48 protein-coding genes and 1 tRNA gene (1 of these 49 running past the window's edge) are annotated in these 57,671 nt (G+C 71.4%); 13 read left to right on the top strand and 36 right to left on the bottom strand.

Annotated elements, in window-relative coordinates; genetic code table 11:
• Together EFL26_RS07800 and EFL26_RS07795 are read right to left on the bottom strand one after the other, a co-directional pair.
• Positions 1-1,051, bottom strand: partial view of a glutamate-cysteine ligase family protein gene (locus EFL26_RS07800; RefSeq protein ID WP_123222302.1) — the 5' portion only. The gene continues 431 nt to the left of window position 1, outside the view; only the first 1,051 of its 1,482 coding nucleotides appear in the window; its start codon is at positions 1,049-1,051; its stop codon lies beyond the left edge, outside the window.
• 71 nt (positions 1,052-1,122) lie between these two features.
• Positions 1,123-2,142, bottom strand: coding sequence for a DUF4192 domain-containing protein (locus EFL26_RS07795; protein ID WP_123222301.1), 1,020 nt, complete (start codon positions 2,140-2,142; stop codon positions 1,123-1,125).
• 114 nt (positions 2,143-2,256) lie between these two features.
• Here EFL26_RS07795 and EFL26_RS07790 point away from each other — a divergent pair, with 114 nt between their 5' ends.
• The gene (locus tag EFL26_RS07790) at positions 2,257-3,591 is read left to right on the top strand and encodes a DNA polymerase IV (protein ID WP_123222300.1); all 1,335 of its coding nucleotides are present in this window, start codon (positions 2,257-2,259) and stop codon (positions 3,589-3,591) included.
• On the opposite strand, the gene EFL26_RS07785 is transcribed toward EFL26_RS07790, so the two are convergent.
• The 3 genes from EFL26_RS07785 to EFL26_RS07775 form a co-directional block, all read right to left on the bottom strand.
• Positions 3,569-4,438 carry a 5-oxoprolinase subunit C family protein gene (locus tag EFL26_RS07785; RefSeq protein ID WP_123222299.1) on the bottom strand — a complete coding sequence of 290 codons (870 nt, stop codon included), beginning with the start codon at positions 4,436-4,438 and terminating at the stop codon, positions 3,569-3,571. The two genes, EFL26_RS07790 and EFL26_RS07785, sit on opposite strands and share 23 nt — an antisense overlap.
• The gene (gene pxpB / locus EFL26_RS07780; protein WP_123222298.1) at positions 4,425-5,039 is read right to left on the bottom strand and encodes a 5-oxoprolinase subunit PxpB; all 615 of its coding nucleotides are present in this window, start codon (positions 5,037-5,039) and stop codon (positions 4,425-4,427) included. Before pxpB ends, EFL26_RS07785 begins: the two co-directional genes overlap by 14 nt.
• A 450-nt stretch (positions 5,040-5,489) precedes the next feature.
• Positions 5,490-6,227: a LamB/YcsF family protein gene (locus EFL26_RS07775; RefSeq protein WP_123222297.1), complete on the bottom strand. Its 738-nt coding sequence runs from the start codon at positions 6,225-6,227 to the stop codon at positions 5,490-5,492.
• 186 nt (positions 6,228-6,413) lie between these two features.
• Between EFL26_RS07775 and EFL26_RS07770 the strand changes: the two genes are divergently transcribed.
• On the top strand, positions 6,414-7,361 hold the full coding sequence (locus tag EFL26_RS07770; RefSeq protein WP_123222296.1) for a sigma-70 family RNA polymerase sigma factor: 948 nt from the start codon (positions 6,414-6,416) through the stop codon (positions 7,359-7,361).
• Between the two features lie 76 nt (positions 7,362-7,437).
• Here EFL26_RS07770 and EFL26_RS07765 read toward each other — a convergent pair whose 3' ends face one another.
• On the bottom strand, positions 7,438-8,514 hold the full coding sequence (locus EFL26_RS07765) for a M36 family metallopeptidase (protein WP_123222295.1): 1,077 nt from the start codon (positions 8,512-8,514) through the stop codon (positions 7,438-7,440).
• A gap of 61 nt (positions 8,515-8,575) precedes the next feature.
• Positions 8,576-9,193: a dephospho-CoA kinase gene (coaE, locus tag EFL26_RS07760; protein WP_123222294.1), complete on the bottom strand. Its 618-nt coding sequence runs from the start codon at positions 9,191-9,193 to the stop codon at positions 8,576-8,578.
• Between the two features lie 43 nt (positions 9,194-9,236).
• Between coaE and EFL26_RS07755 the strand changes: the two genes are divergently transcribed.
• Entirely contained in the window at positions 9,237-10,484 is a 1,248-nt protein-coding gene (locus tag EFL26_RS07755) for a class I adenylate-forming enzyme family protein (RefSeq protein ID WP_246000074.1), read from the top strand.
• 43 nt (positions 10,485-10,527) lie between these two features.
• Positions 10,528-11,331: an alanyl-tRNA editing protein gene (locus EFL26_RS07750; protein WP_123222292.1), complete on the top strand. Its 804-nt coding sequence runs from the start codon at positions 10,528-10,530 to the stop codon at positions 11,329-11,331.
• A 4-nt stretch (positions 11,332-11,335) separates the two neighbouring features.
• On the opposite strand, the gene EFL26_RS07745 is transcribed toward EFL26_RS07750, so the two are convergent.
• Complete coding sequence (locus EFL26_RS07745; protein ID WP_123222291.1) at positions 11,336-12,298, bottom strand: GlxA family transcriptional regulator; 963 nt, start codon at positions 12,296-12,298, stop codon at positions 11,336-11,338.
• A gap of 93 nt (positions 12,299-12,391) precedes the next feature.
• Here EFL26_RS07745 and EFL26_RS24140 point away from each other — a divergent pair, with 93 nt between their 5' ends.
• The gene (locus tag EFL26_RS24140; RefSeq protein ID WP_183408084.1) at positions 12,392-12,553 is read left to right on the top strand and encodes a hypothetical protein; all 162 of its coding nucleotides are present in this window, start codon (positions 12,392-12,394) and stop codon (positions 12,551-12,553) included.
• Positions 12,554-12,677: 124 nt separating this feature from the next.
• Here EFL26_RS24140 and rpsA read toward each other — a convergent pair whose 3' ends face one another.
• Positions 12,678-14,144 carry a 30S ribosomal protein S1 gene (gene rpsA, locus EFL26_RS07740; RefSeq protein ID WP_123222290.1) on the bottom strand — a complete coding sequence of 489 codons (1,467 nt, stop codon included), beginning with the start codon at positions 14,142-14,144 and terminating at the stop codon, positions 12,678-12,680.
• A gap of 206 nt (positions 14,145-14,350) precedes the next feature.
• Here rpsA and EFL26_RS07735 point away from each other — a divergent pair, with 206 nt between their 5' ends.
• Entirely contained in the window at positions 14,351-15,178 is an 828-nt protein-coding gene (locus tag EFL26_RS07735; protein ID WP_123222289.1) for a class I SAM-dependent methyltransferase, read from the top strand.
• 85 nt (positions 15,179-15,263) lie between these two features.
• Here the strand turns inward: EFL26_RS07735 and pgfA are convergent, their stop codons facing one another.
• Positions 15,264-16,229 carry a cell envelope lipid trafficking protein PgfA gene (gene pgfA / locus EFL26_RS07730; protein WP_183408083.1) on the bottom strand — a complete coding sequence of 322 codons (966 nt, stop codon included), beginning with the start codon at positions 16,227-16,229 and terminating at the stop codon, positions 15,264-15,266.
• Between the two features lie 170 nt (positions 16,230-16,399).
• Positions 16,400-17,167, bottom strand: coding sequence for a class I SAM-dependent methyltransferase (locus tag EFL26_RS07725; RefSeq protein ID WP_123222287.1), 768 nt, complete (start codon positions 17,165-17,167; stop codon positions 16,400-16,402).
• Positions 17,168-17,273: 106 nt separating this feature from the next.
• On the opposite strand from EFL26_RS07725, the gene EFL26_RS07720 reads away from it, so the two are divergent.
• Positions 17,274-18,362: a glycosyltransferase family 4 protein gene (locus tag EFL26_RS07720; RefSeq protein ID WP_148046661.1), complete on the top strand. Its 1,089-nt coding sequence runs from the start codon at positions 17,274-17,276 to the stop codon at positions 18,360-18,362.
• An 87-nt stretch (positions 18,363-18,449) separates the two neighbouring features.
• Here the strand turns inward: EFL26_RS07720 and EFL26_RS23860 are convergent, their stop codons facing one another.
• The 4 genes from EFL26_RS23860 to EFL26_RS07705 are packed head-to-tail and all read right to left on the bottom strand — an operon-like array spanning position 18,450 to position 26,323.
• A complete protein-coding gene (locus EFL26_RS23860; RefSeq protein ID WP_148046660.1) occupies positions 18,450-18,662 on the bottom strand; it encodes a hypothetical protein in 213 nt (70 codons plus the stop codon).
• 25 nt (positions 18,663-18,687) lie between these two features.
• The gene (locus EFL26_RS07715; RefSeq protein ID WP_123222285.1) at positions 18,688-20,445 is read right to left on the bottom strand and encodes an MmpA family trehalose lipid delivery protein; all 1,758 of its coding nucleotides are present in this window, start codon (positions 20,443-20,445) and stop codon (positions 18,688-18,690) included.
• Positions 20,442-22,283 (bottom strand): hypothetical protein, encoded by a 1,842-nt coding sequence (locus tag EFL26_RS07710; RefSeq protein ID WP_123222284.1) that lies wholly within the window; start codon positions 22,281-22,283, stop codon positions 20,442-20,444. The genes EFL26_RS07715 and EFL26_RS07710 overlap by 4 nt, the downstream gene beginning before the upstream one ends.
• On the bottom strand, positions 22,280-26,323 hold the full coding sequence (locus tag EFL26_RS07705) for an alpha-(1->3)-arabinofuranosyltransferase domain-containing protein (RefSeq protein WP_183408082.1): 4,044 nt from the start codon (positions 26,321-26,323) through the stop codon (positions 22,280-22,282). Before EFL26_RS07705 ends, EFL26_RS07710 begins: the two co-directional genes overlap by 4 nt.
• 100 nt (positions 26,324-26,423) lie before the next feature.
• Here EFL26_RS07705 and EFL26_RS07700 point away from each other — a divergent pair, with 100 nt between their 5' ends.
• On the top strand, positions 26,424-27,140 hold the full coding sequence (locus EFL26_RS07700; protein ID WP_221176869.1) for a class I SAM-dependent methyltransferase: 717 nt from the start codon (positions 26,424-26,426) through the stop codon (positions 27,138-27,140).
• On the opposite strand, the gene EFL26_RS07695 is transcribed toward EFL26_RS07700, so the two are convergent.
• Entirely contained in the window at positions 27,134-28,231 is a 1,098-nt protein-coding gene (locus tag EFL26_RS07695; protein WP_148046659.1) for a hypothetical protein, read from the bottom strand. The genes EFL26_RS07700 and EFL26_RS07695 overlap by 7 nt on opposite strands.
• Before the next feature lie 54 nt (positions 28,232-28,285).
• Between EFL26_RS07695 and EFL26_RS07690 the strand changes: the two genes are divergently transcribed.
• Positions 28,286-29,179 carry a decaprenyl-phosphate phosphoribosyltransferase gene (locus tag EFL26_RS07690; protein WP_123222280.1) on the top strand — a complete coding sequence of 298 codons (894 nt, stop codon included), beginning with the start codon at positions 28,286-28,288 and terminating at the stop codon, positions 29,177-29,179.
• Here EFL26_RS07690 and EFL26_RS07685 read toward each other — a convergent pair.
• Genes EFL26_RS07685 through EFL26_RS24135 form a run of 4 tightly spaced genes read right to left on the bottom strand, consistent with a single transcriptional unit; the run spans position 29,170 to position 33,018 of the window.
• A complete protein-coding gene (locus EFL26_RS07685) occupies positions 29,170-30,222 on the bottom strand; it encodes an NAD-dependent epimerase/dehydratase family protein (protein WP_123222279.1) in 1,053 nt (350 codons plus the stop codon). The genes EFL26_RS07690 and EFL26_RS07685 overlap by 10 nt on opposite strands.
• Positions 30,219-31,322 carry an NAD-dependent epimerase/dehydratase family protein gene (locus EFL26_RS07680; RefSeq protein ID WP_123222278.1) on the bottom strand — a complete coding sequence of 368 codons (1,104 nt, stop codon included), beginning with the start codon at positions 31,320-31,322 and terminating at the stop codon, positions 30,219-30,221. Before EFL26_RS07680 ends, EFL26_RS07685 begins: the two co-directional genes overlap by 4 nt.
• A complete protein-coding gene (locus tag EFL26_RS07675; RefSeq protein WP_183408081.1) occupies positions 31,322-32,713 on the bottom strand; it encodes an FAD-dependent oxidoreductase in 1,392 nt (463 codons plus the stop codon). The genes EFL26_RS07680 and EFL26_RS07675 overlap by 1 nt, the downstream gene beginning before the upstream one ends.
• Positions 32,710-33,018, bottom strand: a complete 309-nt coding sequence (locus EFL26_RS24135; RefSeq protein ID WP_183408080.1) for a hypothetical protein — start codon at positions 33,016-33,018, stop codon at positions 32,710-32,712. Before EFL26_RS24135 ends, EFL26_RS07675 begins: the two co-directional genes overlap by 4 nt.
• A 64-nt stretch (positions 33,019-33,082) precedes the next feature.
• On the opposite strand from EFL26_RS24135, the gene EFL26_RS07670 reads away from it, so the two are divergent.
• The gene (locus tag EFL26_RS07670; RefSeq protein ID WP_246000073.1) at positions 33,083-34,375 is read left to right on the top strand and encodes a lipopolysaccharide biosynthesis protein; all 1,293 of its coding nucleotides are present in this window, start codon (positions 33,083-33,085) and stop codon (positions 34,373-34,375) included.
• A gap of 15 nt (positions 34,376-34,390) precedes the next feature.
• Here the strand turns inward: EFL26_RS07670 and polA are convergent, their stop codons facing one another.
• Positions 34,391-37,126, bottom strand: a complete 2,736-nt coding sequence (polA, locus tag EFL26_RS07665; RefSeq protein WP_123222275.1) for a DNA polymerase I — start codon at positions 37,124-37,126, stop codon at positions 34,391-34,393.
• Between the two features lie 64 nt (positions 37,127-37,190).
• On the opposite strand from polA, the gene EFL26_RS07660 reads away from it, so the two are divergent.
• Positions 37,191-37,619: a PaaI family thioesterase gene (locus tag EFL26_RS07660; protein WP_221176868.1), complete on the top strand. Its 429-nt coding sequence runs from the start codon at positions 37,191-37,193 to the stop codon at positions 37,617-37,619.
• Positions 37,620-37,637: 18 nt separating this feature from the next.
• Here the strand turns inward: EFL26_RS07660 and EFL26_RS07655 are convergent, their stop codons facing one another.
• The 7 genes from EFL26_RS07655 to EFL26_RS07625 all read right to left on the bottom strand — a co-directional run bounded on the left by EFL26_RS07655 (position 37,638) and on the right by EFL26_RS07625 (position 44,167).
• Positions 37,638-38,231, bottom strand: a complete 594-nt coding sequence (locus EFL26_RS07655) for a GNAT family N-acetyltransferase (protein WP_123222273.1) — start codon at positions 38,229-38,231, stop codon at positions 37,638-37,640.
• Positions 38,232-38,341: 110 nt separating this feature from the next.
• Positions 38,342-39,061 carry an ABC transporter ATP-binding protein gene (locus EFL26_RS07650; RefSeq protein WP_123222272.1) on the bottom strand — a complete coding sequence of 240 codons (720 nt, stop codon included), beginning with the start codon at positions 39,059-39,061 and terminating at the stop codon, positions 38,342-38,344.
• A complete protein-coding gene (locus tag EFL26_RS07645; protein WP_123222271.1) occupies positions 39,051-39,860 on the bottom strand; it encodes an ABC transporter ATP-binding protein in 810 nt (269 codons plus the stop codon). Before EFL26_RS07645 ends, EFL26_RS07650 begins: the two co-directional genes overlap by 11 nt.
• Complete coding sequence (locus EFL26_RS07640) at positions 39,853-41,067, bottom strand: branched-chain amino acid ABC transporter permease (RefSeq protein WP_123222270.1); 1,215 nt, start codon at positions 41,065-41,067, stop codon at positions 39,853-39,855. The genes EFL26_RS07645 and EFL26_RS07640 overlap by 8 nt, the downstream gene beginning before the upstream one ends.
• Entirely contained in the window at positions 41,064-42,080 is a 1,017-nt protein-coding gene (locus EFL26_RS07635; protein ID WP_123222269.1) for a branched-chain amino acid ABC transporter permease, read from the bottom strand. Before EFL26_RS07635 ends, EFL26_RS07640 begins: the two co-directional genes overlap by 4 nt.
• Before the next feature lie 84 nt (positions 42,081-42,164).
• A complete protein-coding gene (locus EFL26_RS07630) occupies positions 42,165-43,304 on the bottom strand; it encodes a branched-chain amino acid ABC transporter substrate-binding protein (RefSeq protein WP_123222268.1) in 1,140 nt (379 codons plus the stop codon).
• Between the two features lie 224 nt (positions 43,305-43,528).
• A complete protein-coding gene (locus EFL26_RS07625; RefSeq protein ID WP_425464104.1) occupies positions 43,529-44,167 on the bottom strand; it encodes an ANTAR domain-containing response regulator in 639 nt (212 codons plus the stop codon).
• 28 nt (positions 44,168-44,195) lie between these two features.
• Between EFL26_RS07625 and EFL26_RS07620 the strand changes: the two genes are divergently transcribed.
• Both EFL26_RS07620 and EFL26_RS07615 read left to right on the top strand, forming a co-directional pair.
• Positions 44,196-44,268, top strand: a tRNA-Leu gene (locus tag EFL26_RS07620).
• Positions 44,269-44,356: 88 nt separating this feature from the next.
• Positions 44,357-44,938 carry a P-loop NTPase family protein gene (locus EFL26_RS07615; protein WP_123222450.1) on the top strand — a complete coding sequence of 194 codons (582 nt, stop codon included), beginning with the start codon at positions 44,357-44,359 and terminating at the stop codon, positions 44,936-44,938.
• Between the two features lie 373 nt (positions 44,939-45,311).
• On the opposite strand, the gene pyk is transcribed toward EFL26_RS07615, so the two are convergent.
• From pyk to trpC, 8 genes are all read right to left on the bottom strand, one after another.
• The gene (pyk, locus tag EFL26_RS07610) at positions 45,312-46,760 is read right to left on the bottom strand and encodes a pyruvate kinase (RefSeq protein WP_123222266.1); all 1,449 of its coding nucleotides are present in this window, start codon (positions 46,758-46,760) and stop codon (positions 45,312-45,314) included.
• A gap of 108 nt (positions 46,761-46,868) precedes the next feature.
• A complete protein-coding gene (locus EFL26_RS07605; RefSeq protein WP_123222265.1) occupies positions 46,869-48,326 on the bottom strand; it encodes a glutamate synthase subunit beta in 1,458 nt (485 codons plus the stop codon).
• A 65-nt stretch (positions 48,327-48,391) separates the two neighbouring features.
• On the bottom strand, positions 48,392-52,936 hold the full coding sequence (gene gltB, locus EFL26_RS07600) for a glutamate synthase large subunit (protein ID WP_246000072.1): 4,545 nt from the start codon (positions 52,934-52,936) through the stop codon (positions 48,392-48,394).
• Between the two features lie 164 nt (positions 52,937-53,100).
• Positions 53,101-54,072, bottom strand: coding sequence for a prolipoprotein diacylglyceryl transferase (lgt, locus tag EFL26_RS07595; protein WP_246000071.1), 972 nt, complete (start codon positions 54,070-54,072; stop codon positions 53,101-53,103).
• Positions 54,073-54,086: 14 nt separating this feature from the next.
• Positions 54,087-54,725, bottom strand: coding sequence for an SCO family protein (locus EFL26_RS07590; protein WP_246000070.1), 639 nt, complete (start codon positions 54,723-54,725; stop codon positions 54,087-54,089).
• Positions 54,718-55,530, bottom strand: coding sequence for a tryptophan synthase subunit alpha (gene trpA / locus EFL26_RS07585; RefSeq protein WP_123222262.1), 813 nt, complete (start codon positions 55,528-55,530; stop codon positions 54,718-54,720). The genes EFL26_RS07590 and trpA overlap by 8 nt, the downstream gene beginning before the upstream one ends.
• Positions 55,527-56,744: a tryptophan synthase subunit beta gene (gene trpB, locus EFL26_RS07580; RefSeq protein WP_123222261.1), complete on the bottom strand. Its 1,218-nt coding sequence runs from the start codon at positions 56,742-56,744 to the stop codon at positions 55,527-55,529. The genes trpA and trpB overlap by 4 nt, the downstream gene beginning before the upstream one ends.
• Positions 56,741-57,529, bottom strand: coding sequence for an indole-3-glycerol phosphate synthase TrpC (gene trpC, locus EFL26_RS07575; protein WP_123222260.1), 789 nt, complete (start codon positions 57,527-57,529; stop codon positions 56,741-56,743). Before trpC ends, trpB begins: the two co-directional genes overlap by 4 nt.
• Between the last annotated feature and the right edge of the window lie 142 nt (positions 57,530-57,671).

Below are 57,671 nucleotides of genomic sequence, written 5' to 3'. Positions count from 1 at the left end.
CGTTCGCCATCGTGTCGGCGACCGTCGGACCTGCGGCGAGCACGCGGTTCTCCACCCGGAGGTGGGGGCGTCCGTCGACGACGTCGTACACGGGCCGGTTCCAGCGGTAGATCGTGCCGTTGTGGAGCCGGAGCTCGTGGAGGTGCGGCGTGCCGCCCGCTTCGAGGACCGCGAGCGGATCCTCGGCCTCGGTGATCGGCAGCAGCGCCGGGAAGTAGCGGACGTTCTCCTCGAAGAGGTCGAAGATCGAGGTGATCCAGCGCTCGCCGAACCACACGCGCGGGCGGACGCCCTGCGCCTTCAGCTCCTCGCTGCGCGTGTCGGTGGCCTGCTCGAACAACGGGATGCGGGTCTCGGCCCAGAGCTCCTTGCCCAGCAGGTAGGGCGAGTTGGCCCCGACGGCGAGCTGGATCCCCGCGATCGACTGGGCAGCGTTCCAGTACGACGGGAAGTCCTCCGGGCTGACCTGCGTGTGCAGCTGGGTGCTGGTGCAGGCGGCCTCCGGCATGATCGACTCGGAGGTCGTCTCGAGCCGCTCGACGCCGGTGATCGAGATCGCGATGTCCTCGCCGCGGGCGTTGAGGATCTGGTCGCTGAGCAGCTGGTAGCGCGGGTTGGGGCTGATCGTCCCGGGTGCGAGGTGCCCGGCCTCGAGGGTGGGCAGGATCCCGATCATCACCAGGTGCGCGCCCACCTGGCTCGCGCGGGCCTCGGCGTCGTTGAGGCTCGCGCGCAGGTCCTCCTCGAAGCCGGTGATCCCCCGGGTGCCGAGGCGTCTCGGCGCGACGTTGATTTCGAGGTTGAACTGGCCGAGCTCGGTCTGGAAGTCCGGGTTGGCGATCGCCGCGAGCGCCTCGGCGTTCTTCAGCGCCGGTCGCCCGTCGTCGTCGACCAGGTTGAACTCGATCTCGAGGCCGGTCATCGGATCCTCGGCGTCGAAGTGCGCCTGGCGCAGCATCAGGGCGAAGACGTCCAGGCAGCGGCGCACCTTCTCGCGGTGCGCGGTGCGGTCCGCGCGACTGAACTCCTGCTGGTCCACCTCCTGGCCCATGCACCGACCCTAGAGGCAGGTCCATGGCGGAGGACAGGGCCCAAGGCCTCTCGGGCCGGGAAGGCGCCCGGTCAGGAGGCTTCCAGGTCGGGAGGTGACCAGAAGGCCGGCAGCTCGTCCTCGGCGATCGGCGTCCAGGCGCTCGGAGGCACGGCGCCCGCCAGCAGGTGGGCGATGCAGTCGGCCATCGAGTAGTCGGCATCGACCTCGAGGCAGCGGTCCAGGGCGCACCACGCGAGCGCACCCTGACCCGCCAGCCAGGCCGCGAAGGCCAGCAGTGACGCGGCTGCGGGAAGCAGGTCTCGCGGACACCTCCGGACCAGGTCACGCCACAGCTCGACGTGCCGGGACGCCTCGGCGCGCGACATCTCCGCCCAGGCGACGTCGCGCAGCGGTACGCCGTCGACGAGCGCCAGCAACCGCCCGGCGTCCTCGGGAGCGAGCGGCCGACCCGTGCGCAGGTGTCGCCGGATCGTGCGCTGCACCCACCGCGCGTGGTCTGTCACGGTCTCGCAGACGCCCTGGACCGTCAGGAACGCCGGCAGGCCCTCGAAGCCGGCCCCGAACTCCTCGGCCGCCGCCACCACCGCCAGCGCGTCGTCCTCGTCCGCGCACTGCAGGGTCGCAGCGAGCGCGTCGCGGCTGCTCTCGACCACGACGCCGTCCACGACCTGCTCGGCGGTGAACGGGTGCACGCTGAGGTCGTACGTCGTGCCGGGATCGTCCGGGTCACCGGCCGCGTGCACCCGCTCGTCACCCACGCGCAGCACGTCGACGACCCCCACGCCCCGGCCGACGAAGACCGGGAGCGCGGCGTCGTGGAAGGTCGCGGCCAGCCAGGGATCGGCCGTGTAGATCAGGAGCGCGACCCGCTCGACCCGGTGCCGCTCGACGACCTCGGCGAGGAGCTCGACGACCTCGCGCTGCGCGTCCTCCGCAGTCGGCAGGTCGACACGGGCATGAGGAGCCTCGCCGGCCCCGAAGGTGAGCAGCACCACCGAGTCGCGCGGATGGAACCCGAGCACGTAGGGCACCGCGGCCACCAGGTCGAGGGGGCTGCGGGCGGTGAAGGTCTTCCTCGGCTGCGTCATGCGAGCCACTCCACCGGCCCCGCCGGTGTGGCGCAGCGACGTCGTCGAGCGCTGTGGAAGGCGGGCCGCGCTCGCCCGGGGTGGGCGCCAACCGGCCCGCCGTACGATGCCCGGGTGCGCGCCGAGCCGACGATCCTGCACGTCGACCTCGACGCGTTCTTCGCCGCGGTGGAGCAGCGCGACAAGCCGTCGTTGCGCGGCAAGCCGGTGGTGGTCGGCGGGGTCGGCGGTCGGGGCGTGGTCTCGACGGCGTCGTACGAGGCCCGCGCCTTCGGTGTGCACTCGGCGATGCCGACGGCGGAGGCGCGTCGCCGGTGCCCGAACGCCGCCTTCCTGACCGGTCGGTTCCACGCCTACCGCGAGACCAGTCGCGCGGTCATGGCGCTGCTGCGCGGGATCAGCCCGCTCGTGGAGCCGCTCTCGCTCGACGAGGCCTTCGTGGACCTCGCGGAGGCGGACCTGCCCGACCACTCGGTGACCGCGGTGAGCGCGTTCGCACGTGACCTCAAGGCGCGCGTGCGGGAGGTCACCGGCGGCCTCACCGGCTCCGTCGGGGTCGGCACCAGCAAGTTCATCGCGAAGATCGCCAGCGACCTCGACAAGCCCGACGGACTGGTGGTGGTGGCACCGGGCAACGAGCGTGACCTCCTCCGGCCCATGCAGGTCACGGTGATCCCGGGAGTCGGGCCCGCAACCGCGGAGAGCCTGCGCCGGATCGGCGTGCACACCGTCGCCGAGCTCGAGCAGATCAGCGAGGACGAGCTGGTGCGGGTCGTGGGCCGGTCACACGGCCGGAGCCTCTACCTGCTCGCACGCGCCCAGGACGACCGCCCCGTCGTGGCCGAGCGGGAGGCGAAGTCGGTCAGCGTGGAGGACACCTACGACACCGACCACGTGGACCGCCGGTTGCTCGCCGCCCTGCTGGACCGCCAGGCCGGCAAGGTCACCGAGCGGCTGCAGAAGGCACGGCTGTCGGGTCGCACGGTGACGGTGAAGGTCCGGCTCCACGACTTCTCGACCCACACCCGCTCCGCGACCCTGCCGGGGCCGACCGACGACGCCCGCACGGTGGCCCGCGTGGCCCGCTCGCTGCTCGGCGACGTCGACACCTCCGGCGGTGTCCGGCTGCTCGGGGTCGGCGTTTCCGGACTGGCCGACTGGATCCAGGACGACCTGTTCGCCGACCAGGAGCCGGACGAGACCGACCCCTTCGACGAGGAGACCGAGACGGTGCTCGCGCGCCTCTCGCACCGTCGCGTCTGGGCACCGGGCATGGACGTCGAGCACGACGTCCACGGCCGCGGGTGGGTGTGGGGTGCCGGGCGCGGGGTGGTCACGGTGCGCTTCGAGACCGCCGATACTCCCCCGGGCCGCGTGCTGAGCCTCGCGGCCGACGACCCCGAGCTGCGTCCCTACTCCCCTCAGGTCAGCGAACCACCCGAAGGGTGAGCGAGCTGCCCGGCCGGGCCTGCGCGCAGACCGGCAGGTCCTCGGCCACGACCACCGCCACGACCGGGTACCCGCCGGTGGTCGGGTGGTCGTTCAGGAACACGATCGGCTGACCGCTGGGCGGCACCTGCACGGCGCCCAGCACCATGCCCTCGGTGGGCAGCTCCTCGTCGCGGGCCCGGGCGACCACCGGTCCCGCCAGCCGCAGGCCGATCCGGTTGGACTCGGCCGAGACCGTGTACGTCGCCCCGTCCAGCGCCTCGAGCGCCGCGGTGGTGAACCAGTCGGCGCGCGGCCCGAGGCGGATCCGCAGGATGCCTCGCGGCGGGTGCGGGACGGCTTCCGAGCCGTGCCGGGCCCTCCGAGGCGGTCCGAGCGGCAGGAGGTCGCCGACCCGCAGAGGTGCCGGCCCGAGCCCCGAGAGCAGGTCGGCCGAACGGGATCCGAGGACGGACGGCAGGTCGATCCCGCCGGCCACGGCGACGTAGGTCCGGACCCCCTCGTGTGCCGGGCCGACGCGCACCTCGGCGCCCGGCCGCACCGCGTGCGTGGCGCCCCAGCCCACGGCCCGTCCGTCGACGTGCACGTCGCACCGGGCTCCCGTGACCGCGAACGAGGTGGCCCGGGTCAGCCGGACGACCGCGCCGGTCAGCGTCGTCTCCAGGCCGGCGGCAGCCTCCTGGTTGCCCACCAGCCGGTTGGCCAGCCGCAGCGCGGGCTCGTCGAGCGCGCCGGCACGCGGGACCCCCAGGTGCGCCCACCCGGGCCGGCCTGTGTCCTGCACCGTGGTGAGCGCACCGGGGTCGAGGACCTCGATGGCGGCGGCGACCTGCTCAGGTCCCGGCATCGCGGAACCTCACCGTGGTCCCCGGCTCCAGCAGCGCCGGGGGCTCCGCCTCAGGGCGCCAGACCGGGATGGCCGTGGACCCGATCAGCTGCCAGCCACCGGGCGACGCGGACGGGTACACGCTCGCGAACTCGCCCGCCAGGGCCACGGAGCCCGCGGGCACCCGGCTCCGCGGTTCGGCACGTCGGCGCACCGCCAGCGCGTCGGGCAGCCCGGTGCAGTAGGCGAAGCCGGGCGCGAACCCGCAGAACGCCACCACGAACTCGGTCGTCGTGTGGATCCGCACGACCTCGGCCTCCTCGACGCTCCACTGGCGCGCCACCTCGGCGAGGTCCGGACCGTCGTACGTGACGGGGATCTCCACCATGCGGCGCGGACCCGGGTCGAGATCCCCGGCCTGCGGTGGCAGCCCCTCGAGCAGGGCGGCGACCGACTCGACGTCCACCACGCCGTCCAGGAGCACCGTGCGGGCCGCCGGCACGAGATCGGTGACCGCGAGCTCTGCCTGCCGGTCGCGCAGCACGGCGTACGTCGCCGTCACCTCGCCGAGGTCCGCGCACTCGACGAGCAGCGCACGCTCCCCGACCCGCCGCACCTGCATGGCTGCAGTATCGCGGGCCCTCGCCTCGCGTGCAGATCGCCGACGCTCGAGAATCGCCGAAGAATCCCGCGGGAACGCATTTCGGAAAAGCACCGGAAATGGGTGTAGGGCCCGCGAAAGTATGAGTTTCGCGGGCCCTACAAGGTGGATCAGTGGTGATGAACTGTTCCTCACCGGCCGCGACCCTCGGACCCAGCCAGCCCCATCACCTGGCGGCTTTCCGGCGGGTTGCCCCACCGGGTGGATCCTGCGGATCTTGACCGATCCCCGCTTCCCTTGCGGGAGGCGGTGAGAGATTTCTACGTGACCCAGGCCACCCCGCGCAAGGGTTTTCGGAAGGTTTTTCCGGCACTTTTTTCGCCCGCCCCGGTTGTCCACAGAAACCCCGTGCGGATCCACAATTCCGGGCTGTTTCCACAGGATTGCCCACAGGCTCCTGTGGACAACCGGCTAGTCAACGTCGTGCCAGGGGCGGACCAGACAGCCGGCGTCCTCCAGCCGGCGCCGCACCGTGCGCGCAGTCTGTACGGCGTCCGGGGAGTCGCCGTGCACGCACACCGTGCGCACCACCCCCGCCTCGGCGAACGCGACGGCGTTCCGGGCGACCTGCTCGGCCCCCTCGACCAGGGCGCCCGCCCGGTCACGCGGCACCAGCCGCCCGTCGGCGGTGTAGCCGCGGTCGGGGAACCCCTCGGGAACCACCGTCCGCCCGGCCTGCCGGGCCAGCTCGAGCAGGACGGATCCGGGGAGGCCCAGGACCGGCAGCGAGCCACTGCCCTCGAGGACGGCCACGGCGTGCTCCTCGTCGTCCACGGCCCGGTTGTAGAGCGCGCCGTGCGGCTTGACGTAGGCCACCTCGATGCCGGCGCTCGCTGCCTGCGCCCGCAGCGCCTCGACCTGCTCGAGGACCCAGCGGGCGAGCAGGTCACCCGCGACGTCCATCCGGCGCCGGCCGAAGCCCTCGCGGTCCAGGTAGGAGACCTGCGCGCCGACGACGACACCGCGCTCGGCCGCGCCGGCGCAGACCTCCCGCATCACGACCGCGTCGCCGGCGTGGAAGCCGCAGGCGACGTTCGCGCTGGTGACCACCTCGAGCAGGCCGGCGTCGTCGGTGATCCCTTCGCCGAGATCGGCGTTGAGATCGATCCGTCGGGACGCCCGCTCCGAACCACCTCCGGGTGCACTCATGGCACCCAGTGTGGTCCGTCTACTGAGAAGTCGCTGAGAACCTCATCGGCCCGGCAACTTCGGGTACCTGCCGGTCGTCGTACCTGTCAGAAGGCACGGACCCGGACGGGAATCCTCAGCCGGGCACACGCGTTGAACGTGTGAACCAGAACCTCGGGTTCACCTGGAACAGATTGGGAGGCGGCCGTGACCACAAGTCGCACGGAGCGCGAGATCGAGGGCCGCGACAGCGTCGGCCTCTACCTCGACGAGATCGCGCGTACGCCGCTGCTCGACGCCGCCACGGAGGTCGAGCTGTCGAAGGCGATCGAGGCGGGCCTGTTCGCCTCCAGGCTGCTGGAGGAGGGCCGGGTCGGTCGCCGCAAGGGTGGTGCGCCCGGCAACGCCTCCCAGGCCGAGCTCGAGTGGCTGGTCGAGGAGGGCGAGCGCGCGATGCAGCGCTTCATCAACGCCAACCTGCGCCTGGTGGTGTCGATCGCCCGCAAGTACGGCCGGAGCGCGATGCCGATGCTCGACCTCATCCAGGAGGGCAACACCGGCCTGATCCGCGCCGTCGAGAAGTTCGACTACGCCAAGGGCTACAAGTTCTCCACCTACGCCACCTGGTGGGTGCGCCAGGCGATCACGCGCGGCATCGCGCAGCAGGCGCGCGTCGTCCGGCTGCCGGTCCACGTCGTCGAGGAGCTCAACCAGGTGTCCTCGGCGCGCCGCACGCTCGAGCGCCAGCTCGGGCGCGAGCCGGAGCCGCAGGAGATCGCCACCGAGCTCGGTATGGACATCGACCGCGTCCTGGACCTGATGAGCTGGGGACGCGACCACGTCAGCCTGGACACCCCGCTCGACGTCGACGGCGACACCTCGCTCGGCGACCTCATCGCCCAGGAGAGCGCACCGGGTCCCGACCTCACCGTGCTGGACACCGAGGCGCGCGACCGGCTCAACACGCTGGTGGACCATCTGGACGAGCGCTCGGCGGACATCGTCCGGTCGCGGTACGGGCTGGTCGACGGACGCCAGCACAAGCTCGCCGACATCGGCGCCCGGCACGGGATCTCGGCCGAGCGGGTGCGCCAGCTCGAGCGCGAGGCGATCGCCAAGCTGCGTCGGCTCGCGGACCCCGACCTGGCCGCCTGAGACGACCCACCCGATCCCCCGGCGAGCGCGACGTCACCACCCGGTGACGTCGCGCTCGTTCGTCGTCTCGGGTGCCTCAGACGGTGAAGGTGATCCCCCGGGCTGCGAACCGTGAGCGGACCAGATCGGCCGCCTTCTGCCCGTCGCGGGCCAGCGCCGTGAGGTACGTCGCCCTCGCCGCGGCCGAGAACGACGTGTCCGGCGCGTAGTCGAACTGGGAGTCCACGAGCGTCGTGTCCCAGCGCGCCGTGCTCAGGCGCAGCCCGACGTACCCCTGACGGATCTCCCAGAGCGCCTGGCTCCAGATCTGCCCGTCGTGGTGGACCTCACCGGACTTGTCGGCGACGGTCATGTCCGTGTGGAAGCTGCGGATGCAGTGCGGGGCGTCGGTGTAGGACGTCGAGTCCCAGTCCATCGGGCACGACGGGTCGGCGTTGACCGGCCAGCCGTACTGCCGGGCCGCCGCGAGGCCCACGGTGACGGCGAAGTAGTCGCCCCACGCCTCGCCGATCGAGCCGGCCTCCTCGCTCTGCCCGAAGCCGGGCACCTGCGAGGCGTGCACGGCGTGGCCGTACTCGTGGACGATCACCTCCGCGTCCTCGGCGTCGTCGACGCCGCCCTTGCCGAGCCGGATCCGGTAGGGCTTGTCGGTCTGGTAGGAGTTGTCGCCGCCGTACTGGTCGATCTTCACGTCGAAGGACTGGTGCACGATGCCGGGCAGGGTCGTCCCGAAACCGAGTGACTGCAGGTACTCCTGGGCCTGGTTGACCCAGAAGTAGGCCATCACCTGCTCGAACTGGTCCTGGCTGCGGTCGTAGAGGAACGTGTTGGTCGTGCTGTACGCCGGTGTGCCGGTCGCCGAGTCGACGGTCACCCAGGCGCCGCGCAGGTAGCCGGAGCCGTCGAGGTTGCGCAGCTGCGCGACCGCGTAGTCGTCCGCCGGCACGGCGGTGGCCGAGTCGTTCTGGTCGGTCAGCGACTGGTCGCCGCTCGACTGCACCGGGTTGACCATGAAGATGCGTGCCGTGCCGGTCGAGGAGCCGCTGCCGCCCTTGGTCGCGCCGGCGGGCGAGGCCAGGACGAGGGCGCCTCCGGACGCCAGGGCGAGGGACAGGGACACGGCCGTGCGGACCGCGGGACGAGCACCGAGCATCGAGACCTCCGAGTGGTGGGATTCCGCACATCCTGCGGTACGACCCGGTGTTCGCGCCAGATCAGGAGCGCAGATCGCGCAGTTCGGCGTAGATCTTCTCGACCTGGCGGCGGAGCTCCTCACGGCTACCGGTGTTCTCGATCAGGTACGTCGCGATCGCTCGCCGGTCCCCGGGGGTCGCCTGCGCCGCGATCCTCGCCAACGCGTCCGCCTCCGTCCAGCCGCGGTCGCGGACCATGCGCTCGACCTGGACGTCCTGCGGTGCGTCGACCACCACGACCGCGTCGAAAGTGTCGGCACGCCCGCTCTCGGCGAGCAGCGGGATGTCGTGGACCACAACAGCGCCGGCCGGTGCGTGGGTCTCGAGCTCGACGATCCGCTCGAACACGAGGGGGTGCACGATCGCCTCGAGCCGGCGTCGCGCCGCCTCGTCGTCGAAGACCAGCGCCCCCATCGCGGCGCGATCCAGGTCGCCCTCGGGCGTGAGCAGCTCGGGCCCGAACTCCTCCACCACGGCCGCGAGCCCCGGCGTGCCCTTGGCGACCACCTCTCGGGCGAGCGCATCGGCGTCGATCACGACCGCACCGAGCTCACGCAGGATCGCCGACACGGTGCTCTTGCCCGTCGCGATGCCACCGGTCAGACCCACCCGCACGTGCGCGGCCGTCTCGTCCACCATGGGTCGAAGTATCGCCGACCCGCCGGCTGGCACCATGAACGGCATGCAGCTGGAGACCGGGGACCGGGTGGCGCTGCTCGTGCCCGGGTCGGAGGCCTACCTGGACGCCGTCATCTCGCTGCTGGTCCGCGGCGTCGTGCCGATCCCCCTCGACCCGCGGCTGACCTCCCACGAGCGCGACCGGATCCTCGCCGACCTCGACCCGGCCCGCGTCGTGACCGATGACGCCGCGCTCGCGGCACTCTGCACCGGCTGGGCGCCCGGCGACGTGCCGCTCGCGCGACCCATGCACGTCACCAGCGGCACGACCGGCACGCCGAAGGGCGTGTGGAGCGGAGTCCTCACCCTCGACCGAGCCCGCGCCCTGGTCGCGGAGGAGCAGGAGCTGTGGGGCTTCGCCGCCGAGGACGTCAACCTCGTGCTGAGCCCGCTCTACCACTCGGCACCGTTGCGGTTCGCCATGGGCACGTTGCTGGCCGGCGGCCGGGTCGTCGTACCGGGGCCGTTCGATGCCGACCGGGTGACCGCCGCGATCACCACCGAGCGGCCCACGACGATGTTCTGCGTGCCGACCCACCTGCAGCGGCTCTTCGAGCACTGGGACGCGTGCGGGACGCCCGACCTGTCGAGCTTCCGCCTGGTCGCGCACGCGGGCGCGCCGTGTCCCGAGCCGCTCAAGCGCCGGCTGATCGAGACGTTCCGGCCCGGCTCGACGTGGGAGTTCTACGGGTCGACGGAGGGTCAGTTCACCGCGTGCCGGAGCGAGGAGTGGCTGGCGCGTCCGGGCACGGTCGGCCGCGCACGTCCGGGACGGACGCTCCGCGTCGACCCGGACGGCCTGATCTGGTGCCGCGTCCCCGAGCACGCCCGGTTCGAGTACTACGGCGCGCCGGAGAAGACCGCGGCCGCCTGGCGGCACACCCCCGAGGGTGAGGAGTTCACCGTCGGCGACCTGGGCCGGATCGACGAGGACGGCTACCTCTACCTCGACGGTCGCCGCGAGGACCTCGTGATCACCGGCGGCGTCAACGTCTATCCGGCCGAGGTCGAGAACGCGATCGCGGCGCACCCGGGCGTCACGGACGTCGCCGTGTACGGCGTACCGGACGACCGGTGGGGGCAACGGGTGGTCGCCGCGGTCGTCGGCACCGCGACCCCCGACGAGCTGGACCGCTGGTGCCGCGAACGCCTCGCGCCGCCCAAGCGGCCCAAGGAGTACCACGTCCTCGACGAGCTCCCGCGCACGGCGACCGGGAAGGTGCTGCGCCGAGCGCTCTCCGCCCGCGCCTGAAGCCGCGCTACCGTGCCCGGGACGAGCGCAGCAGGAGGACGACATGGGAGTACCCGGGAACCAGACACGCGGCGAGCCGCCCGCCGGGCTCGCCGAGAGCGAGCTGTTCGCCGTCGACGCGTTCTGCTCGGAGTTCGACGCCACCGTCGTCGAGGTCGACCGCGAGCAGGGCCGATTGCGCCTCTCGCGCACGGCGTTCTACCCGGGCGGTGGCGGACAGCCGTGCGACCTCGGGACGCTGGCCACGCCGGACGGCGCGTTCACCGTCGCCGGCGTACGCCGTGACGGCGGGCCGATCTGGCACACCGTCGATCTTGCGGCTCCCGACGCCGACCTGCCCGACGTCGGCACCGAGGTGCACGGGACGCTCGACTGGGACCGGCGGCACGCACTGATGCGCACCCACACCGCGCTGCACGTGCTGTGCGGCGTGATCTGGGCCGACTACCGCATCCCGGTCACGGGCGGGAACATGGAGCCGCTCCAGGGCCGGCTGGACTTCCCCTTCGACGCGATGTCGGTGGACCTCGGAGCCGCCGTGGAGCGGCGGATCAACGAGGAGATCGAGCGGGCGCACGCGATCGTCGTCGACTTCGTGCCGCGCTCGCTGGCGGACGCGGACGCGGCCCTGATCCGCACGGCAGCCGACCTGATCCCCCGGGAGATCGACCCGCTGCGGGTGATCGACATCGTCGGGCTCGACCGGCAGGCCGACGGCGGCACCCACCTGCTCTCCACCGCGGAGGTGGGTGGCGTGCGCGTCACGAAGACCGAGAGCAAGGGCAAGGGCAACAAGCGGATCCGGATCGAGGTGCTCGACGCGCCGCCCGACCGCGAGGCCCTCTGACCGGTCAGGCCAGGCGGTCGCCGGCGCGACTGAACGACTGCCGGTAGCCCTGCGGGCTGATGCCGCGGGCCCGCGTGAAGTGCTGCCGCATGGTCGCGGCGTTGCCGAAGCCCACCTCCGAGGCGATCCACTCGATCGAGGCGGCGCTGGTCTCGAGCAGCTCCTCGGCCGCAATGACCCGCTGCCGGGTGACCCAGGCGTGCGGGGTCGCCCCCGTCTCGGCCCGGAACCGGCGGGCGAACGTCCGCGGGGACATGTGCGCACGGCGGGCGAGAGCCTCGACGCCATGGTCCTCCGCGAGGTTCTCGGTGATCCACGTCAGCAGCGGGCCGAGGGTCTCGGCCGCGCACTCCGGCACGGCGCGCGCGATGTACTGGGCCTGCCCGCCGTCCCGTTGCGGCGGCACCACCATCCGGCGCGCCACCATCGAGGCCACGCCGGCGCCGTACTCCTTGCGCCAGAGGTGCAGGCACGCGTCCAGGCCGGCCGCCGAGCCGGCCGAGGTGAACACCGGGTCCTCGTCGACGTAGAGCACCTCGGGCACCACGCGGGCCCTCGGGAAGCGCCGCTGCAGCTCGTCGGTGTACATCCAGTGCGTCGTGCACCCGCGACCGTCCAGGAGCCCGGCCTCCCCGAGCAGGAACGCACCGGAGCACACCGACAGCACGCGGGCGCCCCGGTCGATCGCGCCGGTGAGGGCCTCGAGGGCCTCGTGCGGCATCGGCCAGTCCCGCTGGAGCGCGGGCACGCAGACCAGGTCGGCCTCCTCGGCCCGGGAGAGGTCGTGGTCGACGTCGAGGCCGAAGCCCATGCTCGTCGAGACCCGCCCGGGACGGGCAGTGCACAGCGCGAACTCCAGCGGGGGCACGCCGTGGTTCGCGCGGTCGACGCCCCACGCCTCGCAGAGCACGCCGAGCTCGAACGGCGAGACTCCGTCGAAGACCACCACGGCCACGTTGGACAGCATCCGCCCAGCGTCGCACAGGTTTGGCAGGAAATCGACGCAGTAGGTCATCTCTGCCGCTGGTGGCAGGATCGCACGCAGCGAAGAATTACTGCCATGACCGAGATCCTGACCGCGTTCCTCGTCCTCCTGGCCCTCGTCGCCGGGCTCGTCGCGCTGGTGCTGTTCGCGAGCCGCGACGCGTTCGCCGGACCCGGGATCGGCCACCAGCACCTCGACGAGCTGGGGCCGCTCGGCTTCCGCCGCCGCCCGGCCTGAGCGTCGACCCAGCCGCACCAAGCACGACGGGCCCGGACCTCCGTGTGGAGGTCCGGGCCCGTCCCGGTCGATCGGAGCTCAGGAGCCGCCCTTCGGCAGGCTCAGGAACCGCCCTTCGGCAGGCTCAGGAACCGCCCCCGGTGAGCTTCTCGCGCAGTGCCTGCAGCGCCTCGTCGGAGGCGAGCGAGCCGCCCACCTCGGTGTCGTCGGCAGCGGTGTCCCCGGAGGAGTACGACGTCGCCTCGCCGGCCTCGACCTCGGCCTGCTTGGCCTCGGCCTGCTGCTTGACGTGGGCCTCCCAGCGGGCGTGGGCCTTGGCGTACTGCTCCTCCCAGGCCTTGCGCTGCTCGTCGTAGCCCTCGAGCCACTCCCCCGTGTCGGGGTCGAAGCCCTCGGGGTAGATGTAGTTGCCCTGCTCGTCGTACGTGGCCGTCATGCCGTACAGCGTCGGGTCGAACTCCTCGACCTCGCTGGCCGTGGCGGTCTCGTTGGCCTGCTTCAGCGACAGCGAGATCCGGCGACGCTCGAGGTCGATGTCGATGATCTTGACCATGACGTCGTCGTTGACCTGGACGACCTGCTCCGGGATCTCGACGTGACGCTCGGCGAGCTCGGAGATGTGCACCAGGCCCTCGATGCCCTCCTCGACGCGGACGAACGAGCCGAACGGCACCAGCTTGGTGACCTTGCCCGGGACGATCTGGCCGATCTGGTGGGTCCGGGCGAAGTGCTGCCACGGGTCTTCCTGGGTCGCCTTGAGCGACAGCGACACGCGCTCGCGCTCCATGTCGACGTCGAGCACCTCCACGGTGACCTCGTCACCGACGGTGACGACCTCGCTCGGGTGGTCGATGTGCTTCCAGGACAGCTCCGAGACGTGCACCAGGCCGTCGACGCCGCCGAGGTCCACGAACGCACCGAAGTTGACGATCGAGGAGACGACGCCCTTGCGGATCTGGCCCTTCTGCAGCTGGGTCAGGAAGCCGTGGCGCACCTCGGACTGGGTCTGCTCGAGCCACGCACGACGCGAGAGCACGACGTTGTTGCGGTTCTTGTCCAGCTCGATGATCTTCGCCTCGAGCTCCTTGCCGACGTACGGCTGGAGGTCGCGCACGCGGCGCATCTCGACCAGCGACGCGGGCAGGAAGCCACGCAGGCCGATGTCGAGGATCAGGCCGCCCTTGACCACCTCGATGACGGTGCCGGTGACGACGCCGTCCTCCTCCTTGACCTGCTCGATCGTGCCCCAGGCGCGTTCGTACTGTGCGCGCTTCTTGGAGAGGATCAGCCGGCCTTCCTTGTCCTCCTTCTGGAGAACCAGGGCCTCGACCTTGTCACCGACCTCGACGACCTCGTTGGGGTCGACGTCGTGCTTGATGGAGAGCTCGCGGGAGGGGATGACGCCCTCGGTCTTGTAACCGATGTCGAGCAGGACCTCGTCACGGTCGACCTTGACGATGGTGCCTTCGACGATGTCGCCGTCGTTGAAGTACTTGATGGTCTCGTCGATGGCGGCGAGGAAGTCCTCCTCCGACCCGATGTCGTTGATCGCGACCTGGGGGGCGTCGGAGAGAGTGGGGGTGATGGTCATAAGGGAATGGATCCTCGAGGTGGACAGGTGTCGTGCGGGCGCGCGTCGAAGCCGGTTTCACCATCACAGGCCCAACCTTGAAGGCCACGGGTGGGACAGCGAGCGAGAGACTGCTCCGTCTGAGACTCAGGCAGACTTCTGGCGCACCTGACAGGGTACGGCGTGCGGGCGGTCCCCGTCCAACCGGCCGGTGCCAGACTGAGCGCGTGCAGGACGCTCCCCGGGACCACCTACCGCAGACGGTCCGCGCCGAGCGGCGACCGGTCGACGAGCACGACTCGCTGAGGGCGAACCGCGCCGACTGGGACCGCTACGCCGACGAGTACCAGGCCACCCACGGCGCGTTCCTCGGCGACGCCGGCTTTCTCTGGGGTCCCGAGGGCGTGCGCGAGGACGACCTCCATGCGCTCGGCGAGGTCGACGGGCGGCGCGTGCTCGAGCTGGGGTGCGGCGCCGGGCAGTGCTCGCGCTGGGTGCTCGGCCAGGGCGGACTGCCGGTGGGGCTCGACGTCTCGATGCGCCAGCTGCAGCACAGCCGCCGGATCGACCTGGAGCTCGGGACCGCCGTGCCCACGGTCTGCGCGGGCGCCGCGGCCCTCCCCTTCGCCGACGACGTCTTCGACGTCGTCTTCTCGGCGTTCGGCGCCCTGCAGTTCATCGCCGACGCCGACGCGCTCGTGCTCGAGATCGCCAGGGTGACCCGGCCCGGCGGCCGGCTCGCGTTCTCGGTCACGCACCCGACCCGGTGGATGTTCCCCGACGACCCCGGCGAAGGCGGCCTGGTCGCGAGCCAGTCGTACTGGGACCGCACCCCGTACGTCGAGGTGGACGACGAGACCGGGGAGACGTCGTACGTCGAGCACCACCGCACCCTGGGCGACTGGGTGCGCGCGCTCGCCGCCGCCGGCTACCGACTGGTCGACCTCGTCGAGCCCGAGTGGCCCGCTGACCACGACCGGGTCTGGGGCGGGTGGAGCCGGGTGCGGGGGCTGCTGACGCCCGGCACCGCGCTGTACGTCGCCGACCTGGCCTGAGGCCCAGGGGCGGCCGGAACGAGCCGTGGCCGGCCCGGTCCCAGGACCAGGCCGGCCACGACGTCTGTGTCCGCGCGAGGATGCCTCAGGTGGTGGCTTCCTCGAACTCGTGCGAGTGCTCGCCGGACGCGTGCTCGCGCCGACGGGCCAGCGTCAGCCCCAGGAACAGCAGCAGCACGCCGAGGACCAGGCTGACCAGCGGGACGGTGGACCGCACCAGGTGCAGCATGCGTCCCTCGGAGCCGTACTTGTCGGCGTTGTGCTTGACCGTGTTGGCGTCGTACTGGGTGTCCACCTTGGTCAGGGTGAGCCGGGGCTGGCCGTCGTAGTTCAGCGTGTCCAGCACCTTCTCGGAGCGCTTGAGGATCACGCCGGTGTTCGGCTCGACCCAGAGCTTGCGGGCGACCGAGTACATCTCGTCGGCCGTGACGTTCTCGGTGCCGTCGAGGCCGAGGAGGTTCAACGGGACCTCCTGCGTGCCGACCTTGGTCGGCGGGGTGGTGTTCTCGAAGGTGTAGACGTCCACGCCCTCGACCGTGCCGGTGCCCGTGTACTTGATCGGGGTGGCGGACTTGAGGGTGCTGTCCCAGAAGGGGTAGGTCTTCTTGTCCGTCGGGATCGGGAAGATCGCGACCAGGCCCTGGTGCTTGATCGGCGTCTCGACACCCTCGGTGTTGGAGAGGAACTCGCCGCAGCAGTTCACGGCCGCACCGGTGCGCTGGTTGAACGCCATCCGCTCGACGTCCCGGGAGCGCATCACCCCGTCGGAGGACTTCGTCGAGGTGGAGTTCACGTAGACCACGGTGCCGTTGCCGGCCTTGTCCGCCGCCTTGGTGTCACCGATGGTGCGCACCTTGGTGGTGAGGTCGGTGGTGATCTCCTTGAACGTGTTGATGTCGAAGATCGTGGCGCCCGGACCGACCAGGGTCGTCACGCTCTTCTGCGCGGCGGGTGCGACCGCGACGCGGGGGTACGCGTACCAGCGCACCATCGGCGCCAGCACGATCAGGAACGCGCCGAGCGCGATCAGGACAACACTAGTTTTGCGCACGACGGCGCTCCCTCCCACTTGGTGCGGCGCAGGCTCCCATCCCGCGATCGCGTCTGCAGAGTAACGCAGGTGACGGTCCCTACGGGCGGGTTCCGGCCAGCCTGTCCCGAAATGTGACCAGCCAGTAGCGGACTGAGGCAAGCCTTGGTTCAGGCCTCAGGGCGACGGCTTCACCGCTCGCGCTTGCGCACCACGATCCAGAGGTTCCAGGTCAGCAGTTCGCGCAGGAACGGCACCCGCAGCAGCACGCTCGTCCAGCCCGGGAGGTAGCGCGGTCGGAGGTCCAGCACCTCGAGGTCGGGACGACGGCGCAACCACCGCAGGCCGTCGCGCACGGACGCGGCGTACATCGACCGCCCGTACAGGTTCTTCGGTGGCTTGCCGTGCTTGCGCTCGTAGCGGCGGGCGGCCCGGTGCCCGCCGAGGAGGTGCCAGGGCGAGGTCTCGTGACCGCCCCACGGGCCGAGCCAGATCGTGTAGGAGAGGACGGCGATCCCTCCGGGGCGCACGACCCGCACGATCTGGTCGGCGACCGCGCCCAGGTCGGGGACGTGCTCGAGCAGGTTGGAGGAGAACGCGACGTCGACCACTCCGTCGGCGAGCGGTGACTGCTCCGCCAGGCCGACCACCGAGCCCGGCGTACGCCGGCCGTGGAGCCTGATCTCGTCGAGGTCGGCGTCCACGAGGACCGTGCGGGCACCGGCGGACCGGAACGCCTCGGAGTAGAAGCCGGGCCCTCCGCCGAAGTCGGCGACGGTGAGGCCGCTCAGGTCGACGTGGGCCGAGACCAGGTCGACGGCGTCGTCGGCGATCAGCCGGTAGAACCCGTCGGGGTCGGTCTGCTCGGTGAGGAAGGAGCGGAACAACCGCACGGAGCGGGCTAGACCGAGGCCTCGCCCGGACGGGCGGTCCCGCCGCGAATCGACCGTCCGGACCATCTCGAAATGCTAGCCTTGTCCGAATTCGGTTTCGCACCGGGGAGGGAGAACCACAGTGCGAGGCTCAGGGAGGGACGTTCGGCATGCCCGTGCTCAGAAGCACGTGGTGGTGCTGATCTGGAGGGACCCGTGGCACCCCGAGGGAGGGGGCTCGGAGCTCTACGTGCAGCAGGTCTCGCAGCGCATGCGCGACGCCGGGCGGCAGGTGACCTGGCTGACTGCGCGCTACCCGGGCGCAGCCGGTGACGAGGTCGTGGACGGCATCCGCTACATCCGGCGCGGAGGTCACCTGACCATCTACCTGTGGGCCGCCTGGCTCCTCGTGTCCGGTCGGCTCGGCCGGATGACCGGGGGCATCGACAGCGTGCTCGAGGTGCAGAACGGCATGCCGTTCCTGGCCTCGTGGCTGACCCGGCACCGGGTCGTGGTCCTCGTCCACCACGTGCACCGCGAGCAGTGGTCGGTGGTCGGGCCCGTGCTCGCGAAGATCGGGTGGTTCCTCGAGTCGCGGGTCGCCGTCCTGGCCAACCGCGGCCACCGCTACCTCGCCGTCTCCGACGTGACCCGACGCGAGCTCTCCGAGCTCGGCGTCCGCGCCGGCGACATCGAGCTCGCCCACAACGGCCTGCCGCCGGTGCCCGACTACACACCGGGTCGCCGCTCGGACGACCCGACGATCGCGGTCCTCAGCCGGCTCGTGCCGCACAAGCAGATCGACCACGTGATCCGGGCCCTTCCGGCGCTGGCCGAGGAGTTCCCGCGCGTCCGCCTGCGCGTCATGGGCGACGGCTGGTGGGCCGACGAGCTGCACCGGCTCACCGCCGACCTCGGCCTGGGCCACCGGGTCACCTTCCTCGGCCACGTGACCGATCGGGAGAAGTTCGAGGAGCTCAACCGGGCCTGGGTGCACGTCCTGCCCTCGATCAAGGAGGGCTGGGGCCTCTCGATCGTGGAGGCCGGCCGAGCCGGGACGCCGTCGGTCGCCTACGCGTCGGCCGGAGGCGTGGCCGAAGCCATCCTCGACGGCGTGACCGGGCTGCTCGCCGCCGACGAGGCCGACCTGACCGCGCGGATCGCGCAGCTGCTGCGCGACCCGCTGCTGCGTGAGGAGCTCGGCAACAAGGCGTGCATCCGCTCCGGGGAGTTCACCTGGGACGCGGCCGCGAGCACCGCGATGGCCGCTCTCGACGGCTGACCACCCGAACGACGGCAGGGACGACGAGCAGAAGAACGACGGCGGCCCCGGGGAGAACCCCGGGGCCGCCGTCGTACGTCGCGTCGGTCAGTCGGCGTAGTGCGGCGCGCTGACGTTGTTGACGTTCGCCGTGGTCTCGTTGGGCTGGGTGGCGTCCTGGGCCACCTGCGTCGCGCCGGCGGTCAGCACCGCCGCCGCCACCGCGCCGGCAACCGCAGCGGTGGCGACCACACCTGTGGTCACGGCGGCCCCACCCGCACTCGCTGCCGCACCCGCGCCAAAGCCGAAGATCGAAGACATGGATTCCCTCACCTGTAGTCGACGACTAGATCGTCGTTGATACTGCTCCCGCTTGCATCGTAGCCGATCCGCCGCCCGGTTTACGCCGAATGGCGATCACCGTCGAGGCGATCGCGCCCGCCGCCGTGAGCGCGTCTGCGGCGACGATCGTGGTCGCGTGCGGCGCGCGGGTCGGGACGGCGCGGCCGCCGACGTCGACCAGCAGGAGCTCCGGTCCGGCGTGCAGCGTCGCACCGTCCGGGACGGGCACGTCGGCGGCGCCTGCTGCCGTGCGCTCCACGAGCAGGTAGCGCACACCGGCGCCGGCGAGCGCGGGACCGAGCGGCCGGTGCTCGCGCAGCGCACGACCGATGGCCGCCTCCGAGCTGTCCGCGCCCCGGACCGTGACCGCGTCGCTGATCGACAGGTCCTCGTCGACGACGACCTGCCCGGGGAAGAACCGCAGCGCAGGGTCGAGGGCGGCGCGACCGTCGTTCCAGGGCAGACGCTGGTAGGCCGACCACGGCAGGACGGCGGTGCGCCGTTCCGCGGCCGGCTGCGACTCGATCACCTGCCGGACGGTCTCCCACTCCTGCGGGTACGTCACCGGGTCGAGGCGACCGGCGAGCCCCCAGCCCAGGCCCGGGAGCAGGACGAGCGGGAGCAGGGCGACCGCACCCACGCCGGCCGCCGGAAGGCCTGCCCGCCGCAGCCGGCGCGCTGCACCGTCCAGGAGCAGCGCGAACCCCAGGGCGGAGGCGAGGGCCACCGGCTGCAGCCACTTCTGCGAGTCGCGCCAGATGCCGGCCGCCGGCACCGACTCCACCAGCGAGGAGACCAGCCGCTCCCCCGCTCCGGTGGCCGGCACCACCGCCAGCAGGAACGCGAGCCCCGCGAGCAGCAGCAGTCGGCGCGCTGCGACGGGCTCACCGTCGCCGCCGGGCCGGGAGCCCGCGGCGAGCCTGACCAGCGCGGCGACTGCCACGAGCAGTGCCACCAGGACGAGCAGGCCGGTCCCCCGCTCCGAGGGCACGACCGCCGTCTTCCAGATGCCACCGAGGGTGAGCAGAGAGCCCCACACCCCGAACGGCGTGTCCACACGGGCCGCGAAGGCAGCGACGCCCGATGCGTCTCCCGGCGGCGCCTGGTTGAGGGCCCCGGGGACCAGCCACGGCAGGTTGACGACGAGCACGGATCCCAGCACCAGTGCGCCGCTCCACGGGCGGCGCCGACCGGCAGCCACCACGACGGCGGCCAGGCCGGCGACGAGGCCACCGGTCGGGCTCCCGGCCGCCGCGACGAGCAGCAGCAGGAAGAGCCGCGCGTGCGCCGAGGCGCCGCCCCGGCGTACGTCGAGCGCGGCACCGACGACCCAGGGCAGCGCGGCGTACCCGACGAGGAGGCCCCAGTGACCGATCGCCAGCCGCTCGTAGACGTAGGGGTTCCAGACGTAGAGCACCGCACCGCCCAGACGCGCCGGTGTCGCAACGTCGGGGATGCGGCTCGTCAGCCGGAGCACTCCGGCGCCGGCTGCCACCAGGGTGGCGAGCAGGACGACCTTCTGCAGCAGGTCGCCCGGAACCACCTGGCCGAGAACGGAGACGACGGCGTCCGCCGGCACCGCCCGTGGCACCGACCCGTCGAGCCCCAGCCAGGCAGGCTTCCAGGGCTGGTGCGGCACGAAGCTCATGTCGCCGACGAGCACGTAACCGCGGTGGAGCAGGACCGGGCCGAGCACCAGCACCGGGACGACGAGGGTCGCCGCGGTCAGGCCCAGACGGGCACCCGCGCCGGACCGGCTCACGACGATCCCGGGACGGGGAAGCCGACGGTCACGTCGGTCACGCAGACCGTGCCCGGGGAGTCGTAGGACAGGTCCACCGAGTCCAGGGACCCTCGCACCACGAGGTCGACCCGCTGCAGCCGCGGGCGCACCGGCACGCGGAAGAAGCGGCCGCCGGCAGAGATGTCGAGAAAGCCGCCCCGGGCGGAGTAGTAGCCGATCCTCATGACCAGGCCCGGACCCGCCTTGGGCGAGGAGATCGGCGCGGTGAGCGGGACGCGTGCCCACCCTCCGCTGACGTGGTAGCCACAGTCCGGATCCGCGGTGGGCCGGGCTGAGACCTGGCCGACGAGCCCGACCGGATGCAAGCGCCCCCGACCGTCGGCGATGCGCAGGTCGTAGCTCGGCAGGTCGAAGACGGGGTCTTCAGGTGCGATGCCGACGACGTTCGACAGCCGCGCGTCCCGACCGAACCAGTAGATCATCACCCCGTCCGGGACCTGGCCGTCGTAGAGCACGGTCCGGGGGTCGATGCGCAGCCCGGACCGGATCCCCTCGACGTAGCGCCGATCCTCGGAGTTGAACTGGTGCGGAGCCATGAACGTCGTCGAGACCGCCGCCGACCCGAGGTAGAGAGCGGTGACGACCAGCGCCGGCACCGCGGTCCTGCGACCGGCTCGCTCGCGTGCCGAGGACCGCTGCACGACACCGCGGACCACGATCGCCAGCCCGATGACGACCGCCGGGACCGCGTCGGCCGCATACCGGGGGATCATCCCGTAGCTGGGTCCGCTCCCGGCGCGACCGCCGAAGAGCAGGACCACGTCGACCAGGGCATAGGTGAGGATCAGGGACCAGCCGCAGACCGACGTGAACCCGCCGCGCCGTACCGTCCAGACCACCGCAGCCACGAGGGCGACCAGGCAGGCCCCGACGGCCCACCAGCTCGGCACCACCAGCGAGTCGCCACTGATCCGCCGCGTCCACGACCCTCCGAGGATGCCGGTCAACAGGTTGCGGCCGAGGAAGTTCCCGACGAGCTGCGCCGCGTCGCCCGGAGTGTCGACGGGAGTGGTCGTGATCGGCGCGAGCGCACGATGGACCACGAGGTAGGCGATCCCGAGGACCGCGTAGCTGGCCCACACCAGGAGGTGGTCCCGGGCGGCGACGACGACGCGCCGCCACCATGGCCCGACCGGGGTGTGTGCCACGGCGATCCAGACCAGGACCACCGGGACCAGGAGACCGCGTTCCTGGAACAGCAGTGCGGCCACCGTCGCGCCGACGCTCACCGGCCATCCCCAGCGGGCGCCGTCCTGCAGGCGACAGAGGAACGCGTAGACCGCCAGAGCCAGGAAGAAGGCCACCGGGAGGAACTGGATCGCCACCGCCCACCACTGGGTCGGCCAGAGAGTGATCGGGCAGAACAGGAACACGGCGTAGAGCGGGACGGCGCTCCAGCGCGCGGCGACGAGACGTCGGACCGGCAGCCACACCATGACCGCGGTGGCCGTCTGGAGCACCATGACCACGACGACGCTCACGGTCCAGTTGAGCGGCGCGACGGTGCCTTGGGCCCATGCGATGAGGAAGCCTCCCGGGAAGAGGTGGCCCGAGTAGTCCTCGAAGAGCATGTGTCCGGACAGACCCTGATGGCTCAGCGTGAGCATGAGGAAGTCGTCCTGGGTGAAGTACCCGTTCGCCAGGAGCGCCCCGCGTACGACGGCCTGTGCCGCGAGCAGTGCGAGAGCGACGAGACCGACGTGGTCTCGCCAGGGCCCGGACCAGGTCCGCAGGACGCGGACGCCGACGGTCGGCGAGTCCGGCGTCGGCGCGGGCTCGACCGTCAGGTCGCTCACCGCCCTGTCTCCTGCTCCGGAGCCACCAGCCAGGCCGCGGCGAAGAGGCCCACGCCCACCGCGGCGACCAGATCCGTCCACAGCGGCGGGAGCCCGGGACCGGACAGAGCCGCCGTGATGCCTGCGGCCGACCCGGCGAGGGCGACGGCGGGGCCGGCGAGCCGACCAGGAGGTACGAGGTAGCGGCCGCTGAGCAGCCCCAGCGCGACTCCGAGCAGGACGCCCGGGCCTCCGAAGAGGTAGCCGCCTGCCACGAGTGCCGCGCCCGCGCCGCGGCGGACGGACCGTCGCCGGCGTCCGGCGGCGCCGATCCCCATCGGCACTCCCTGGCTCGCGCGGCGGCGTCCGAGCAGGAGTGCGACGAGCGCCGCACCGACCAGAACCACGGCAAGCCCCCCGCCGGCGAAGAGGCCCAGGCGATAGGTCGAGTCAGGAGCGAAGTGGAGGCGCACCGTGCCGCCGGCGCCGGCGGGCAGGCGGAAGCCTTGCTGCCAGCCGTCGACCGTCATCGGGGTGAGCGCCTTCCCGTCGAGGCTCGCCTGCCAGCCCGCGTTCCGGTTCTCGGGGATCCGGAGGACCGACGCCGACCCGGCGGCCACGGAGACCGTGCGGTCGTGGGTCGTCCAGTCCCGGATGACCACCTGCCGGTCCGGCTCCGCGCTCGAGGACGACGCCTGGTCGTTGCTCACGGGTGTCAGCGTGAGTGCGGTGGGCTGGAACTGGGCCGTGGAGAGGAAGCGAACGGTGTGCGCGCCCGAGCCCAGGTCGAGCGGGCCTCCGGAGCAACCGGCGATCTCGAGCGGGCCGCCGTCGATGACGGCTCCGACCGTGCCGCTGACCGACGTGCGGTGGACGACACCGTCGACGACGACCTCCGGCCCCAGACCGCAGATCGCGCCGGTCGCGGTCCCCGGCGAGAGGTCGTACCGCTCGTCCTCGAGGCCGGCGATCTTCAGCTCCGCGACGCCCAGGACATGGTCCACGTCACCCGAGGCCGGCCGGTCGAACGTGATGCGCAGTCGCCGCGCCGTGAAGGGCGGGAAGAAGCCGAGCCCCGCGGAGCCGAAGCGCACCCGACGCTCGACCGAACCGGACGTGAGGACCGCCGAGGTCGGGGTGATCGACGTGCCTCCTGCACCGACGACCTGCAGGCGCGACAGCGTCACCGGCTTCTTCCAGCTCAACCGGAGTGTCGGGTGCTCGTCGGACGAGTCCGCGAGCCAGGACGTGCCCAGGTTCCCGTCGTACGCGAGCTGGCCGGCCACACCCGGTTCGTCGAGGTACATCGACGACGCGCGGACCCGCACCTGGCCGAAGAGTGGATGCAGCAGGCGCACGGCCGCGCGCGTCGGGAGCGCCACCACGGAGCCGTCGATCCGCCAGGTGCCCGATCCGTGGACGGTGATCCGCCGCAGGATCCCGCCTTCCTCCTCGCTCGTGCGCCCCTGGCCCCGGAGGCACGAGGGTCCGACCGGCGTCTCGACGCATGCGCGCCGGTGTGGGCGGGCGCGCATGACGAACGTCGTGTGGGCGTCGGCTCCTGCGTCGGGTACGTCGAGCACGCGGGGAAACGTCGTGCCCGGGACCCGGATCTCGCGGATCGCGACCGGCAGCTGGCCGGGCACGGCCCTGGTCACCGTCACCCGGATGGTGCTGACCGGCGAGCCGTCGAGGACGGCGTGGACGAGCCCGGAGGTCGGGTCGACCGAGTAGCTCCGGCTCTGGCGCCCGGCCTCGACCCGGATCCGGCGCACGGGCGTGCCGCTGATCCCGTCGACGCCGGCGGTGATCTCCAGCTGGTCGACCGGCGTCGCACGGCTCAGCCGCACCTGGACCCACTGGCCGATCGGGTCGGTCAGGGGTGCGGACTGCCAGAACGTGTCGTCACGGCCGTCCACCGCGGCGTACGGGCCGTGCTCCGGATCGCTTGCTCCCAGGGTGTCCACGTACCCGGACGAGGTCGAAGCCGTCACGGACTCGAGCCCGGAGTAGCGCGCCGAGACCCGATCCACGCCCGGCACGCCGGGATAGTCGTTGGCCGAGCGGGTGATCCGGTAGTGCTCCTGCGACGCCATGATCTGGCTCACCGAGTCGTGGACCCGGCCGAACTGGCGCTCACGACGTCGGTACCCGTCACCCACCACGTCCGGCGCCGACCCGTGACGGTAGGCGTCGGTCGGCTGGATCAGCACGGGCTCGTCGGCTCCGACCGCACCGGCTTCGAGAGCGGTGAGAACGTCCTCGGGCCCGCCGACCAGGGTGCGTACGTCGGCCAGCGGCTGGGCCTCGACCCGGTCGACGGCGCGGTCCACCCGGAACACGTCGATCGCGGCCTGGTCGAGCAACCCGGAGTTTCCGAAACCAGCAACCCGGGTGAAACCCGGGCTGCGCCCCAGCGCCTTGTCCACCCGTGCGGGCGTCGGTGCTCCGCTCGCAGACACGTCGAGGTCGCGGCGCACCAGGACGTAGCCGATGCCGGCGCGGGCGAGCACGTCCGCCAGGGCCGGGGAGCCGAGGCCGTCGTCGTCCCGTTCCTCGATCGAGTCGAGGAACCGGATGGTCGCACCCGGGGTGAGCGGGACCTGGCTGCGCGTGATCCACGGGCTGCGCGCCAGGCCCTGCATCGGCTCGTCGATCGTCCAGCCCCACTGCTGCTGTCCGAAGCCGGACCCGGGGAGGATCAGCGTCGCGCGGCCGTCGGCGTGGGCGGCGAGGAACGCTGCGGCCTGCGGCCAGTAGCTCGGCACCGAGGACCACCCGGGCTTGCGCAGCGTCCCGGCGAAGAGCGGTTGTGCCGCCACGACCACGACGACCGCGGCTGCCACGACCGACACGAGGGGAAGGACCCGCCATCTCCGCGCCTCGCGACGCCGGGAAGCCATCAGCCCGACCGCATGTCCCAGGCCGAGGGCCAGGGGCAGCCGGACCAGGGGGTCGACCTTGTGCACGTTGCGGAGCATCGACAGGGAGTTGTCGAGGAGGTACTGGACCACGGGCTGGATCGGCGAGGCCAGCGTGCCGGCGCGCGCGATGGTCAGGCAGGTCAGGCCGATGAGGGCGCTCGCGATCAGCGGACCCCGCAGGGGCATGTCCTTGCGCGCCAGCCCCGAGAACCCGAGCGCGGCGACGACTGCGGTGGCGATCATCAGCGTCGGCGAGGTCGAGAGGTCGTAGGACCCCGGCCACCAGGGCTGGTCGCCGACGTAGATGTAGGAGAGCCAGTGATCGGCCCCACGGGTCACGTTGGTCCAGCCGAGTGGACGGACCGTCGCCGTGGAGGTCTCGATGTAGTCCAGGAACGGCGGGCTGTACCTGCCGAGCACGAGCAACGGCAACATCCACCAAGCGCTGGCGGCTGCGGCCGAGGCCAGCCACCATCCGGCGAGCCGTCGGCCGCCCGGTCGACGAAGGGTGGAGAGCACCACCAGCAAGGGCAGCGGGTAGACCGCGAGGTTCTCGACGGCATTCACGCCACCCATGAGGAGCAGCGCACAACCGGACAGCAGTGCGGCGGTGCGGACCCCGAGTCGTCCGCGCTGGGCGGACACGAGCGGAACCACGACCCACGGAAGCACAGCGGTCGGCAGCACCTCGGCGCTGAGCACGCCGGACAGTCCGAGCAGGCGGGGGGCGGTCGCGTAGCCCACGCCGGCGAGGAGCGAGACCCACGGCGGGGCGTACGGCGAGAGTGCCCGGAACAGCCGCCGTGTTCCTTCGAACGCGACGATCAGCACGAGACCCGACCACAACCGTTGCACCACCCAGTCGGCCAGGCCGGCCTGCTGGCCCAGGAGGGCGAGGAGGCCTTGGGGGAACAGGTACCCGTAGGCCTGGTTCTGCAGCTCCCCGAAGGACGACTGCTGGTTCCACAGGTGCAGGCTGCGTGCCATGAACGCACCTGGGTCGGCGGTCAGGTCGAACTTGGTGTCGAAGGTCGTCTGGCCGGGCCGCTGGGTGAACGAGAAGAGCATCAACGTGATCCACACGCCGGCCACGGAGCCGCGTGGAAGCCGACCGACGGCCGCTGAACGCTCGGCCATCGGACTCCCCTCGCGGACGTGGTGACAGGCTTCCCTCCAGTAGCCTGCAGCGGTGAGTCTAGCGGCCAGGCCGCTCCCCCCATCAGCGAAACGGTGCCACATGAGCGACCCCGCGCCTGCAGGATTCGAGTCCACCTGGCAACGGTGTTCCGGGATCCCCGGATGGCTGAAGGAGGGCCAGGCGCGGATGCTGTACGACGAGGCGCTGACCCTCCCACCCGGGGGCACGGTGCTCGAGATCGGCTCCCACCAAGGACGTTCGACCGTGGTGCTCGCCGACGCGGCTCGCGGCCGCGACGCCCACGTGATCGCCGTCGACCCGTTCGTCGAGGGCAAGCTCTTCGGGGGTCAGTCGACACGGTCGCGGTTCGAGCACAACCTCGCCGAGGCGGGCGTCACCGACGCCGTCACCCTGCTCGCGGACTACTCGACGCGGGCACGTCCGGGCTGGACCCGACCTCTCGACCTGCTCTACATCGACGGCAAGCACGACTACTGGACCTTCGCCGACGACCTGCGCTGGAAGGCGTTCCTTCCCGAGGGCGGACGCGTCCTCGTCCACGACGCCTTCTCCTCGATCGGCGTGACGCTCGGGATCCTGGTCCACGTCCTGTTCGCCCGCGACCTGCGCTACGTGGACCGCAGCGACTCCATGGCCCGCTTCGAGAAGGCTCGTCCCGACCTCAGGGACCGGATGAGGATCCTCGGCGAGCTCCCGTGGTGGCTGCGCAACGTCGGCATCAAGGTGCTGCTGCGGTTGCGCCTGCGCCCGGTTGCCCGCCTGTTCGGCCACGACTCGCCGTACGACCCCTACTGAGCCGCGGACTGACCCGGCTCGGCCGAGAACTTCTCGACCAGTGCCTCCAGCAGGGCAGCGTGGTCTGCTGACGAGAAGTCGGCGCGTCGCGTGTGCAGGCTGAGCACCGTCGCTCGTGGGGTGGACGCGAGCCCGATCGCGACCGCCCGCGGGCCGCTCGCCGCAGGGAACATCGCCACGTAGTCCAGGCCGCGACCGTCGAGCATGCCCAGGTTGCTCAGCAGCGCCGTCGCACCCAGACGCCGGCGCAGCAGGTGCGTGACGCGCGGCCCGACGCCGCCGACCGACGTGACCGGGAAGTCCGGCTCCGGCGACACCGCCGCCAGAGCCGCGCGCACGGCGTCCCTGGTGGACCGGCGACGCAGCTGCACCCGGAGGAACGCGGTCTGGCGATCCGGCTGGAGATCACCGGGCGATCGTCGGGAGGCGCCCACCACGACCAGCGGCCGAGTGCCGGCGGACCAGTCCTCGAACACCCGCAGGACGGCGTGAGCCAGCGCCGCGGTGCCGCGGCGACCGGGGTCGAGCCGCACCAGGCTCAGGTCCTCGTGACGGTCGTTCCCGTCGCCGTGCCGTCGCTCCACGAGCGTGGTCGGCTCGAACCGGGACGGCGGGGCGAACACGGCCTCGACCAGCCGACCGAGGCTCGAGCGCAGGAACCCGTGGCGTGCGGGACGGGCGCCGATCCCCCCGGCCCCGGAGTCGATCGGACGCCCCAGCGCGGCCGCGGCGACGGCCACGAGTCCCAGACCGTCCACGACCCCGTGGTGCGCCCCCACGAGGAGCCGCAGGCCCCGCGAGTCCAGCAGGATCCGCAGGAGCGGCTCGCCGTCTGCGTAGGGCACGCTGGCGACGTCCGCCCGGGCGTCGTCCCAGGCGTCGGAGCTCACCGCGCGCACGATCGGAGGCTCCCCCAGCAACGGGCGGCCTGCGCAGAGCGCGGCGAGGTTGCGGGTGAGCTCGTCGACCGAGACGGGCTCGGTCAGACCGAGCTCGGCGCAGATGCCCCAGGTGTTGTCCGGGTCACCGTAGAGGCCGACCACCTCGCGGGCGTGCCTGGCAGCAGGCGGCTGCGGACGGTGCTTCGGCATGGCTCCGTCGGCTCCTGACTGGTCGGTCTCCACGGCTACCGGCAAACTACCGGCATGGCCGCTCCTGCTTCGTCACCCCCGCGCAGGCCGGCCGTCGGCGACCTGGTCCGCATCGTGCGTCCGCGGCAGTGGACCAAGAACCTGCTGGTGCTGGCCGCACCGGTGCTCTCGGGCCAGCTGACCGAGCCGGACACGCTCCGGTCAGCCGCCGTCGCGTTCGTGGTGTTCTCGGTGACGGCGTCGGGCATCTACTGCGTGAACGACGCGCACGACGCACCCCAGGACCGACTGCACCCACTCAAGCGCCTGCGACCCGTCGCTGCGGGACGGATGAGCCCGCGCACGGCCCACGTCTTCGGGGCGGTGCTCGTCCTCCTGGGACTCCTCGGCGGGCTGGCCTGGGGCCGGCCCCTCTTCCTCGTGGTGGCGACGTACGCGGCCATCTCGCTGGCCTACTGCTTCTGGTTGAAGTCCGAGCCCGTGATCGACATCGCGGTGATCGCCTCGGGCTTCCTGCTGCGAGCGATCGCCGGAGGCGCAGCCGCCGGCATCGAGCTCAGCCAGTGGTTCCTCCTTGCGTCGTCGTTCGGGTCGCTCTACATGGCGGCCGGCAAGCGCTACGCCGAGATCCGGGTGGCCGACCAGCCGGAGTCCTTCCGGCCCGCGCTCGCGCGCTACACCCCCGACTACCTGCGGTTCGTGTGGACGCTGTCGGCAGGGGTGCTGATCATGACCTACGGGCTCTGGGCCTTCGAGCTCAAGGCCCAGCACGACACGGTGTGGCCGGTGATCTCCATGGCCCCGTTCGTGCTCGCCGTGCTGCGCTACGCCGTGGACGTCGACGCGGGCCTTGCCGGCGAGCCCGAGGAGATCGCGCTGCGTGACCGGGTGCTCCAGGGCCTCGCGATCGCCTGGACGATCTGCATCGTCCTTGCCGTCTACCCGTGAGGATGCCGCGAGAGCACCCACTTGGCGGCACCGAGGATGCCCTGCCGGGCACTGCGCCGGTGTGCCGAGGCCGACGCATCGGCGCCCGCCTCCTGCCGGTGCTGCAGGAACCAGTCGTAGGAGTCCGCGAACATCTCGTCGTTCGACCAGCGTGCGCTCCAGCCGAGCTCCTCCTTCGCGGGCGTGACGTCGAACCACAAGGACCTGCTGTACATGATCCAGTGGTACGCGCCGAACGGCGTCAGCCCGAGCCGACCGGTCACGGCCATCGCGGCGCTGGTCAGGCGCGTCGGCACGTGGACGACCCGCGCGCCGGTCCCTGCGTGGTCGCAGAGCCCCCCGACCGCCTCGGCCATCGTGCCGAACCGCTCCGCGCCGATGTTGTACGTCGCCCCGCCCGGCCGACCGGCCGCGAGGATGCAGGCCGCGGCGAGATCGTCGGCGTGGACGAACTGGTAGATGTTCGAACCGTCCCCGAGCACCGGGACCGCCGCGCCGTCGGCGATCCAGTCGAAGAGGATCCCGAAGATGCCCAGCCGGCCGTGGCCCAGGATGGTGCGCGGCCTGATGATGCTGACGTCCAGGCCGCGGGTGCCGGCCGCGAGGCAGAGCAGCTCACCGTCGTACTTCGCGCGCCCGTAGGCCTCGACCGGGCGCGCCGGGGTCTCTCGCGTCACCGGGTTGTGGTCGGGCACGCCGAACACCGCCGAGGACGACGTGTAGACGACCTTGTCCACACCGGCGGCGAGGCACGCCTCCAGCAGGTTCGCCGTGCCCGTGACGTTGACCTCCTCGAAGAGCTGGTGGTCCCTCGCGAGCGGCACCTGGGCGACGTTGTGGAACACCTGCGTGGCGCCCCTGGCCGCACGGGCACAGGCGTCCGGGTCGCGGATGTCACCCCGCACGAGCTCCACGTCGGGAGCTCGGTCAGCGGCATCGTGGATGTCCAGCACCCGCACGCGTCGGCCTTCCTCGAGCAGCTGGGTCATCAGCAGCGACCCGAAGTAGCCGCTGCCCCCGGTGACCAGCACCACCTCGCTCATCGGGCCCCGTCCGCCCGCGGAGCAAGGGCGATGCCTCGCTGCCGACACCAGCGCACCGCCTCACGCATGCCCTCGCGAAGCTCGACCTCGGGCTCGTAGCCCAGGCGTTCCCTGGTGTACGCGATGTCGCACGCGATCGTCTTGTCCATCTCGCCGAGCACGTGCAGCTCCTGCTGGTACCGACCCCGGGACTGCAGGAGGCGGTCCAGACGCTCGGCACCGCGTGCCACGAGGGCCGGCACACGCCGGCCGCCGGGGACCGCGCCGGGCAGCCGCGACCGGGCGACGAGATAGCCCTCGTCCGCGAGCACCTCGGCGACCGTGCGCACGATCTCGGCCATCGGGTAGGGCCGTGCGTCCGCCACCCAGAACGCGTCGCCCCCGACGTCGCTGACCCGCGCGGCAAGGGCTGCCCCTTGCACCAGGTTGTCGACGTGCACCATCGAGCGCTGCTGGGCGCCGCTGCCCATGACGGGGAACCGGCCGGCGGCCACCATCGTGAAGAACGTGGTCTGGCGCACCGGTTGCCAGGGCCCGTAGAACCACGGCGGCCGGACCACCACGGTCTCCAGGGTCCCGGGGTCGTGGGCGGCTCGCACCTCCGCCTCTGCGGCGGCCTTCGAGGCTCCGTACCCGAGATAGGGGCGGAAAGGCTCCTCGTGGCGGAAACGGTCCGTCGGGGTCGGGTTCACGCCGAAGGCCGAGTTCGACGAGACGTGCACCAGCCGGCGTACGCCGGCGCTTCGGGCCTGCTCGAGGACGGCGCGCGTGCCCCCGACGTTGACCCTGGCGAACTCGTCCACCCGCCGCGGGTGGATGACGCCGGCCGCGTGCACCACGACGGCACCCTCGGCCCCGGCGAAGAGCGTCTGCAGGACTTCCGGATCCACCACGTCGCCGACGTGCACCTCCGCCCCGGGGCATGCCTCGAGGATGCCCGTGACCTCGCCCGGCGAGCCGGCGAGAGCCCGCACCCGCCCGGTGGGCACCGGACCGTGTCGATGCTGCGGCGCGGCGTGCGCCCGCAGCCAGGCGCGTCCGAACCAGCCGCCCGCTCCGGTCAGGACGGTGAGGGCAGCCGGTTCGCCCAGGTCAGGCATCAGCCGTCCCCTCGCAGGAGTCGGTCGACGTTGCGGTGCGCGATCGCCATGAGCGTCCCCTGCGGGTTGATCCCGGGTGCGTCGGGCAGCAACGACGCGTCGTTGACCCAGAGGTTGGTCACGTCACGCACCCGGCCCCACGAGTCGACCACGCCGCCTCGGCGCTCACCGAGCGGCAGGGTGCCGGTCAGGTGCACGCTCATGAGCGCAGCGCGGGACCTCGTCATCGCGGCGGCGGCTGGCGCGACGTCGGCGTTGGTGGTCACGGTCATCGCACCGGCGTACGAGGGCAGGAGGCGGGTCGCACCGGCCGCGAGCAGCAGGTGCATCAGGCGAGCGAGCCCGGACCGCAGCAGGGCGAGGTCCTCCCGCGTCAGGCGGTAGGTGACCACCGGGTCGCGGAAGCCGGGCACCGATCGGACCCGGCCTCGTCCGCGGCTCCTGATCGCCGCGTAGTAGACCTGCTGGCGGCGCCACGCCTCGCGCGGCTCACCAGCCACGCTCCAGCCCCGCTCGGACAGGGCCAGCGCGATCAACGAGGGCCGGCTCGCAGAACCGCCCAGGGTGAGTGCCGGCGCGAACTCCTTGACCTGGTAGGTGGCCAGGTCGGCAGGGTCGTTGACGTCCTCCGCGAACTCCGCGACCACCTTGACCGTGGGGTGCACGGCCAGTCCGCGGCCGCTCACCGGCACACCGGACCGCTGGAGCAGGGCCGGGCTCTGCACGGCACCGGCCGCGACGACCACTCGTTCGGAGGTCACGGTGCGCCCCGCCACGACGACCCCGCGCACGCGGCCGTCGTGCACGTCCAGCCGGTCGACGCGGGAACCGCAGGCAAGCTCGGCACCGGCCTCGAGCGCGTCCGCGAGGTAGGTGCGAGTCATCGTCTGCTTCTCCGGGTGGCCCGGCCCGGGCACCGCCCAGCGCGGGACGTCGAGTCCGGCCCATCCGAGTCGCTCGGCGCCTCGGGCGAGCGCGGCCGAGGCGGGTGGCAGCTCGCCTGCCCGGCCCTGCACCTGGAGGCGGTCCTCCACGGTGCCCAACCACGGCTCGACGTCCGGCAACGTCAGAGCCTCGACGGCGTGCTCTCGTGACCACGCGTCGAGCAGCTCGGCCGAGGGGCGGTGGTACAGCCCGGAGTTGACCTCACTGCCGCCCCCGGCGCAGGCGGCCTCGGTGTAGGCGATCGGCGGGCGACCGAGCGCAACCGTCAGCCCCTGGTTGCGGTACTGGCGTCGCATCTGCTCGAGCGAGTACGCCGGCACGGCCCCCGGCTCGACCCGCTCGCCCTCCTCGACCACCAGCACGCGCAGTCCGGCGCGGGCACACTCCCGAGCGGTCACCGACCCGCCTGGCCCCGAGCCGACGACCACCACGTCGTAGCTGCTCACGACCCGGCATCCTCGAACCACGCCACCAGGGCGAGGCTCCGCACCAGCTTGAGGTACTCCCCCACCCCGGGCAGCGGAGCAGCGTCCAGCCGGCTCACCAGGCGGTCGCCCGAGCTGCGTCCGACGACGCCCCTCGCCAGCACTCCCGCGACACCCACGCCGGCCCGCGTGCTGTCGGGAAGGGCCGTCAGGGACTGCACGACCTCCTCGGCGGCGCGCCGGCGGGACTCGAGCGAGGACTCCGGGACGTCGCGGGCCAGGCACGCCAGGGCCACCCTCTCCGCGAACGTCGCTCCGGACCTCACCTGCCCAACCCTAGTTGTGCCCGCTCGTGAGGCGCGGGTGGTGGCACGCCTTAGGGTGTCGGACGTGAGTGCCGAAGCCCGCCGACCCGCTGCGTCCGTGACCTCACCGGCGGCGGACAGCGTGCTGCGGGGCCCCGGAGCCATCGCGGTCGCCATGGGCGTGATGAACGTGGCGACGTACGGCTTCACCATCGTCGCGGCCCGGCTGCTCGGACCCCAGTCGTACGGCGCCCTGGCCTCCCTGCTCGCGACGCTGCTCGTGATCGGTGTGCTGCAGCTCAGCTTCCAGGCGACCGCCGCCCGCCGGATCTCGGCCGACCCCCAGCACGTCGCGCAGATCGAGAAGACGGTGCTCGGGGTCACCTATCGCGCGTCCCTCGCGATCGGGCTCGTCCTCCTCGTCCTCACGCCCGTGGTCAACCGGGTGCTGAAGCTGGACAGCCTCGCGACCGCGGCCCTCGTGGCCGTGACCGCGGTCCCGATCACGATGATGGGCGGGCAGGCCGGTGTCCTGCAGGGCGAGCGCCGGTGGTGGCCGCTGGCCGTGCTGTACGTCGCCAACGGTGTGCCTCGCCTGGTGATCGGCACGGCGCTGATCCTCTGGAGGCCCGACGAGACGACCGCCATGCTCGGCGTCGCGATCGGATCGCTCCCGCCGGTGGTGATCGGCTGGCTCGCGCTGCGCGGCCATCGTGTGCCCGGCGTCGTCAGCGAGGAGCACGGGTTCCGCGACGTCATGCGCGAGATCCTGCACAACTCGCAGGCGCTGCTCGCCTTCTTCGCACTCTCCAGTGCCGACATCATCGTCGCCCGCAACGTGCTGCCCCAGCACTCCGCCGGCCTGTACGCCGGTGGGCTGATCCTCACGAAGGCGGTGTTGTTCCTGCCGCAGTTCGTGATCATCGTGGCGTTCCCGTCGATGTCGACGGCGGACGAGCGTCGGCACGCCCTGACCCGGAGCCTCCTGGTCGTCGGCGGTCTGGGAGTCTGCGCGACGCTGGGCGCGCTGGTGCTCCGGAACGTGGCGCTCGTGTTCGTCGGCGGCGACGACTACCGCGAGATCGCCTCCACGCTGTGGGTCTTCGCGATCCTCGGCACGGCGCTGTCGATGCTGCAGCTGCTGGTGTACTCCGTCCTCGCGCGACAGGGCAAACGCTCGGTCTACCTCGTCTGGGCGGCTTTCCTCGTCCTGGTGGGCGTCGGCTACTTCGTGAGCACGCTGCACCAGCTGATCACGCTGGTGGTGACCACCGACCTGGTGCTGTTCGCGCTGCTGCTCGCGCTCAGCCTGTACACGCTCCGCAAGGACGACGAGCGCCTCGCCGAGGTGGTCGACCCGGGTATCAACGGGGCCTGACCCGGACGCCGCAGGTCAGTGCGCGGCGTCGTGCCAGCTGCGGCCGGTGCCGATCGAGACGTCCAGCGGGACGGTGAGGTCGGCCGCCGCGGCCATCTGCTCCCGGACCAGGGACTCGAGGGCGTCGCGCTCCCCCGTCGCGACCTCGAAGACCAGCTCGTCGTGGACCTGGAGGAGCATCCGCGACGCCAGCCCCGCCTTCCGCACCTCGCGGTCGACGTTGAGCATGGCGACCTTGATGATGTCTGCCGCCGAACCCTGGATCGGGGCGTTCAACGCCATCCGCTCGGCCATCTCGCGGCGCTGCCGGTTGTCGCTCGTGAGGTCGGGCAGGTAGCGGCGACGACCCATGATGGTCTCGGTGAAGCCGCTGCGCCGGGCCTCGTCGACCACGCCGGCCAGGTAGTCGCGGATGCCACCGAAGGTCTCGAAGTACTCGTCCATGAGGCCGCGGGCCTCGGACGTGTCGATCTTCAGCTGCTGGGACAGCCCGAACGCCGAGAGGCCGTAGGCGAGCCCGTAGTTCATCGCCTTGATCTTCGCGCGCATCTCGCCGGTGACACCCGACGGATCGACGTCGAAGACGCGCGCCGCGGTGACCTGGTGGAAGTCGCGGCCGGACTTGAACGCCTCGACCAGGCCGGCGTCCTCCGACAGGTGCGCCATGATCCGCATCTCGATCTGGCTGTAGTCGGCGGTCATCAGCTCGTCGTACGTCTGGCCCCCGAGCGCCGGGCCGACCACGAACGCCTGACGGATCCGCCGACCCTCCTCGGTGCGGACCGGGATGTTCTGCAGGTTGGGGTCGGTGCTGGAGAGACGTCCGGTCGCCGCGATCAGCTGGTTGAACGTCGTGTGGATCCGGCCGTCCGGGGCCACCGTCTTGAGGAGCCCCTGCACGGTCTGGCGCAGCCGGATCACGTCGCGGTGCCGCAGCAGGTGGAGCAGGAACGGGTGCTCGGTCTTGACGAAGAGGTCCTGCAGCGCGTCGGCGTCGGTGGTGTAGCCGGTCTTGGTGCGCTTGGTCTTCGGCATGCCGAGCTCGTCGAACAGCACCTCCTGCAGCTGCTTGGGTGAGCCCAGGTTGATCTCGCGCCCGATCACCTCGTAGGCGTCCTGGGCGGCCTCCCGGACGCTGTCGCCGAACTCGGCCTCGAGCCCGCTGAGCAGCTCCTGGTCGACCGCGATGCCGACCTGCTCCATGCCGACGAGGACCTCGACGAGTGGGAGCTCGATCTCCTCCAGCAACCGGGTGCCACCACGCTCGGCGAGCTCGGACTGCAGCGCCAGGGCAAGGTCGATCACGGCCCGGGCGTGGAGCATCGCGGTCTCCGCGACCTCGTCGCCGGTGTCGAAGAGCGCGGCCTGGTCGTCGGCGACCTCCTGGCGCAGCTCGCGCTTGAGGTGACGCAGGGTCAGGTCGGCCAGGGCGTACGAGCGCTGGTCGGGCGCCACCAGGTAGGCCATCATCGCCGTGTCGGTGGCCAGGCCGGCCAGCTGCCAGCCCTGCGCGCGCATCGCCAGCAGCGGGCCGTTGGCGTCGTGCACGATCTTGGGCCGATCCGGGTCGGCGAGCCAGGCGGACAGGGCCGCGTCGTCGTCGGGCCCGAGCGTGGTGACGTCGACGTACGCCGCCTGGCCGTCGGCCTCGGCGAACGCGAGCCCGTCGACCCGGCCCGTGCCCGACCCCCAGCTACCGCGGACGAACAGGCCGACCGGGTCGCTGCCGAGGCCCGCGAGGTAGTCCGTCAGCTCACCCGGCGCGATCGTGCGGCCGGCCAGGTCGAACCCGACCTCGGCGACCGGCTCCTCGGCGGGCGCGAGGGTGTCCATGATGCGCGTGCGGAGCTCGCCGCGGAACTCGAGCTCGTCGAGCAGCTCCAGGGCCCCCTGGCGGTCCCACTCGGTGCGCTCCAGGTCGAGCGGGCCGAGCTCCAGCGGCAGGTCGCAGACCAGCGCGTTGAGGTGGCGGTTGCGGATCACGTCGTCGAGGTGCTCGCGCAGCGCCTCACCCTTCTTGCCGGTGATCTCGTCGGCGTGCGCGATGACGTTGTCGAGGCCGTCGAACTGGTTGATCCACTTCGCGGCGAAGCCGACGCCCACGCCCGGGACACCGGGGAGGTTGTCGGAGGTCTCGCCCACGATCGCGGCGAGCTCGGGATAGCGCGCCGGCGGCACGCCGTACTTCTCCTCGACGGCCGCGGGCGTCATCCGGGCCAGGTCGGACACCCCGCGCATGGGGTAGAGCACCGTGCTGTCCGGGGTCACCAGCTGGAGCGAGTCGCGGTCGCCGGTGAGGATCAGGACCTCCATGCCCTCGGCCAGCGCTCGCGTGACGAGGGTCGCGATGATGTCGTCGGCCTCGTAGCCGGCGTAGGTCAGGTGCCGGATCCGGAACGTGTCGAGCAGCTTCTGGATGAGCGGCAGCTGGCTGCTGAACTCGTCGGGGGTCTTGTTGCGCTTGGCCTTGTACTCGGAGTACTGCTCGAGGCGGAAGGTCTGGCGGGACAGGTCGAACGCCACCGCCACGTGGGTGGGCTGCTCGTCGCGCAGCACGTTGACCAGCATCGACGTGAAGCCGTAGACGGCGTTGGTGTGCTGCCCCGTCACGGTCGAGAAGTTCTCGACCGGCAACGCGAAGAAGGCACGGTAGGCCAGCGAGTGGCCGTCGAGGAGCAGGAGCCGCGGACGCGCGGTCTGGGCGCTCGCGGGAGAGGTCGCCGGAGAGGTTGCGGAGGGCTGCGCAGGCACACGTCGACCCTAATGGGTGACCCCGACAGGACGCGTCGGCCGGGGCACCGGGAGGATGGCGGGCATGAGCGAGCAGTACGACGTGGCCGAGTTCATCTCCCGGATGCCCCAGGGCATGGGCGCCCTCAACGACAAGATGGGCATCGAGATCGTCGAGATCTCGCCCGAGCGGGTCGTTGCCACGATGCCGGTCGAGGGCAACACCCAGCCCTACGGGCTGCTGCACGGCGGCGCGTCCGTCGTGCTCGCCGAGACCCTCGGCTCGATCGGATCGGCCCTGCACGCGATGCCGGACCGGCTCTCGGTCGGCGTGGACATCAACGCCACGCACCACCGCGCCGCCACGAGCGGCACGGTCACGGGCACGGCGACCGCCATCCACCTCGGTCGCAGCTCAGCCGCCTACGAGGTCGTGATCACCGACGAGCAGGGTCGTCGGATCTGCACGTCGCGGATCACCTGCGCCCTCATGCCGGCCGAGCGGTACTCCTGACCGGCCGCCGAGAGCCGGTCAGTCGGCGACCTGGCCCTGGGCCGTCTCGGCCTGGACCGCACGTCGCTGGAGCGACCTGCGCTGCGCGAGCACCCGCCCGAGCTGGCGGCGGGCGTCCTGGCTGCGGATCACCTCCGGCGCGAGCTTGCGCCGCATCGTGGCGGTGCTTGCGATCCGGACCGTGGCCGCGGTGCCCAGGCCGAGGCGGGCCAGGAACCGGTTGGTGTCGCGCGAGTTGCTGTTCGTGATCGCGGTGATGTGCGTGACGTCCTTCTCCTCCGCCCACGAGAGAGCGGTGTCGAGCAGGGCCCGCGCGTAGCCGTGACGGCGGTGCTCGGGCAGCACGAGCAGGTACGAGGTGTGCACGGCGGTCTCGGTGTGCAGCGGGCTCATCGGCGCACGCCGCAGGTGCAGGGCCGCGACCACCTCGCCCTCGACCAGGCCCACCAGCAGGCGCTCGTCGGGATCCGCGGCGATCTGGGCCAGGGCCCGGGTGGCCTCGTCGACCGGCCTGGGGGTGGCCTCGTTGCGCCCGGCGTGGGTCCACAGCTGCAGCAGACCGGCGACGTCCTCAGGACGTGCGTCGCGGATCTCCAGCGCACAGCGAGACATAGACGGCTCCTCCAACCCCCGTGGTGGTCCGACTGGTGAGTAGCGGACACACTACGCTTCCGTAGCCTGCCGGGGTAAGCCCCCTGCTAGCACTCAGGCGTGAGGTGGGGTCAGAGGTCCCCACCGAGGTACGCGGCCTTGACAGAGTCGTCACCGGACAGCTCTCTCCCGCTGCCGGAGCGCACGATCTCACCGGTCTCGAGGATGTGGGCCGTGTCGGCCCGCTTGAGCGCCTGGGCTGCGTTCTGCTCGACGAGCAGCACGGTCGTGCCCTGCTGGTTGATCTCCCCGATGATCGTGAAGATCTGCTGGATCAGCTTGGGCGCCAGGCCCATCGACGGCTCGTCGAGGAGCAGCAGCCGCGGCTTGGCCATCAGGGCCCGGCCGATCGCGAGCATCTGCTGCTCACCGCCGGACATGCTCCCGGCCGCCTGCCGCTCGCGCTCCTTGAGTCGCGGGAACAGGTCGAAGACCCGGTCGAGATCGGCCCGGTACGCCGCGGACTTGCGGTCCTTGCGCAGGAAGGCACCCATGTCGAGGTTCTCGAGCACGGTCATGCCCGGGAAGCACCCACGGCCCTCGGGCGACTGGCTGATCCCCAGGAGCACCCGCTGGTACGGCGGTGCGTGGGTGATGTCCTTGCCGTCGAACCGGACTGCCCCGGCCCGCACCTTGCGCAGGCCGGAGAGGGTCTTCAGCGTGGTGGTCTTGCCCGCGCCGTTGGCCCCGATCAGGGTCGCGACGGTGCCCTCCTCGACCCCGAACGTCACGTCGCGGATCGCCTCGATGTGGCCGTAGTTCACGCACAGGCCCTCGACCTCAAGAAGCATCTTCTTCGTCCACTCCCAGGTAGGCCGCGATGACCGCGGGGTTGTCCCGGATCTCCGCGGGAGTGCCCTCGGCGATCTTGCGACCGAACTCGAGGACGACGATCCGGTCGGTGACGCCCATGACGAGGCGCATGTCGTGCTCGATCAGCAGGACCGTGTAGCCCTCGTCGCGGACCCGGCGGATCAGCTCCATGAGCTTGAGCTTCTCGGCGGGGTTGAACCCCGCCGCGGGCTCGTCGAGGCACAGCAGCTTCGGTCCGGTGGCCATGGCGCGGGCGATCTCGAGCCGGCGCTGGTCGCCGTACGACAGGTTCGCGGCGAGCTCGTCGTGGCGTGCGCTGATGCCGACGATCTTGAGCAGCTCCTTGGCCCGTGTCGTCGACTCGGACTCGGTGTGCCGGTGACGCGGCGTGCGGAGCAGCGCGTCCCAGAAGCCCACCTTGCTGTGCGCGTCCGCGCCGACCATGACGTTCTCGAGGACCGTCATGGACCGGAAGAGCCGGATGTTCTGGAACGTGCGGGCGATGCCCAGCTGCGTGATCTTGTGCCGGGCCAGCTTGGTGAGCGGCTTGCCGTCGAAGAGGACCTGCCCCGACGTGGCCTGGTAGACGCCCGTCATCACGTTGAAGCAGGTGGTCTTGCCGGCGCCGTTGGGTCCGATCAGGCCGAGGATCTCGCCCTCCCGGATGTCGAAGCTGACCGAGTCGAGAGCCGTCAGACCACCGAACCGGATCGTGACGTCGTCGACCTCGAGGACCTTGGTGAGCGGCCCGCCGGTCTGGGCACCTGTCTCACTCATCGACGACTCCTTCCCCTTCGAGCTCGTCGATCTGTGCCTCGACGAGCTTCGCCCGGCGCGTGCGTCTCGGTGGCAGCAGCCCCTCGGGACGCCAGACCGCCAGGACCGTGAGGGCCAGGCCGAACACCAGGAGGCGGTAGTCGGCGAAGGCCCGGAACCGTTCGGGCAGGTAGGCGACCAGGGTGCCTCCGGCCATCGCGCCCCAGCGGTTGCCGGATCCGCCCACGATGACGGCCGCGACGAACAGCATCGAGAGCAGCAGCGGGAAGCTGTCCGGGCTGATGTACCCGCCCTGGCTGCTGGCGTAGAACGAGCCGGAGAGGCCGCCGATGGCGGCGCCGAGGGCGAACGCCATCAGCTTGTACTTGAACGTCGGCACACCCATCAGCTCGGCGGCGTCCTCGTCCTCGCGGGTCGCCTCCCAGGCGCGCCCCACGCGGCTGGCCTTGACCAGCCGGTCGCCGAGGAGCACCAGGATCATCGCGGTCAGCAGGAGCCAGTAGTACGGGATCGCGTCCACGGCACCGAAGACGAGGAAGTGGGTCTCGTGCACCTTGTCGAGCGACGGCACCCAGCCGTTCCACTTCAGGTGCGGGATCGCGAACATGCCTCCGGGGTCGAACGGGGGCACCGGCTTCTTGCCGATGGTGTTCGGGTGAGGAATGTCCTTGATCCCCGCCGACGCACCCAGCCACTGCACGTTGTTGACGCAGATCCGGATGATCTCACCGAAGCCGAGCGTGACGATCGCCAGGTAGTCACCGCGCACGCGCAGTGTCGGAGCACCCAGGATCACTCCGGTGACCATCGTGACCGCGATCGCCAGCGGGAGCGCCAGGAAGAACGGCCAGTGCCAGTGGTACGTCGTGAGCACACCGGTGGTGTAGGCCCCGACGGCGTAGAAGCCGACGTAGCCGAGGTCCAGCAGACCGGCGTACCCGATCACGATGTTCAGGCCGAGCGCGACGAGCGCGAACGCCGCGACGCTGAACATCACGCCGCCGAAGTCGATCGCGTTGGTCGTGATGATCGGCGGCCTGAGCAGCGGCAGCGCGTAGCAGAACAGCACGAACAGAATGACCAGCAGGAGCCGGGAGAGCTTCGGCAGCGCGTTGTAGCGGTCGACGACGCCGTCCCACCACAGCCCGAGCCGCTGCAGCGGGTTGAGCGCGACCGCGGGGGTCCTCTCGGTGGTCGCGGCGCTCATGCGCGGGCCTTTCCGAGTGCCTCGCCGAGCAGGCCGGACGGGCGGACGAGGAGGATCAGGACCAGGAGCACGAACGCCACCACGTCCTTCCACTCGGACCCGAACACCGCCGAGCCCCAGTTCTCCATCACGCCCAGCAGGAGGCCGCCGAGCAAGGCCCCGCGCAGGTTGCCGATGCCGCCCATGACGGCGGCGGTGAACGCCTTCACGCCGAGGATGAAGCCGGCGTTCTGCCTGGTCGAGCCGATCTTCATCATGTAGAGCGTCGCGGCCGCACCGGCCATCAGACCGCCCACCAGGAAGGTGACCTGGACGACGCGGGTGGAGTTCACGCCCATGAGGGCGGCGGACTCGGGGTCCTGCGCCACCGCGCGGATGCCGCGGCCGAACCTCGTGCGCCGGACGAACATGTCGAGGGCGAACATCATCGCCAGCGCCGCCACGATCACGACCACGTCGACGTCGGTGACCTCGTAGCCGCCGAGGTGGAACAAGCCGTGGGGCTGGATGCTGACCGGGTTCGAGTAGACGTCGCGCGCCTTGTCGGGCGCCACGTAGTTCGCGAGCTTGTGGTCCAGGTGGACCCACGACGCGAACCGGTCGCGGAGACCCATCGCCTCGGCGAGCGCGAACGAGGCGCCGATCGCGGAGATCAGCGCGATCAGCTTCGGTGCGTTCTTGTTGATCAAGGGTCTGTAGGCCACGCGTTCGAGCAGCAAGGCGATCGCCGCCGACATCAGCATGGCCGCGACCAGCGCGACCAGGAGTATGGGGAGCGCTCGGCCCAGGCTCCAGGACGCGTCACCCGTGCCGTGCAGCAGGATGAAGGTCCACGCCACGGCGAAGGTGCCGTACATGAAGACCTCGGAGTGCGCGAAGTTGATGAGCTGGAGAACGCCGTACACCATCGTGTAGCCGAGGGCGATCAGGGCGTAGATCGCGCCGAAGACCAGGCCCCCGACCGTGAAGTCGAGGAAGTTGTTGAGGTTGCCGAAGAGCGCGCCGAGGTCCAACAGAGTCCTCTCACCAGGGTGATCGGTTGCGGCCGGGAGTCGCCTCCCGGCCGCAACCTCACTGAGTGCTGCAGATGTTCTCGGTTACTTGATCGCCTCGGGGTTGTTCACGTCGAGCTGGCCGTTGGCCACCTTGTAGACGTAGATGGTCGACTGCTTGATGTCGCCCTTGTCGTCGAACGCGATCGGGCCGCTCGCACCGGTGCCGGTGTAGCTGCCGATGAAGGAGTTGATGTCCTTCGCGCTCGTCTTCCCGGCGTCCAGAGCCGCCAGGAAGATGTTCGTGGCGTCGTACGCCTGGGTGGCGTACAGACCGCTCGCCGCGAAGCCCGACGGAGCCGGGCCGGCGGGAGCGGAGAGCAGAGCACCGTTGGCGGCCTGCGCACCGGCGACCTTGACGAAGTTCGGGTCCTCGGCGCCGTCACCGGACATGAACGTGCCCTTGAAGCCGCCCTGACGCAGCTGCTTCGCGAGCAGACCAGCCTCGGTGTAGTAGCCACCGTAGAAGACAGCGTCGGCACCGGCGGCCTTGACCTTGGTCACGACGGCCGACATGTCGGTCTGACCCTTGGAGATCTGGTCGGAGCCGATCGCGGCCGAGCCCAGCTCGCTCTTCACCTTGCCGGCGAGGCCCTTGCTGTAGTCCTGGCCGTCGTCGATCACGTAGATCTTCTTGGCGCCGACCGTGGTGGTGAGGTACTTGGCGTCGGACGAGCCCTGGGCGTCGTCGTTGCCGATCACGCGGTGCCACGTCGTCCAGCCCTGCTGGGTGATGGTGACGTTGGTCGCCGACGGCGAGATCGACGGGAGACCCGCCTGGAAGAAGGTCTTGCCGGTCGCGAGCGACTCACCGGAGAAGCCGGGGCCGACGAGGCCGAAGATCGAGTCGTCGTTGATGATCTGGGTGGCCAGGGCGGGGGCCTTGTCGGCGCTGCCCTGCGAGTCGAACGTCTTCAGGCCGATCTTGCAGTCGGCGTGCTTGCCGGTGTACTCCTTCAGCGCCAGGTTGATGCCGTTGACCATGTTCTGGCCCAGGGCGCCGGCGTCACCGGTCAGCGCTCCGAGGAACGCGATGTTCTTGCCGCACAGGGAGCTCTTCGAGCTGCCGCTGCTGCCACTCGAGGTCTTGTTGTTGTCGTTCGAGGAACCACAAGCACTCAGGGTGAGCGCGGCGACGCCCACCAGCGCGGCGAAACCACGCAGGGACTTCTTGGAACGGATCATCTTTCCTCCGCTTTCGGGGTGGATCGCGATCGACGCTCGGCACGATCACGGGTTGTGCCCGGGACGCTAGCACCAGCGGATCGCCGTGGGGCGCTGGTGGTGGGCTCGATTCTCACTGTTGCGAAGTTGTGACCGCAATAGGCGCAATCGCGGAACTTCGGTGCATTGGCGACGCTCCGGCCCGTCTAGCGCGGTCGCCGTCGGTCGCTGCAGCGCGGCTCGGCCTAGCGCGGCTCGACACCGTGCTCGACGACACCGTCGGCGACCTCACGCATGGAGAGGCGCAGGTCCATCGCGGTCTTCTGGATCCAGCGGAACGCGTCCGGCTCGCTCAGGCCGAGCTTCTCCTGCAGCACGCCCTTCGCCCGGTCGACCACCTTGCGCGTCTCGAGTCGCTCGGTCAGGTCGAGGACCTCGGCCTCGAGCTGCTGGAGCTCGGCGAAGCGGCTGACCGCCATCTCGATGGCCGGCAACAGGTCGGACTTGCCGAACGGCTTGACCACGTAGGCCATGGCTCCGGCGTCCCGAGCGCTCTCGACCAGGTCGCGCTGGCTGAACGCAGTGAGCATCACCACCGGCGCGATCCGCTGCGAGGCGATCCGCTGCGCCGCGGCGATGCCGTCGAGCCGGGGCATCTTCACGTCCAGGATGACCAGGTCCGGACGGAGCTCCTCGGTCCGCGCGACCGCCTGCTCGCCGTCCTCGACGGCCGCGAGCACGTCGTACCCCTCCTCGGCGAGCATCTCGGCGAGGTCCATCCGGATCAGGGCCTCGTCCTCCGCGATCACGACGCGCCGGCGCGTCGGCTCGGGGGCGGGGCTCTCGTTCACGCGTGACAGGTTATCTGCGTGCGGGCCCGACAGGCCCGATCGGGTACGGTTTCAGCCGCTCGCCCCGGTAGTCCAACGGCAGAGACAATGGTCTCAAACACCATCCAGTGTGGGTTCGAATCCCACCCGGGGCACCCAGTCTCGGAGTCGAGTGCTCCAGTGATCCTCCGGGCAACCACGTCGGCACTCGACCCGGGTTCGCGGCTGCGGCACGATGCTCCGGTGCTCCTCGGACCCGCTGACCCTCTCCCGGTCCGGCCCCAGCGGGTTCTGGTCAACGGCAGCGCGGGGTCGGGGAAGACGACGCTGGCCAGGGCTCTCGCCGAACGGCTCGACCTGCCGCACACCGAGCTCGACGGTCTCTTCCACGGTCCGGGATGGACACCGCGGGCGGAGTTCCTCGACGACGTCCGGGCCCTGGCGGCGAGCGACCGCTGGGTCACGGAGTGGCAGTACGGCGACGCGCGGCCGCTCCTCCTGGAGCGTTGCGACCTGCTGGTCTGGCTCGATCTCCCCCGCCGGGTGTCGATGTGGCGGGTGACGCGCCGCACGCTTCGACGTCGGTGGCGCCGCGAGGTGCTGTGGAACGGCAACGTCGAAGGGCCGCTGCACCGCATCCTCGCCGACAGCGAGCACATCGTCCGGTGGGCGTGGACGTCGTACCCGCGGGCCGCGGAGAGGGTGACTGTTGCGCTCGCCGAGCGACCGGACCTGACCGTCGTGCGACTGCGCGGCGCCCGCGAGGTCGAGCGCTGGCTCGCGCGGATCGACGGCAACGGCGGGGGGCCAGGGCCACGTCGCTGACCGCGTCGAGGGCTCGGGGATCCGGCGGGTGCCGGTGCGCGCGTCGCGCACCGGCACCCGCCCCCGATTCGTCAGCAACGCTGCCAGGTGCCGCTCTGGCCCGTCGCCTGCCAGTGGCTGCTGCTGTTGAAGGTCGCGCCGAAGAGGAGAGGCTCACCGTGAAGCTGCTCCGGAGGTGCTCACCCGACGTGCAGCGTGGCAGGCAAATGCCGTGGTCCGCAATAGGCAACTTGAGTAAATAATCGTGCCGACCGGTCGCCACGAGCTGCGCCCCTGCTCTGGGTCGTCGCGACGGGGTGTGGTCCTCGGCCTGCGCGAGGCGCGCGGCGTACGCGAGCGCGAGGACGACCGGCGGTAGGTGCGTGCCGTCCCGTCAGCGGGAACGGCGGTACGCCGGGGCCACCTCGTTGATCGCGTCGCCCATGCGGTGGATGCGCAGCGCGTTCGTCGAGCCGGGGATGCCCGGAGGGCTTCCGGCGATGATCACGACGAGGTCGCCCTCCTTGACCCGACCGATGGCCAGGAGCTGCTCGTCGACCTGGCGCACCATCTCGTCGGTGTGCTCGACCGACTGGGTCTTGAAGGTCTCGACACCCCACGTCATGGCCAGCTGCGAGCGCACCTGCGCCTCGGGGGTGAACGCCAGCACCGGGATCGGGCCCCGGTAGCGGGCCAGCCGGCGCGCGGAGTCGCCACTCTGGGTGAACGCGACCAGGTACTTCGCGCCGATCCGCTCGGCGACCTCGACAGCCGCCTTGGCGATCACGCCGCCGCGGGTCTTCGGCTGCCAGTCGATCGCAGCCATGCTGTGCAGCTCGTGGTGCTCGGTCGAGCGGATGATCCGCGCCATCGTGCGCACGGTCTCGATGGGGTACTCCCCCACGCTGGTCTCGCCGGACAGCATCACCGCGTCGGCACCGTCGAGGACGGCGTTGGCGACGTCGGACGCCTCGGCGCGCGTCGGCGCCGGGTTGCTGATCATCGACTCGAGCATCTGCGTCGCCACGATCACCGGCTTGGCGTTGCGGCGGGCCTTCTCGACCACGCGCTTCTGCAGGAACGGCACGTCCTCGAGCGGGCACTCCACGCCGAGGTCGCCGCGCGCCACCATGAAGCCGTCGAACGCCTTGACCACCTCGTCGAGGTTGTCGATCGCCTGGGGCTTCTCGATCTTGGCGATCACCGGCAGCATCACGCCCTCCTCGCGCATGACCTGCCGCACGTCCTCGACGTCCTTGGCCGAGCGCACGAACGAGAGCGCGACGAAGTCGACGGTGAGGTGCAGCGCCCAGCGGAGGTCCTCGATGTCCTTCTCGGACATGGCCGGGACACTCACCGGCACACCGGGGAGGTTGATGCCCTTGTGGTCGCTGATCCGGCCGGCGACCTCGACCCGGGTGTGCACGTCGGGTCCGTCGACGCCGGTGACCCGGAGGCGCACCTTGCCGTCGTCGATGAGGATCTGGTCGCCCTCGCGCACGTCGCCGGGCAGGCCGTCGTACGTCGTCGGGGCGATCTCGTTGTTGCCGGAGATGTCGCGGGTCGTGATCGTGAACGCCTGCCCGGGCTGGAGCCGGACGCCGCCCTGGGCGAACCAGCCGAGCCGGATCTTCGGACCCTGCAGGTCGGCGAAGATGCCCACGCCGTGGCCGCTGGCGTCCGAGGCGGCGCGCACCATCTTGTACACCGCCTCGTGCTCGGCGTGGGTGCCGTGGCTGAGGTTCAGGCGGGCGACGTCCATGCCCGCGTCCACCAGGGCCTGGATGCTCTCGGGGGTCGATGTCGCAGGCCCGAGCGTGCACACGATCTTTGCTCTACGCACGATGAACGACCCTACCGGGAGTGGCCTTGAACGATCCAATTACCGGCGGGTATTGGACCGATCGGTGGACGGGCGCGTCGACCGGCAGCGTTGACCGGCGGGTGCGCCTCAGACGGTGAGTGGACGCTCGGTCGGCGGGATCGGCGCCGGCAGCGTGGTGGAACCCGTCAGGAACGTGTCCACCGCGGCGGCGGCGGCCCTGCCCTCGGCGATCGCCCAGACGATCAGCGACTGCCCCCGGCCGGCGTCGCCGGCCACGAACACGCCGTCGACCGAGGACGCATAGGAGCGGTCGCGCACGACGTTGCCGCGCTCGTCGAGCTCGACACCGAGCTGCTCGACCAGACCCTCGCGCTCGGGGCCCACGAAGCCCATCGCCAGCAGCACCAGCTCAGCCGGGATCTCGTGCTCGGTGCCCTCGATCGGCTGGAACTTCGCGTCGACCTCGATCACCCGGAGCGCCCGGACGTTGCCCTGCTCGTCGGCGAGGAACTCCTGGGTGGAGACCGAGTAGACCCGGTCACCCCCCTCCTCGTGCGCCGAGGAGACCCGGAACGTCATCGGGTACGTCGGCCACGGCTGGCCGGCCGGCCGGTCCTCACCGGGACGCGGCATGATCTCCAGCTGGGTGATGGACGCCGCGCCCTGACGGATCGCCGTGCCGAGGCAGTCGGCACCGGTGTCACCGCCGCCGATGATCACGACGTTCTTGCCGTCGGCACGGATCTGGCCCTCGACCGGCTCCCCGAGCGAGGCCCGGTTGGACTGCGGAAGGTACTCCATCGCCTGGTGGATGCCGCCGAGCTCGCGACCCGGGACGGTGAGGTCGCGGGCGACCGTCGAGCCGATCGCGAGCACCACGGCGTCGTACCGCTCCCGAAGGGAGCGGCCATCGGGGTCTGTACCCACGTCGATGCCAGACCTGAACACAGTCCCTTCTCTTCGCATCTGCTCCAGCCGGCGGTCCAGGACGCTCTTCTCCATCTTGAACTCGGGGATGCCGTAGCGCAGCAGCCCACCGATCCGGTCGGCGCGCTCGTAGACCGCCACGGTGTGCCCGGCCCGGGTCAGCTGCTGGGCGGCGGCCAGTCCGGCCGGACCCGATCCGATGACTGCGACGGTCTTGCCGGAGAGCCACTCGGGCGGCTGCGGCCGCACGTTGTGCGACTCCCAGGCACGCTCGATGATCGAGACCTCGACGTTCTTGATCGTGACGGCGGGCTGGTTGATGCCGAGCACGCACGCGGTCTCGCAGGGCGCCGGGCACAGCCGGCCGGTGAACTCCGGGAAGTTGTTCGTGGCGTGCAGCCGCTCGATCGCGGCGTCCCAGTCGTCGCGCCAGACCAGGTCGTTCCACTCCGGGATGATGTTGCCCAGCGGGCAGCCCTGGTGGCAGAACGGGATGCCGCAGTCCATGCAGCGGCCTGCCTGGGTGCGGATGATCGGCAGCAGGGCCCGACCCGGTCCACCGGGGTAGACCTCGTTCCAGTCCCCGACGCGCTCGTCGACGGGGCGCCGCTCGGCGACCTCGCGGCCGTGCTTCATGAAACCCTTGGGGTCAGCCATGACGCGCCTCCTCCGTCGGCGCGGCATGGCGCCATGCTGTGCCGATTTCCATGGCCTTCGCAAGCTCAGCCATGGAGTACCTCCATGATCCGCGCGGCCGTCTCGTCCTCGTCGAGGCCCTCCTCGAAGGCCTCCTCGCGCGCCTGCAGCACCCGCTTGTAGTCGCTCGGCATCACCTCGGTGAACCGGGCCAGCGCCGCCGGCCAGTCAGCGAGCAGCGCCTCGGCCACCGGCGACTCGGTCTCCTCGAGGTGCTTGCGGACGAGCTGCTCGAGCTCCTCGGCCGCCTTGCCCTCGACCTTCGCGAGCTCCACGAGCTCGGGGTTGACGCGGCCCTCGACCAGGTCGAGCACGTAGGCCACACCCCCGCTCATGCCGGCCGCGAAGTTGCGCCCGGTCGGACCGAGCACCACGACGGTGCCCCCGGTCATGTACTCGCAGCCGTGGTCGCCCACGCCCTCGACCACCGCGGTCACGCCCGAGTTGCGCACGCAGAACCGCTCCCCGGCCTGGCCGCGCAGGAACACCTCGCCGGACGTCGCGCCGTACGCGATCGTGTTGCCCGCGATGATCTGCTCCTCCGCCGCGAACGTCGCCGAGCGGTCCGGGCGGACCACGATCCGGCCGCCGGAGAGACCCTTGCCGACGTAGTCGTTGGCGTCGCCCTCGAGCCGCAGGGTGATGCCCGGCGGGAGGAAGGCGCCGAACGACTGACCGGCCGAACCCACCAGGGTGAGGTCGATGGTGCCCTCGGGCAGCCCCTCGGCACGGTGGCGCTTGGTCACCTCGTGGCCGAGCATCGTGCCGACCGTGCGGTTGACGTTGCGGATCGGGAGCTGGGCCCGCACCGGCTCGCCCTTCTCGAGGGCCGGGGCGCAGAGCTCGATGAGCTCCTTGTCCAGCGCTTTGTCGAGCCCGTGGTCCTGGCCGGTGGTGTTGTGCAGCGCGGCACCCTCCGGCAGGTCGGGCACGTGGAAGATCGGCGCGATGTCCAGGCCGACCGCCTTCCAGTGGTCGACGGCGCGCTCGGCGTCCAGCACCTCGGCGTGGCCGATCGCCTCGTCCAGCGACCGGAAGCCGAGCTCGGCGAGGTGCTCGCGCACCTCCTGGGCGATGAACTCGAAGAAGTTCACGACGAACTCCGGCTTGCCCGAGAACCGCTCCCGCAGGACGGGGTTCTGGGTGGCCACGCCCACCGGGCAGGTGTCGAGGTGGCAGACGCGCATCATCACGCAGCCCGACACCACCAGCGGCGCGGTGGCGAAGCCGTACTCCTCGGCCCCGAGGAGCGCCGCGATCACGACGTCGCGGCCGGTCTTCAGCTGGCCGTCGGTCTGCACGACGATGCGGTCGCGCAGCCCGTTGAGCAGCAGGGTCTGCTGGGTCTCGGCGAGGCCGAGCTCCCACGGACCACCCGCGTGCTTGAGGGACGTGAGCGGCGAGGCGCCCGTGCCGCCGTCGTGGCCGGAGATCAGCACGACGTCGGCGTGCGCCTTGGAGACGCCCGCGGCGACCGTGCCGACGCCGACCTCTGCGACCAGCTTCACGTGCACCCGCGCCTGCGGGTTGGCGTTCTTGAGGTCGTGGATCAGCTGCGCGAGGTCCTCGATCGAGTAGATGTCGTGGTGCGGCGGCGGGGAGATCAGGCCCACGCCGGGCGTGCTGTGCCGGGTCTTGGCCACCCACGGGTAGACCTTGTTGCCGGGCAGCTGGCCACCCTCACCTGGCTTCGCGCCCTGCGCCATCTTGATCTGGATGTCGTCGGAGTTGGTGAGGTACTCCGCGGTGACGCCGAAGCGACCGGACGCCACCTGCTTGATCGACGAGCGCCGCTCCGGGTCGTAGAGCCGGTCGGCGTCCTCGCCGCCCTCGCCGGTGTTCGACTTCGCGCCGAGGCGGTTCATCGCGATCGCGAGGGTCTCGTGCGCCTCCTTGGAGATGGAGCCGTACGACATCGCGCCGGTCGAGAAGCGCTTGACGATCGCGGAGACCGGCTCGACCTCGTCGATGCTGATCGGCTCGCGACCGGTCTGCCCGGCGTCCTTGAACCGGAAGAGGCCGCGCAGCGTCATCAGCCGCTCCGCCTGCTCGTCGACGAGCTGGGTGTACTGCTTGAACACGTCGTAGCGACCGCTGCGCGTGGAGTGCTGCAGCCGGAAGACGGTGTCGGGGTTGAAGAGGTGCAGCTCGCCCTCGCGGCGCCACTGGTACTCCCCGCCGATCGCGAGGTCGCGGTGGGCCGGCGCGATCCCGTCGACCGGGTACGCCGCGTGGTGCCGCCGGGCGACCTCCTCCGCGATCGTGTCCAGACCGATACCGCCGAGCTTGGAGGTGGTGCCGGTGAAGTACTTGCCGACCAGCTCCTCGGAGAGGCCGAGCGCCTCGAAGATCTGCGCACCGGTGTAGGAGGCGACCGTGGAGACACCCATCTTGGACATCACCTTCAGCACGCCCTTGCCGAGCGACTTCACGAGGTTCTTCACCGCGACCTCGGGCTCGGTCTTCACGTAGAAGCCGTCCCGGGCGAGGTCCTCGACGGTCTCCATCGCCAGGTAGGGGTTGACCGCGGCCGCGCCGTACCCGATCAGCGTGGCGACGTGGTGCACCTCGCGCACATCGCCGGCCTCGACGATCAGGCCGACCTGCGTGCGGGTCTTCTCGCGCACCAGGTGGTGGTGCACCGCGGCCGTCATCAGCAACGACGGGATCGGGGCGTTGGTCGCGTCGGAGTGGCGGTCGGAGAGCACGATGATCCGCGCGCCCTGCGCGATCGCGGCCGACACCTCGGCGCAGATCTCGTCCAGGCGGGTGGCCAGCGCCGCGCCGCCACCGGCGACCTCGTAAAGGCCGCGGGACACGTGGGTGATGAAGCCCGGCATGTCGCCGTCGCGGTTGATGTGCCGGATCTTCACCAGCTCGTCGTTGGTGATCACCGGGAACGGCAGCACCACCTGGCGGCACGACGCCGGCGTCGGCTCGAGCAGGTTCGCCTCGGGACCGATGGTGCCGTTCAGGCTGGTCACGAGCTCCTCGCGGATCGCGTCCAGCGGCGGGTTGGTGACCTGGGCGAACAGCTGCGCGAAGTAGTCGAACAGCAGCCGGGGCCGTTCGGACAGCACGGCCACCGGGGTGTCGGTGCCCATCGAGCCGATCGGCTCGGCACCGGTGTTGGCCATCGGGGTGAGCAGGATCCGCAGCTCCTCCTCGGTGTAGCCGAAGATCTGCTGGCGGCGGGTGACCGAGGCGTGGCTGTGGATCACGTGCTCGCGCTCGGCGATGTCGCCGAGCTTGATGAGGCCGGCGTGCAGCCACTCGTCGTACGGGTGCTCGGCGGCGAGGGCGGACTTGATCTCCTCGTCCTCGATGATCCGGTGCTCCTCGATGTCGACGAGGAACATCCGGCCGGGCTGCAGGCGACCCTTGCGGACCACCTTCGCCGGGTCGAGGTCGAGGACACCGACCTCGCTGGCCAGGACCACGAGGCCGTCGTCGGTGACCCAGTACCGGCTGGGCCGCAGGCCGTTGCGGTCGAGGACCGCGCCGACCTGGGTGCCGTCGGTGAACACGACGCACGCCGGGCCGTCCCACGGCTCCATCAGCGCGGAGTGGAACTCGTAGAACGCCTTGCGCTTGGCGTCCATCTCGGTGTGGTTCTCCCACGCCTCGGGGATCATCATCAGCACGGCGTGAGGCAGGCTGCGCCCACCCATGTGGAGCAGCTCGAGCACCTCGTCAAAGGACGCCGAGTCGCTCGCGCCCGGCGTGCAGATCGGGAACAGCCGCTCGAGGTCGCCGGGGATCAGCTCGCTGGAGAGCAGCGCCTCGCGCGCACGCATCCAGTTCCGGTTGCCCATCACGGTGTTGATCTCGCCGTTGTGGGCGATGAAGCGGTACGGGTGGCTGAGCGGCCAGCTCGGGAAGGTGTTCGTGGAGAACCGCGAGTGCACCACGGCGACGGCGGTCTCGACGCGCTCGTCGACCAGGTCGGGGAACACGTGGTCGAGCTGCTCGGTGGTGAGCATGCCCTTGTAGGCGATGGTGCGGCTGGAGAGCGACGGGAAGTACGCGTCGGTCTCGTGCTCGCTGCGCTTGCGCAGGCAGAAGGCGAGCCGCTCGAGGCCCATGCCGAGCAGCCGGCTGCCCTTGGCCGCGACGAACAGCTGCAGGAAGCTCGGCATCGTCGCGAGGGCGGTCTTGCCGAGCGACGACGGGTCGGTGGGGACCTCGCGCCAGCCGAGGACCGACAGGCCCTCCTCGGCGGCGATCTCCTCGATCCGGTGGCGGGTCTTCTCGACCTGGCCGGCGTCGCCGGGGATGAACGCGGTGCCCACGGCGTACGCGTGCTGCGGCGGGAGCTCGAAGCCGAGCTCGGCGGTGACCTCGCGGAAGAACCGGTCCGGCACCTGCATGAGGATGCCGGCGCCGTCGCCGGAGTTCGGCTCGGCGCCCGCGGCGCCGCGGTGCTCGAGGTTGCGCAGGGCGGTCAGTGCCTGCGACACGATCTCGTGGCTCGGTACGCCGGTCAGGGTCGCCACGAAGGCCACGCCACACGCGTCGTGCTCGTGGTCGCCGTCGTACAGCCCTTGGGGCGGCGGGAATGCCTGCAACACACTCTCCCGTCGTCGTCTCAGCGCACGTTCAGCCGGACCCTCGATGGGACCGGATCGGTGCGGCGGTGGAAGCATGCTGCACAGGACTTCGCTGGCCCATGCGGAGAGAACAGCCTACATCAGGCGGACGGCCGAGGTCGCGCCCATTAGATGGGACGGACGTCTCAGGATGTGGAAGGCTGAGCGGGAGAACCCGTCGACGCCCCGTCGTCAGCGCCCTGGTCCGACTCGTGCGCCGACTCCGGGACCGGCTCGGCGGAGGGCCCGTCGGCGGGCCCGCGGCCGTCGGCGTACACGCTCGGCTCGCGGCTGTCCGGGCGCGGGTGCCGGCGGCCGGCGAGCACGAAGTAGGTGAGAGCCAGGAGGAACAGGATGATCGACATCCACACGCCCCAGCGGAGTCCGGCCACGTCGTTGAGCTCGATCGTGTCGATCCGCAGCGACTCGATCCACCCACGGCCGGCGCAGTAGACCATCACGTAGAGGGCGAAGCAGCGCCCGAAGCCCAGGCGCAGGCGCCGGTCGAGCCAGAGCACGACCGCCATCCCGCCGAGGTCCCAGAGGCTCTCGTAGAGGAAGGTGGGGTGGAAGGTCGGGTACTTCTCGTACCCCGTCGGCCGGTGCGCCAGGTCGATCTCCAGACCCCACGGCTTGCTCGTCGGGCGTCCGAACAGCTCCTGGTTGAAGTAGTTGCCCCACCGCCCGATCGACTGGGCCAGGAGCAGCGTCGGGGCGAGGGCGTCGGCGAGGGCAGGGAGCCGGATGCCCATCCGGCGGCAGGCCAGCCAGGCGCCGAACGCGCCGCCGGCGATGCCGCCCCAGATGCCGAGCCCGCCGTGCCAGACCTCGAGCGCTGCCCACGCGTTCTTCCCGGCGCCGAAGTAGAGGTCGTGGTCGGTGGCCACGTGGTAGGCCCGGGCTCCGACCAGCCCGAACGGCACCGCCCACAGCGCCACGTCGCCGATCTCGCCCTGACGACCGCCGCGTGCGGCCCAACGCCGCTCGCCCAGCCAGACGGCGGCCACCACGCCGGTGATGATGCAGAGGGCGTAGGCGCGGATCGGCACCGCACCGAGGTGCCAGACGCCTTGGCTCGGGCTCGGGAGCGAGAGCGGGAGCAGCAGCAGGGCGGTCACGGGACTCTCCTAGGTCAGGAACGGAGCAGCTTGATGATGTCAGCCGCCATCGCGGACGGCGAGGTGTCCTGACCCCAGGCGAGCCGGGCCTGGTTGCCGGCGACGCCGAACACCTCGGTCGTGTGCGTCACGTCGTAGCCGCCGCTGGGCAACCGGGCGCCCTTCTCGATGAACACCTTGAGGGGCTTGGCGAGGTCGATGATCCTCGGGAGCTCCCCGGTGAGGCCGACGAAGGCGGGGTCGAGCCGGTCGAGGTAGGTCCGCAGGACCGGACGCGTGTCGCGGCCCGGGTCGGTGGTCACGAAGACGACCTGCACCCGGTCGCGCTGGTCGGCCTTCAGCCGGCTCACCGCGCTGGCGATGGTGCTCATCACCACCTGGCAGATGTCGGGGCACTTGGTGTAGCCGAAGAAGACGATCTTCAGCGGCGCAGGGGCGGCGGCCAGGGAGTACGGCGCACCTGCGGTGTCGGTGAGGGTCAGGTCGGGGACGAGGTACGGCGTGTCCAGGTAGGTGCCGTGGAAGCCGTGGTTGTCCGAGCCGGTGAGACCCGCGACCGCGTTCGGTTGACGGTCGCTGCCGCACCCGGACAGGGCCAGGACCGCGACGGCGAGGACGACCGCGACCAGGCGCCGCAGGCGGCGTTCACGCACGCCGGACCCCGCCGGCCAGGTCCTCGGTGAGGGCACGCAGAGCCGCGAGCCCGACGGCCCGGTCGCCCTGCGCGTCCAGCAGCGTGCGCACGAAGGCGGAGCCCACGATCACCGCGTCGGCGTACGACGCCACCTCGGCGGCCTGCTGGCCGTTCGAGACCCCGAGTCCGACGCCGATCGCCAGGTCGGAGCCCTGCTCCTCGAGCGTGCGGCGAGCGCGAGCCACGAGTGGACCGGCCAGCTCGCTGGTGCTGGCGCGGGCGCCGGTGACGCCCATGACCGCCGTCGCGTAGACGAAGCCGCGGCAGGCGGCCGTGGTCATCGCGAGCCGCTCGTCGGTCGACGACGGCGCGATCAGGAAGATCTTGTCGAGGTCGCGGGCGTCGGCGGCCGCGATCCACTCGGGACCCGAGTCGGGCGTCAAGTCGGGCGTGATCAGGCCCGCTCCCCCGGCGCTGGCGAGGTCGGCGGCGAACCGGTCCACGCCGTACCGCTCGATCGGGTTCCAGTAGGTCATCACCACGGTCGGGGTGCCGGTCGCCGCGACGGCCTCGACCGTGCGGAGCACGTCGGTGGTGTGGACGCCGCCCTCCAGCGCCTGGTGCGCTGCCGCCTGGATCGTGGGGCCGTCCATCACGGGGTCGCTGTAGGGCAGGCCGACCTCGATGATGTCGCAGCCGGCGTCGACCATCGCCTTCAGCGCCTCGATCGACCCCTCGACCGTCGGGAACCCTGCGGGCAGGTAGCCGACGAGCGCGGCGCGGCCCTCCGCCCGGGTGGCGGCGAACGCCTTCGCGGTGCTCATCGCGCCGCCTCCGACGAGATCGTCTCGGCAGGGTCGCCGAGGCCGAACCAGGTGGTGGTCGTCTCCATGTCCTTGTCGCCGCGGCCGGAGAGGTTCACCAGGATCGTCGACCCCGGCGCCTCCTTGGCGAGCTTGAGTGCGCCCGCGACCGCATGGGCGGACTCGATCGCGCAGATGATGCCCTCGGTGCGGGCGAGCAGGGCCAGGGCATCCATGGCCTCGGTGTCGGTGATCGGCCGGTACTCGGCCCGGCCCGTCTTGGCGAGATGCGCGTGCTCGGGCCCGACGCCCGGGTAGTCGAGGCCCGCCGAGATCGAGTGGGACTCGATGGTCTGGCCGTCCGCGTCCTGAAGGACGTAGGTCCGGGCGCCGTGGAGGACACCGACCTCGCCGGCGGTGATGGTGGCGGCGTGGCGGGGGGTGTCGACGCCCTCGCCGCCCGCCTCGAACCCGACGATGCGCACGTCGGCGTCGTCGAGGAAGGCGGTGAAGAGCCCGATCGCGTTGGAGCCGCCGCCGACGCACGCGGTGACGACGTCGGGCAGGGTGCCGGTGCGCTCGAGGCACTGCGCACGGGCCTCGTCACCGATGCCCCGGCAGAAGTCGCGGACCATCGCCGGGAACGGGTGCGGGCCGGCGGCCGTGCCGAAGCAGTACGCCGTGTGCTCGACGCTGGCGACCCAGTCGCGGATCGCCTCGTTGATCGCGTCCTTCAGCGTGCGGCTCCCGGAGGCGACCGCGCGGACCTCGGCGCCGAGCAGCCGCATCCGTGCGACGTTGAGGGCCTGGCGCTTCGTGTCCAGCTCGCCCATGTAGACCACGCAGTCCAGACCGAGGTACGCCGCGGCCGTGGCCGTCGCGACACCGTGCTGGCCGGCCCCGGTCTCCGCGATCATCCTGGTCTTGCCCATGCGCTTCGCGAGCAGGGCCTGCCCGAGCACGTTGCGGATCTTGTGCGCGCCGGTGTGGTTGAGATCCTCGCGCTTGAGCAGGATGCGCGCACCGGCGACCTCGGAGAGCCGCGTCGCGTCGTAGAGCAGGCTCGGCACGCCGGCGTACTCGCGGAGCATGCGGTCGAACTCCCCGATGAAGTCCGCGTCGGCCATCGCCTCGTGCCAGACGGCGGTGAGCCGGTCCAGCTCGGCGATCAGGGCCTCCGGCATGAACCGCCCGCCGAACTCCCCGTAGCTGCCCTCGATCGTGGTGCCGCTCATGCGGTCGCTCCCGCCGTGCGCATCGTGGCGACCGCCGCAGCGGGGTCGCCGTCCTTGACCAGTGCCTCGCCGACCAGCACCACGTCGGCGCCCTCGGCGGCGTAGCGAGCCGCGTCGACCGGCCCGGACACGCCCGACTCGGCCACCTTCACGACGTCGTCGGGCAGCAGGCCGACCAACCGGCCGAAGGTGTCCGGGTCGACCTCGAGCGTCTTGAGGTTGCGGGCGTTCACACCCACGAGCTCGGCGCCGACCGCGAGCGCCCGCGCGATCTCGGCCTCGTCGTGCACCTCGACCAGCACGGTCATCCCGAGCGCGCGCGCCTCCGCGTGCAGGCGGGCCAGCGTCGGGTCGTCGAGCGCGGCGACGATCAGGAGCACCAGGTCGGCGCCGGCCGCGCGGGCCTCGTGGAGCTGGTAGCTGGTGACGATGAAGTCCTTGCGCAGCAGCGGCGTCGGGACGGCTGCCCGCACCGCGCGCAGGTCTTCCAGGCTGCCGTTGAACCGGCGCTCCTCGGTGAGTACGGAGATCGCGTCGGCACCGCCCTCGGCGTACGCCCGGGCCAGCGCGGCCGGGTCGGGGATGTCGGCGAGCTCACCCTTGCTCGGCGAGCGCCGCTTGACCTCCGCGATCACGCTGAGCCCCGGCGCACGGAAGGCGGGCATCGGGTCCAGCGCCGGCGGCGCGGCGGCAGCCAGCTCGCGCACCCGCGCCTCCGGTACGACGGCCTCGCGACCGGCGAGGTCCTCGCGCACACCGGCGACGATGTCGTCGAGCACAGACATGGAGCAGCCTCACTGGATCGGGCGGTCGGGGGGTCGGCCGGGGGCCGCTCCTAGGTTCTCACGCGCCCCAACTCGGGTGCGGTCGTGGTCCGACGAGTGGCCTTCGCCGGCGGCGGCTGTTGCCTGCGGCGGCCGGTTCCGC

It is taken from the genome of Nocardioides pocheonensis (assembly GCF_003725535.1).
Lineage (GTDB): Bacteria > Actinomycetota > Actinomycetes > Propionibacteriales > Nocardioidaceae > Marmoricola > Marmoricola pocheonensis.
The sequence above is the reverse complement of the archived record's forward strand: the minus strand, read 5'-3'. Positions and strand labels throughout refer to the sequence as shown.

Coding starts and splice junctions, on each gene's coding strand:
- EFL26_RS07765 (WP_123222295.1), bottom strand. CDS start 8,514: ATGCTCGGTGCTCGTCCCGCGGTCCGCACGGCCGTGTCCCTGTCCCTC.
- EFL26_RS24140 (WP_183408084.1), top strand. CDS start 12,392: ATGACCGAGATCCTGACCGCGTTCCTCGTCCTCCTGGCCCTCGTCGCC.
- EFL26_RS07660 (WP_221176868.1), top strand. CDS start 37,191: ATGAGCGAGCAGTACGACGTGGCCGAGTTCATCTCCCGGATGCCCCAG.
- EFL26_RS07755 (WP_246000074.1), top strand. CDS start 9,237: ATGCAGCTGGAGACCGGGGACCGGGTGGCGCTGCTCGTGCCCGGGTCG.
- trpB (WP_123222261.1), bottom strand. CDS start 56,744: ATGAGCGGCACCACGATCGAGGGCAGCTACGGGGAGTTCGGCGGGCGG.
- EFL26_RS07640 (WP_123222270.1), bottom strand. CDS start 41,067: ATGAGCGCCGCGACCACCGAGAGGACCCCCGCGGTCGCGCTCAACCCG.
- EFL26_RS07775 (WP_123222297.1), bottom strand. CDS start 6,227: ATGAGTGCACCCGGAGGTGGTTCGGAGCGGGCGTCCCGACGGATCGAT.
- EFL26_RS07645 (WP_123222271.1), bottom strand. CDS start 39,860: ATGAGTGAGACAGGTGCCCAGACCGGCGGGCCGCTCACCAAGGTCCTC.
- EFL26_RS07650 (WP_123222272.1), bottom strand. CDS start 39,061: ATGCTTCTTGAGGTCGAGGGCCTGTGCGTGAACTACGGCCACATCGAG.
- coaE (WP_123222294.1), bottom strand. CDS start 9,193: ATGGTGGACGAGACGGCCGCGCACGTGCGGGTGGGTCTGACCGGTGGC.
- rpsA (WP_123222290.1), bottom strand. CDS start 14,144: ATGACCATCACCCCCACTCTCTCCGACGCCCCCCAGGTCGCGATCAAC.
- EFL26_RS07630 (WP_123222268.1), bottom strand. CDS start 43,304: ATGATCCGTTCCAAGAAGTCCCTGCGTGGTTTCGCCGCGCTGGTGGGC.
- EFL26_RS07700 (WP_221176869.1), top strand. CDS start 26,424: ATGAGCGACCCCGCGCCTGCAGGATTCGAGTCCACCTGGCAACGGTGT.
- EFL26_RS07680 (WP_123222278.1), bottom strand. CDS start 31,322: ATGCCTGACCTGGGCGAACCGGCTGCCCTCACCGTCCTGACCGGAGCG.
- trpC (WP_123222260.1), bottom strand. CDS start 57,529: ATGTCTGTGCTCGACGACATCGTCGCCGGTGTGCGCGAGGACCTCGCC.
- EFL26_RS07605 (WP_123222265.1), bottom strand. CDS start 48,326: ATGGCTGACCCCAAGGGTTTCATGAAGCACGGCCGCGAGGTCGCCGAG.
- EFL26_RS07655 (WP_123222273.1), bottom strand. CDS start 38,231: ATGTCTCGCTGTGCGCTGGAGATCCGCGACGCACGTCCTGAGGACGTC.
- EFL26_RS07690 (WP_123222280.1), top strand. CDS start 28,286: ATGGCCGCTCCTGCTTCGTCACCCCCGCGCAGGCCGGCCGTCGGCGAC.
- EFL26_RS07685 (WP_123222279.1), bottom strand. CDS start 30,222: ATGAGCGAGGTGGTGCTGGTCACCGGGGGCAGCGGCTACTTCGGGTCG.
- EFL26_RS23860 (WP_148046660.1), bottom strand. CDS start 18,662: ATGTCTTCGATCTTCGGCTTTGGCGCGGGTGCGGCAGCGAGTGCGGGT.
- EFL26_RS07750 (WP_123222292.1), top strand. CDS start 10,528: ATGGGAGTACCCGGGAACCAGACACGCGGCGAGCCGCCCGCCGGGCTC.
- trpA (WP_123222262.1), bottom strand. CDS start 55,530: ATGAGCACCGCGAAGGCGTTCGCCGCCACCCGGGCGGAGGGCCGCGCC.
- EFL26_RS07745 (WP_123222291.1), bottom strand. CDS start 12,298: ATGCTGTCCAACGTGGCCGTGGTGGTCTTCGACGGAGTCTCGCCGTTC.
- EFL26_RS07695 (WP_148046659.1), bottom strand. CDS start 28,231: ATGCCGAAGCACCGTCCGCAGCCGCCTGCTGCCAGGCACGCCCGCGAG.
- EFL26_RS07705 (WP_183408082.1), bottom strand. CDS start 26,323: ATGGCCGAGCGTTCAGCGGCCGTCGGTCGGCTTCCACGCGGCTCCGTG.
- EFL26_RS07795 (WP_123222301.1), bottom strand. CDS start 2,142: ATGACGCAGCCGAGGAAGACCTTCACCGCCCGCAGCCCCCTCGACCTG.
- EFL26_RS07725 (WP_123222287.1), bottom strand. CDS start 17,167: ATGGTCCGGACGGTCGATTCGCGGCGGGACCGCCCGTCCGGGCGAGGC.
- pxpB (WP_123222298.1), bottom strand. CDS start 5,039: ATGCAGGTGCGGCGGGTCGGGGAGCGTGCGCTGCTCGTCGAGTGCGCG.
- EFL26_RS07785 (WP_123222299.1), bottom strand. CDS start 4,438: ATGCCGGGACCTGAGCAGGTCGCCGCCGCCATCGAGGTCCTCGACCCC.